The following is a 57,671-nucleotide window of genomic DNA, read 5'->3' as shown; positions in this document are numbered from 1 at the left end:
AAACGATATAATCGTGAAACGTTAGAAGTGAAATATAAAGATAAGAATATTTCTGAAGTGTTAGGGATGACAATTGAAGATGGAGTAGAATTCTTCGCCAATATTCCTAAAATTAAGCGTAAACTTCAAACGCTTGTAGATGTTGGGCTTGGTTATATGAAATTAGGTCAACCAGCAACAACATTATCTGGTGGGGAAGCACAGCGTGTGAAATTAGCTTCTGAATTACACCGTCGTTCTACAGGTCGTACGTTATACATTTTAGATGAGCCAACGACTGGTTTGCATGCGCATGATATTGCACGTCTTTTAGAAGTGCTGCAACGTCTTGTTGAGAGCGGTGAAACTGTACTTGTAATTGAACATAATCTAGATGTAATTAAAACAGCTGATTATATCGTTGATCTTGGACCAGAGGGCGGAGATAAAGGTGGACAAATCGTTGCTTCTGGAACGCCAGAGCAAGTAGTGAAAGAAGAGCGCTCGTACACAGGTAAGTATTTAAAAGAGATCTTAAATCGTGATAAAGCAAGAATGAAAGAGAAAATAAAAGAAGTAGAGTTATCGCAATAAGTTTATTGATGAAAACCGAGTGGAAATGACGCTCGGTTTTTTATTGTATAGGGGGAGAAGATGGAGTTTTTAGAGATGTTAAGGAAGAAAAATATGAAGGTAAGAGAATTTCAAAGTTGGGGTATATATTTTCGCAAGCGCTGGGAGGATCACTTTGCAAATCATTTAAGTGATGAAGAAAAAGAAGATATTTTTCTTTATGGAGATAGGTATGCATGTGGTTATCTATGGCACATATTTAGTTATGAGAAAAAGAAGTGTTTAGAAGGAACAGAAGCAGAGAGAGCGTTTCATAATGAAGCGAAAAAGGAGTGCTATGTTTTCTACCAACACTGTGATGAAGTACTGTTAATAAAGGATGCGAGTTTGTTACATATGGATGATATATTGTGTGAGACAGACGATGCGTATAAAGGCGATATCTATATTGTAGATAAAGATTTCACTTGGACCTTTGTAAAAACTCATGAAAATAGGTGGTGTGGTCCTTATTTTGCGAGGAAGTGTTAGTAGGTATACAAGCATGAAGAGTAGAATAAGTTGATATAAGTATTTGTATGATACTTGCGTTTATTATCTATTAGCGTATGATGAAATATATATGGTTAAAAGGATGTGTAACGAAATGAGATGGATTGTATCACTTCTTGTAAATAGCGTTGTGTTAATCGCTGTATCGGGACTTTTAAAAGGGATTGCACCAGATGCATTTTACGTAGCAAATATACAAACTGCAATTATTGCGAGTATTATTTTGGCTGTTTTAAATGTGTTCGTAAAACCGTTTTTAATTTTAATTACGTTACCAATTACGGTTGTAACTTTCGGGTTCTTCTTAATTGTTATTAATGCGATTACGTTAAAAATAGCAGATTCATTATTAGGAGATGCTTTTAATATATCAGGATTTGGTGTAGCGATTGTTGCGGCAATTTGTATTTCAATTTTTAATATGATAATTGAAAAGGCAATTGTTGAACCTCTATATGAAAAAAAGAGAAAGTGACAAAAAGAAAAACATTTCATTATTCGTATGAAATGTTTTTTTCTATTTATTAGAAACCGTATTTCTTGTTTCCAGAAAAAAATGGTACAATATCCGATAGAATGGAATTTCACATCAAACGAGACTGAACCCGCAGCGGAGTGGAGGTTTATACATATGCCGAAAGTAAGGACAAAAGATTTAATTGAACAATTTCAATTGGAGTTAATCAGTGGTGAAGAAGGCATTCATCGTCCGATTGATACAAGTGATTTATCACGACCTGGAATTGAAATGGCAGGATTTTTTACATACTATCCAGCAGATCGTGTGCAGCTTCTTGGTAAAACGGAGCTTACGTTCTTTGATACGTTAACAACAGAGCAAAAACAAGAGAGAATGAAAGCGCTTTGTACTGAGGAGACGCCATGTATTATTATAACTCGTAATCAAGATGTACCAGATGAGTTATTACAAGCATCACGTGAATCAGGCATGCCTTTATTACGTTCTTCTCAAACGACGACGAGATTATCAAGTCGTTTAACCAATTATTTAGAAGGTAAGTTAGCACCAACAACTGCTGTTCATGGTGTATTAGTAGATATTTACGGTGTTGGTGTTTTAATTACAGGTCAAAGTGGTGTTGGTAAAAGTGAGACAGCTCTTGAGCTTGTAAAGCGTGGTCACCGCCTTGTTGCTGATGATAGTGTAGAAATTCGCCAAGAAGATGAAGACACATTAGTAGGAAGCTCACCAGATTTAATCGAGCATTTATTAGAAATTCGTGGTCTAGGTATTATTAACGTTATGACGTTATTCGGTGCAGGGGCAGTACGAAATTATAAGCGTATTACACTTGTTATTAATCTTGAAATTTGGGATCAAAAGAAAAATTATGATCGCTTAGGTCTTGATGAAGAGAAGATGAAAATTATTGATACAGAACTTACGAAGATTACACTTCCAGTTCGTCCTGGTCGAAACTTGGCTGTTATTATTGAAGTAGCAGCGATGAACTTCCGTTTAAAACGTATGGGAGTCAATGCAGCACAACAGTTCTCAGAACGATTAATGAGTGCGATTGAGTTAGGAAATCAGGAGTAAACTTTGGAGAGGGAGGTCATATACATATGCTGTTAGCTTCTGTACCACAGCTTGACCGTGTAGCTATCCAACTTGGGCCGTTTCCTGTGTATTGGTACGGGATTATTATTGGTACAGGTGTGCTATTAGGTCTTTGGCTGGCAACTCGCGAGGGAGAAAGGCTAGGTATTCCAAAAGATACATTTGTTGACCTTGTATTAATTGCGGTACCGATCGCTATTCTTTTTGCGAGAATGTACTATGTTATTTTTGAATGGGAATACTACGCACAAAATCCGAGTCAAATTATTAATATTCGTCAAGGTGGTTTGGCGATTCATGGTGGTTTAATCGGGGCTGTTATTACCGGAATTCTTTTTGCGAAGCGACGTGGAGTTTCCTTCTGGAAGTTGGCTGATATTGCTGCTCCAAGTATTTTACTAGGACAAGCAATTGGCCGATGGGGAAACTTTATGAACCAAGAGGCGCATGGTGATGAAGTAACGAGACAGTTTTTAGAAGGTCTTCATTTACCAGATTTCATTATTAATCAAATGTATATTGAGGGTGTGTACTATCATCCGACGTTTTTATATGAATCATTATGGAATTTTGTAGGTGTAATTTTACTACTTGCATTAAGAAAAGTGAATTTACGTCGCGGGGAATTATTCTTCACATATTTAATTTGGTATTCAGTAGGACGCTTCTTCGTAGAAGGCTTACGTACAGATAGTTTAATGCTAGGACCACTTCGTATTGCACAAGTAATGTCAATTGGACTTGTTGTTATTTCTATTATTTTCATTATTGTGAGACGAAAAATGGGGCAAGCTGATAAAAGATATTTAGAAAATTAGAGAAAAGTAGCATCTTATTATAAGATGCTGCTTCTTTCATATTCAGGAAAGAGAAAGGACTCAGGCAATGAAAATAAATACAGTGTTATTTGATTTAGATGGAACGTTAATTAATACAAATGAACTTATTATTTCTTCTTTTTTACATACTTTACATACATATTATCCAAATCAATATAAGCGTGAAGATGTATTGCCATTTATCGGTCCGTCTTTGCATGATACTTTCAGTAAGATTGATGAAAGTAAGGTTGAAGAGTTAATTACAAGCTATCGTCAATTTAACCATGATCATCATGATGAATTAGTAGAAGAATATGAAACTGTATATGAAACAGTTCAAGAGTTGAAGAAGCAAGGTTATAAAGTTGGTATTGTTACAACGAAAGCGAGACAAACCGTTGAGATGGGATTACAGTTGTCAAAGCTTGATGAATTTTTTGATGTTGTCGTGACAATTGATGATGTAGAGCATGTGAAACCACATCCGGAGCCACTTCAAAAAGCGCTTGAATTATTAGATGCAAAACCAGAAGAGGCATTGATGGTTGGGGATAATCATCATGATATTGTCGGTGGTCAAAATGCGGGGACGAAAACAGCTGCGGTTTCATGGACGTTGAAAGGTAGAGCGTATTTAGAGGCTTACAAGCCGGACTTTATGCTAGATAAAATGAGTGATTTGCTACCGATTTTGTCTAATATGAACCGTTCATAAAGGTCCAAGTAAGTTAGTAGAGGAGCGAGCTAAGTGCGACGGACAACGCGCTATCCTGTTTCAGGAGAAAATTCGTTATGGAATGTGTATAAAACAGTGTCTTTTTGGAAGGTAATGAAAAACTTTATTATTATCCAAATTGCGCGTTACACGCCATTTTTATCTGTGAAGAATTGGTTGTACCGTACTTTTTTACGGATGAAAGTAGGAAAGAAAACATCATTTGCACTTATGGTTATGCCGGACATTATGTTCCCAGAAAAGATAACTGTGGGAGAGAATTCGATTATTGGCTATAACACAACGCTTTTAGCACATGAATATTTAATTCGTGAATATCGACTTGGCGAAATCGTCATTGGAAATGAAGTAATGATTGGAGCGAATGTAACAATATTACCAGGTGTGAAAATTGGAGACGGTGCGACTGTCTCAGCTGGCACACTTGTTCATAGAGATGTACCGAGCGGTGCTTTCGTAGGTGGAAATCCAATGCGTATTATTTATACGAAAGAGCAAATGACCGCAAGAGAAGGTTCATGGTGAAAATGTAACATTTCTCCTCTTTTTTTATGAATAAAAAGGAAATAATTGAGTATAATATACTGTTTTGTTTTTTACGGAATCGTTTATACTTATAGATAGAAGAATGTGTGAACGAAGAAAACAAAAAACTGGAGGATATATGGGGAAAAATCAAAGGATATATAAGGAGAACGGACAAGTTATCTCTTTTAATCAATTAGCGGACTTCTTTTATAAAAAAGGGATGAGAGCTTACAAAGGACAAAAATTGCAAGATGCAATTAAATATTTTCGAAGAGCGGCACAAAGTGAGAAGGAGCCGTTTATTCTATGTCAATTAGCAACAGTATTATCTGAGGCTGGTGAATATCAAGAATCGAATCAAATCTTCTTAAAGTTAGTTAGATCTAATCCAGAACTTGAACAGTGCTATTATTTTATTGCAAATAATTATGCATATATGGGGTTATTTCAACAGGCGAAGAAATATGCAGATCGTTATTTAGAAGTTGCAAAAGAGAAGGAATTCGTAGAAGATACATTAGAACTTCTTGAGATTATGGAAGAAGAAGCAATGGGTGCGGAAGAGATTGAAGATGAAGATGATTTAATTGTTATGCAGGAAGAAGCGAATCGTTATATTCGTAATGGACAATTGGAAGAAGCAATTGCTACATTAGAAATTGTTACTAAGGATTATCCGGAGTTTTGGTCAGGGCATAATAATTTAGCCATTGCACATTTTCAATCTGGTAATGTAGACAAAGCACTGAAGTTAACAGAAATGATTTTAGAGAAAAATCCTGGTAATATACATGCGCTTTGTAATACGCTTATTTTTCTATATTCAATTGGAGAGCATAAACAAGTAGAAGCGTTAGCGGGACAGCTAGTTTCAGTATATCCAATTTCATTTGAACATCGTTTGAAACTGGGAACTACACTTGCAACAATTGGTTATTTCGAGCATGCATATAAATGGTTCAAACTATTAAAGCGTCAAGGATACGAGGGAGACGTTAGTTTTTATTATTGGTTTGCATATTCTGCGTATATGGTGAAAGATCAACAACTAGCTGAAAAAATGTGGCAACATGTCGTGGAATTGCATCCTGATAAAAAGGGAAAAGAACCGTGGAATGCGCTGAATTTAGCAGATGAAGGACAAAACGTGTTATTTGAAGAATTACGAAAATCATTTCAGCAAAGTGCGACGCTAGAAGAACAAATGCTAGCTTTATATTTAATGAATGAATTGTCAACGCCGGAGAAGGTTGGATTCTTTTTTGATATAACGCAAGCGAAGAACGGTGTTCCCATCGTGTCGCAACTTGCAAAGTACTTCTTTTTACTTAATAGTCATAAGAGTATTCCAGCTGATTTACAACAATTTGAGCAGTGCGTACGAATCGCGGATGCATTATACAATTATACGAAAAAAGATGATGAATTAATTGAAGAGTGTTTACACTTTTGGTTTTGTACGTTCATACGTTTATATACATCTGGAGACATATTTACAAATGTGTACGGCTGGTCAGCTGCGATTGAATACATTGTACGCGGCGAACAAGGAAATAAAATGACACAGTCGGAGCTTGGAGATGTATATAATGTATCTGTAGCGACTGTCCGAAAGTATGTGCAAGCTGTTAAGCGTACGCACACATAAGATAAGCAAATCATTGGGAAAAAAATGATGCTAACAGTATAATGAGGGTAACTTAATTGTGTAGGAATGGATAGGAGTGAATAGTGTGTCAGAAGAAAAAATTTATGATGTCGTTATTATTGGTGCAGGACCAGCTGGTATGACAGCTGCAGTATATACATCTCGTGCAAATTTAAGCACATTAATGCTTGAGCGTGGTATTCCAGGTGGCCAAATGGCAAACACGGAAGATGTAGAAAACTACCCAGGTTATGAGTCTATTTTAGGACCAGACTTATCAAATAAAATGTTCGAGCATGCAAAGAAATTTGGTGCCGAATATGCATACGGTGATGTAAAAGAAGTCATCGATGGTAAGGAATACAAAACAATTATTGCTGGTAAAAAAGAATATAAAGCACGTGCAATTATCGTTGCAAGCGGTGCAGAGTATAAAAAAATTGGTGTACCGGGTGAAACAGAACTTGGCGGCCGCGGTGTATCATATTGTGCAGTATGTGACGGGGCATTCTTTAAAGGAAAAGAACTTATCGTAATTGGCGGCGGAGATTCTGCTGTTGAAGAGGGTGTGTTCTTAACACGCTTCGCATCAAAAGTAACGATCGTTCACCGTCGTGACACGCTTCGTGCACAGAAAATTTTACAAGACCGTGCTTTCCAAAACGAAAAAGTAGATTTCATTTGGAACCACACGATAAAAGAAATCAACGAAGCAAGTGGTAAAGTAGGAAGTGTAACACTTGTGGACGTAAATAGTGGAGAAGAGAAAGAAGTCAAAACTGATGGCGTATTCGTATACATCGGTATGTTACCTTTATCAAAACCATTTGTTGAACTAGGTATTACAAATGAAAATGGTTACCTTGAAACGAACGAGCGTATGGAAACGAAAATCCCTGGTATTTTCGCAGCTGGTGATGTTCGTGAGAAAATGCTTCGTCAAATTGTAACTGCAACAGGTGACGGTAGTATTGCAGCGCAAAGTGCACAACATTACGTAGAAGAATTATTAGAGGAATTAAAAACTGTATCAGAAAAATAAGGGATAATATACCTTGTGAGAAGAAAGCTACCGACAGGAGCTTTCTTCTTTTTTTGTTTGAAAATGTCAAAGTTTTGTCAAAAAATATAAGGATTATAAGCTTTCTTATTGATATACTGGACTTTACGGAAAAAATCACTATAAGAAATGAGGAATTTATTCAGTATGGAATGGCGTAATATATATCGTGGATTTTGTATGGGCGTTAGTGATTTAATTCCTGGTGTGAGCGGCGGTACAATCGCTGTTGTGTTAGGGATTTATGAACAATTGCTTGCGGCAATTAGTGGATTCTTTAGTCGTGAATGGAAAAAACATTTAGGATTTTTAATTCCCCTTGCAGCTGGCGTGGCAGCGGCATTTTTAACGTTAAGTCACGTTATTAAATATTTACTTGCAAATCATTATGAACCGACTCAATTTTTCTTCCTCGGTTTAATTATTAGTATATTACCGATGCTAATGAGGGAAGCTGATGCAAAGTCGTCGTTTAAAGGTAAGCACATCGTTTTATTAATAGTTGCAGCAATTCTTGTTGCGATTACAGCTTTCTTTAAACCAGATAAGGCAGCAGATCCAATTACGACTTTAACAATTTTAAATGCAATTGGTTTATTTTTCGCAGGATGGATGGCTAGTATGGCCATGCTGCTTCCTGGAATTAGTGGATCGTTTATTTTATTAATTATTGGTGTGTATCCGACAGCAATTAACGCTTTAACTACACTTAACTTACCTTTAATCGTGGTTATCGGTGCTGGTGTTATGGTTGGATTTGTTGTAAGTAGTAAAGGCATTAGTTTTTTATTAGATCGTTATAAAAGTATGACATTTGCGGCAATTATTGGACTTGTAATCGGTTCGATTGTAATTGTATTCCCTGGGATTCCGACTGGCGGATTTTCAATTATAAGTTCAATTATTACCTTTATTTTAGGCTTTGCGATTGTTACTTATTTCGGTAAGAAATAAGGATTTTAATCCCCTTGACGATAAAAATCGTTAAGGGGATTTTTCATGCTATTCATTAAAAATCTAAGCATTTACATTGCTTGTTATAGAAAGCTTTTTTAAAATTGCTGAGTAGCATATGCTTAGCGAAAGAGGACTGGCTCCTTCGTTGTAGCAAACTGTTTTTGATAGTATAATGAAATAAGTATGCAGTGAGGAATTTTACTGCAAGTAGCTGAGGTGAAGAAACATGCAAAGAGTGACAAACTGTGTGTTAATTAGAGATAATGAAGTACTCTTACTCCAAAAACCTCGCCGGAATTGGTGGGTTGCACCAGGCGGGAAAATGGAGCGTGGGGAGACTGTAAGAGATTCCGTTGTTCGCGAGTATCGTGAAGAAACAGGTATTTATTTGAAAAACCCAGCGTTAAAGGGGGTCTTCACCTTTGTCATCCAAGAAGGTGATAAAGTTGTTTCTGAATGGATGATGTTCTCCTTTTTAGCGACAGATTTTGCAGGAGAAAACAAACTAGAGAGCGAAGAAGGCATCATTGGTTGGCATACATTTGATAAAATTGATGATTTAGCAATGGCGCCAGGAGATTATCACATTATTGATTATTTAATTAAAGGAAATGGCATAATCTACGGTACATTTGTATATACCCCAGATTTTGAGTTGCTTTCATATCGATTAGATCCGAGTTAAACCGTCAAGGAGAGGATACGATGACAGAGAATAATGATATAAAAATGGTAATTATTACAGGAATGTCTGGAGCTGGAAAAACAGTAGCTTTACAAAGTTTTGAAGATTTAGGATATTTTTGTGTAGATAATTTGCCACCGATGTTATTGCCAAAGTTTATTGAGCTTATGGCGGATTCAAAAGGGAAAATGAATAAAGTGGCACTTGGTATTGATTTACGTGGCCGCGAGTTTTTCGAACATTTATGGGGAGCACTTGATGATTTATCAGAACGTACATGGATTATTCCTCATATTTTATTTTTAGATGCGAAAGATAGTACGCTTGTAACTCGTTATAAAGAAACGAGACGTTCGCATCCACTTGCACCAACTGGTTTGCCGTTAAAGGGAATCGAAGCTGAGCGCAATTTATTAACAGATATGAAGGCACGAGCGAATATTGTGCTTGATACATCGGATTTAAAACCGAAAGAATTACGTGAAAAAATCGTTCACTTGTTCTCAACAGAAACTGAGCAAGCATTCCGTGTAAATGTTATGTCATTTGGATTTAAGTACGGTATTCCAATTGATGCAGATTTAGTATTTGATGTTCGTTTTTTACCAAATCCATATTACATTCCACATATGAAGCCATTAACAGGACTAGATGAAGAAGTTTCTTCCTATGTACTGAAATTTAATGAGACACATAAGTTTTTAGAGAAGTTGACGGATCTGATTACTTTCATGCTGCCTCATTATAAAAGAGAAGGCAAAAGTCAACTTGTAATTGCAATTGGATGTACAGGTGGACAGCATCGTTCTGTTACGCTTACAGAATACCTTGGGAAACATTTGAAACCAGAGTATAGTGTTCATGTATCTCATCGTGATGTGGAGAAGAGAAAGGGCCATTAAGGGATGAAAAAAGAGAGAAAGCCTAAAATTGTCATCATGGGAGGCGGAACTGGACTCTCTGTTTTATTAAGAGGATTAAAGCAATATCCTGTTGATATTACAGCAGTTGTTACAATTGCTGATGATGGTGGCAGTTCAGGTAGATTACGTGATGAGCTAGAAATTCCACCTCCAGGTGACATCCGTAACGTACTTGTTGCGTTATCGGATGTAGAGCCACTGGTGGAAGCTTTATTTCAGCACCGTTTCACAACAGGAGACGGACTGAAAGGTCATGCGTTAGGAAATCTATTGTTGGCAGGTATGACCTCGATTACAGGAGACTTTTTCCATGCGATTACGGAAACAAGTAAAGTATTAAATGTCAGAGGACGTGTATTACCAGCAGCGAATCAAAGTGCGGTACTTCATGCGGAACTTGAAGATGGAGAAATTGTAACAGGTGAATCAAAGATTCCTTATTACGGAAAGAAGATTAATCGCGTCTTTTTGACTCCAGAAGATGTAGAGCCATTGCATGAAACGTTGGCTGAGATTAAACGAGCTGATTTACTTGTTTTCGGCCCAGGAAGTTTGTATACGAGTATATTACCCAATTTAGTTGTTAACAAAATTGGAGACGCTGTTCTTGCTGCAAAGGCGAAGAAGGTATATGTATGTAACGTTATGACACAAGCGGGTGAAACGATGGGATATACTGCTTTTGATCATGTGCAGGCGTTACACGATCATTTAGGGCAACCATTTATTAATACTGCAATTGTAAATAACCGTGAGATTCCTTGTGAATTACGTAAGTTATATGATGAAGAAATGTCTACACCAGTTGTAGTGGATGAAGAACGTTTTGTTGAAAATAATATTGATGTTATTCAAGAGGGATTAGCGAAGTATGATGATCATGTTGTAAGGCATGATACGTTAAAGTTAGCTTCGATTTTATATTCATTGTTATAAATATGCGTTGCCTCGTTTGAGGTAGCGCTCCTCATTCATATAGGACAAGATTTTTGTTCCGCAATAATCGTATAAGGAGGTGTTGACTGTGTCATTTGCATCAGAAACAAAGAAAGAGTTGACGAATCTTGAGATGAAGGAATGCTGTGAGAAAGCAGAATTATCAGCGTTGCTTCGAATGAACGGGTCGCTTTCTTTTTCAAACCGTCGTCTATCTATCGATATTCAAACGGAAAATGCGGCAATTGCAAGAAGGATTTATACGCTTTTGAAAAAAGGATATGACGTGACGGTAGAATTACTTGTTCGTAAAAAAATGCGATTGAAGAAAAATAATGTATATATTGTGCGGCTTGTTGAGAAGTCTCGTGAAATATTAGCTGATCTTCATATCGTTCGAGATGACTTTTCATTTATTCGAAATATATCACAAGAATTGATTGAGAAGAAATGTTGTAAACGATCGTATTTACGAGGTGCATTTTTAGCAGGTGGTTCAGTAAATAACCCAGAAACATCATCTTATCATTTAGAAATCTTTTCGTTATATAAGGAACATAATGATGCTATATGTGAACTGATGAACGGATTTGATTTAAATAGTAAGACGTTGGAAAGAAGAAAAGGGTACATTACGTATTTGAAAGAAGCAGAAAAAATTACAGAGTTTTTAAATATTATAGGTGCTCATAATGCGCTTTTAAGATTTGAAGATATTCGAATCGTACGTGATATGCGTAATTCTGTAAATCGTTTAGTGAACTGCGAAACAGCTAATTTAAATAAAACAATTGGTGCAGCACTAAGGCAGATTGAAAATATTCGTTACATTGATGAGACAGTTGGTCTTGATATATTGCCGGATAAACTACAAGAGATTGCGCAATTACGAAGAGATTATCAAGATGTAACATTGAAAGAGTTAGGTGAGATGGTATCCGGGGGGAAGATTAGTAAGTCGGGTATTAATCATCGTTTGCGTAAAATCGATGAAATTGCAGAGAAATTACGCGCGGGGGAAACGGTAGCAAAAAAATAAGAGGTTAAAGGGGAAATGGAGCTGTGGTTCAAAAAAGAGTTCGGGTTTCATTAAAAAACGGTTTACAAGCACGTCCGGCTGCGTTGTTTGTACAAGAGGCAAATCGCTTTCATGCAGATATCTTCATCGAGAAAGATGGAAAGACAGTAAATGCAAAGAGCATAATGGGGATTATGAGCTTAGCAATTGGAACTGGAAGCATGATAACAATTACAACAGAAGGTTCAGATGCAGAAGAGGCTTTAGAAGCATTAGCTGCATATGTACAATAAGAAGCTATCGCGTATATGCGATAGCTTTTTGTTTTTGCGGTTTACTTAAAGGGAGTTTTCGGGATAGGGGGTATGTAGGTGGTTTGTCCTTGTCGTAGATTGTCGGTAAATCGATATGTTGTGTCGAACCGTTGATATATTAAAAAAATCGTTGATATAATTTAAGTTTTGTTCGATATAATTGAAAAATCGTTGATATATTTAGAGGGATACTGGATGGGGTATGTGAGCGGGGAACAATATATAAAAGAAGCGCCCAATTATAGGGCGCTTCCACTTTTAGTTATATCCAGCTCCAGCGGCTAGAATCTCCGGTCGCTTCGCCCCTTCATTCGAGGCAAAAAGCGCCTCGGAATCAGGGGCTCCATCGCCCTGCGATTCTAAACGAGCCGCTTTCGCTTTAAATCTATCTAGCTCCAGCGGCTAGAATCTCCGGTTGTTTCGCTTTTACATTCGAGGCAAAAAGCGCCTCGGATGTAAAAGCTCCAACACCCTGCGATTCTGAACGAGCCGCTTCCGCTTTTAAGTATTAACGATTTGTAAAGATCTTATCGATTAAACCGTATTCTAAAGCTTTTTCTGCTGTCATGAAGTTGTCGCGGTCTGTGTCGCGTTGTAGTACTTCAAGTGGTTGACCAGTGCGGTCAGCAAGAATTTGATTTAGTTTTTCACGTAAGAATAGGATACGTTTTGCAGCGATTTCGATTTCAGTCGCTTGACCTTGTGCTCCACCAAGTGGTTGGTGAATCATTACTTCACTGTTTGGAAGTGCATAACGTTTTCCTTTTTCACCTGCTGCAAGTAAGAAGGCACCCATAGATGCTGCCATACCGATACAGATTGTTGATACTTGTGGTTTAATAAACTGCATTGTATCATAGATTGCCATACCCGCTGTGATAGAACCACCAGGGCTGTTGATGTAGATGTGAATATCTTTTTCTGGATCTTGAGATTCCAAGAATAAAAGCTGGGAAACGATTGAGTTAGCTACGTTGTCATCAATTGCACTACCAAGCATAATGATGCGGTCTTTTAATAGTCGAGAGTAAATATCGTAAGCGCGTTCTCCACGATTTGTTTGTTCAATTACTGTAGGAATTAAATTCATCTGTTATTTCCTCCTTCTAAAGCTTTCTTAGTCTTATAATACAATTATGGTCAATAAAGGTCAAACGAAACCACTTTAAATCAAAAAAATATGTAGTTGTACCATGAAATATTCGCTATGTTTTCGAAATTCCCTGCTTATGTATCTTCAACATCATAACCGAATTACATAAATTTAAACGTTATGAAAACTGGAGAAAAAAAGAAAAGAACGCCTTTTAACTGAAGCGTTCTTTCGATAATTAGTCTTTTAAAAGATAGGTTACTTTATTTAAAATCTTTTCGATTTGTTTCGCGTTTTTACTATACATTTCGCTTGCTGATTTCGACTTTGTTTCTAAGGAAAATAGTTCAAGATCAGCATGACATTTTTTTAAAGATGCTAATAATAAAGGTTTGTTTTGAGGAGAAGGCATTTGGAGTTTGTCATTGTAAATGTCGATAGTAAGTTGTCCGTATGAATCCACTTGACCGAGAAAGACATTTTCAATAACAACACCGAGTTTTTCTAATTCTGAATGTAGCCAAGCGCGGTTATGTCCGCTTGCTGAAAGAGGTTCATCTAGTACATTTCCATCCATAATAACAGTTTGTGGTTCTTTCTCGTTTGGTACTTTTAAACCGATGTCTTTTGCAGTAAGTGGCTGAGAATCTTTCTTTAATAATACATTTAATTCTCCGCTCGGTTCTAAGACAGCAAATTCGACTTCAGCTATACTAAATGCACCATTTCCTCTAAGAAGTTCGAGTAACTCATCACTAGTATATTTTTCTTTCTTTAAATTATCCTCAAGTACTTTGCCATCTTTTATTAACACTGTAGATTTTCCTTCAAAAAAGTCTCTAGCAGTTTTGTTTTTTAAGGAAAGAATGCCAACGAAAAAAGGTACTGAGGCGAAAATAAGTATAGCGAAGACGCCATGGAAAAACTTTTGGTCAAGCCCTGTAGATATTTGAGCGGCGATATCACCGATTGTCATTCCTGCTATGTATTCGAAAAAGGAAAGCTGAGAAATTTGCCTTTTTCCTAAGCACTTTGTGATAGTGAATAAAATGATTAATATGAATACAGAGCGAATAATGACAAGTGTCCATTCCGGCAGGTGAGACATAGTCATTTCCTCCAGTCTACTTAAAACCCTTTATATTGAGGTTCTTCACGTTCCAATACTGAAACTCTATTTTGTAAATCAGCGATGATACTGTCCATTTCTAACATACATTCATGAAATATGCGTTTAGCTTCATCGTCTGTAGAATTTAGCGAAAGGGAACTTAAGCTTGCTTGAGCTCCTCTTACACTAGCAAGGCAAGTTTTAACGTTAGCGATAACAGTCATACAAACACTCCTTATCCTTTCGGTTTGAATAACAATGCTCCAATGAAGCCGAAAATAATAGCTGCGGATACGCCGGCGCTCGTTACTTTAAACATGCCTGTGATAACACCAACGATGCCATGTTTTGCAGCTTCTTCCATTGCGCCATGAACGAGAGCATTACCAAAGCTTGTAATAGGCACAGTTGCACCAGCTCCAGCGAAATCAATTAATGGTTCATACAAATTGAATCCATCTAATATAGCTCCGGCAACAACGAGTGTTGCCATTGTATGAGCTGGTGTAAGTTTTACAACATCAAACATAAGTTGTCCGATTACACATATGAGTCCGCCAATGACGAAAGCCCAGAAAAAAATCATTGCGTTGCACCTCCAAATTCAATCGAAACGGCGTGAGCGATACACGGAATCGTTTCTTCTTGTTGGAATGTAAGTGGAGATAGTAAAGCGCCTGTCGCAACGACAAGTATTTTTTTGAACTCTCCTCTTTTCATTCGGTTTAATAAATGACCATAAACGACTGTTGCGGAACATCCTGGTCCACTAGCACCAGCTATGACAGGCTGTCCTTCTCTATAAATGAGTAGCCCGCAATCTTGAAACTGTTCGCTCGTTACTTTTGTTCCGTGTTTATGTAGTAAGTCATAAGCAATTTCACGGCCTACATGTCCGAGATCGCCTGTTACAATTAAATCGTAGTAAGAGGCATCAATTTGACGTTCACGTAAATGAGCTTCAATTGTATCGACGGCAGCTGGAGCCATTGCGCCTCCCATATTAAACGGATCCGTTAATCCCATATCAACCACTCGTCCGATTGTTGCAGAGGTTACTCTTGGACCGTGCCCAGTATCACTTAAAATAGCGGCTCCGGCTCCAGTTACTGTCCATTGTGCAGTAGGTGGCTTTTGTCCGCCGTATTCGGTAGGGTAGCGGAACTGTTTTTCTACAGCTGTATTATGACTGGATGCACCAGTTAATAAATATTTTGCGCCTTTTGCATTTACGATACTTGCTCCAAGTGCTAAACCTTCCATAGAAGTAGAACAAGCCCCGAATAGCCCGAGATAAGGAGTGCCCAGTGTACGGCAAGCAAAGCTTGTAGGGGTAATTTGATTAATTAAATCTCCTGCAAGTACGAATTGAATATCATCTTTACGAAGTTTTGCTTTTTCAGTTGCGCGACTACAAGCTTCTTCGAATAAAATTTTATGTGCTTTTTCATAGGAATCTTGTCCGAGCCATAAATCTTCATGAAGAATATCGAAGTCTTCTGGGATTTTCCCTTTTGCTTCAAATGGCCCCCCAACGACTCCTGTCGAAATAATAACTGGTTTGTTTTCAAATACCCACGTTCGGTGCCCTTGTAACATTTATAGCCCTCCCCATTGAACGAGAATCGTTTTAATAAGTGCGATGACGAAAGCAGAAAATACACCAAATAAAATAACAGAACCAGCTAATTTGAACATGTTACCACCAACGCCGAGTACAAATCCTTCCGTTCGGTGTTCGATACATGCGGCAATAACAGAGTTACCAAATCCAGTAACAGGTACAGCTGTACCAGCACCGGCAAACTGCCCAAAACGATCGTATATACCAAATCCAGTTAGTAACATAGAAATAAAAATAAGAGTTGCGACGGTTGGATTTCCTGCCGAACGTTCAGTGAAATCGAAATAAGTAATATAAAAAGTAGAGATTAGTTGTCCTATGAAGCAAATAAAACCACCGACGAAAAAGGCTTTTATACAATTTTTTAAGACAGGTCGTTTCGGTTCGCGTTCTTGTTCGAATTTTTTATACTCCTGTTGTACAGGGGTTAAGTTTTTATCTTTACTAGACATTGCAATCCTTCCTTTTCTTTTAAAAAGCGTTAAGTGTTAGACTCCATTTTTTTGCCGATGAATTTTAATTGCTTATTAATTTCATCTTTAGATACTTCTTTTTTCTTAATTTTGTTTTCAAGTTTTTCGAGTAACATAAAGATTTTTTTATCTGTACTTACACGAACATCGAAAGTGGGGTATTCATCACTTAATTGCTTTTGAAGTTTGCTGCGCAGCGGTTTTAATCCAAACCTTTCGTGATGCTCAGGTGTAACTGCTATGTAGAGATCTAAATTTGAATTCACTGCTGTGCTTTTTATAATTTCATCCATAGCGAGAGCTCTTTTCTTCGCTCCTTGTGATATAGATTGATTAAAGGATTCCGTACTCGTCTTTGTTAACTTTGGACCTTTTTCTTTCTCCGTTCGTTTTGCTTCTTCTTTCACTTTTTTATCTAAAGGACTATTATTACATCCGGTAAAAGAGCTAAATAGAAGTGCAAATAATGCGGTTATGAGGCCGAGTTTTCGCATAATTATCATTCCATTTCTATTGCAATATGTAATGTGATAGAAAAAGGATGACTGCATATCATCCTTTTTCTATTTCACAGCAAGACGGATGCGTTATTGCTGTGAGTATTGTGGTTCTTCTTGTTGGACTTCTTCAACGCGTGGGTTTAAAGAATCGATAATCGTTTGTGTTTGCTGCGCAGCTGTTTGGAAAAGTTGCTTAGCTTGTTGGTTATCCGTATCAAGAGCGAATCCCTCTAAGCTAGCTTGTGCACTTTTTAATCCAGAAACAGTTTGCTTTAATTTTGTAATTACAGTCATTGAATGAAGCCCCCTTTGGAATATCAATTCATAGGTTATAATTTGTGAGTTGGGGTGAATTTATGATTGGAAAATTTAGGGGTGGAATAGATTTTATATGATTTTAGCTAAGATGCATAAGGTATTACGGGGATATTTTTATTGATTTAGATGGATTTTATTGCTATTATTATGAGAAGAAAATGAAGTGTTTTCTATAATCATGCGCCCATAGCTCAGTCGGATAGAGCGGTGGTTTCCGGTACCACGTCTGCCGGGGGTTCGAATCCCTCTGGGCGCGTCAAAAAGTCCTAACTTACGTTTTGTAGGTTAGGACTTTTTTTATTTCCCTCTTGTTATATCTAGTAATAAGATTTACTATTAGTACTTGATAATAATTTTTGACCTTAATATTTTCTTTCAATATTATTCAAATTTCGGTTGTAAGTTGTAAATCTCATTAATACATATAAATTAATAATATTTTGGAATGGGTGTCTGCGTGAGGATTCTCCTTTTACCAAACTTATTGTACAATAGAAACAAGGGGGAGATTAGTTTGAAGGCAAGTCTTTTACAAGAACAAAGCTTACGTTTGGCAATGACACAAGAGTTAAGGCAAGCGATTACAATGCTCCAGTATAATGTACAAGAATTATCGGAGTTTTTGTATGAGCAATCGTTAGAGAATCCCCTTATTGAGTTAGGTGGTTTTGAGAGGGAGAAGAAAAAGAGCTCTAACAACAGTAAAAGTACCAGCAAACAAGTCGAGAATCAGATGGAAATCTACAGTGTGGATTCTACAACGATTCAGCAACATTTATTAAATCAAATACAGTATTATAAAATAGATGAAGAAGAGCGGAAAGTGGCTTCTTTCATTATTATGAACATGGATGGAAACGGGTATTTACAAGAAACGAATGAAGAGTTAGCAGAGCTCCTTTCTGCACATATTCATGTAGTTGACCGCTCTGTAGAGCTTGTCCAATCACTGGAGCCAGCAGGGGTAGGGGCGCGTAATATTCAGGAATGTTTAACCTTACAATTGAAGCGCTTACAAAGACGTAATGGATTAGCAGAAGAGGTTGTAGAAGATCATTTCGCTTATTTTGTGAAGAAAGATTGGCGAAAGCTCGTTCAAGTGTTGAAGTGTAGCAATGAAGAATTGCAGAGTGCAGTAAATTGTATAACGTCATTACAACCAAAACCAGGTCTTGCATTTTCTTCAGATAAGCCACTTTATATTGTGCCTGATATGGCAGTAAAAAAAGAAGATGATCGCCTCGTTTTGCAAATGAATGAGAGAAATATGCCGAGAATTGAAATTCATTCTGAGTATAGTGCGCTTCTTAATAATAGTGAAAGTGAAGTAGCATCTTACGTGTCAGAAAAGTATCAGCATGTGCAGTGGATTATGCGCAGTTTGAAGCAGAGAAAACAGACATTGCTGCAAGTAATGACTATTATTATGGAAAAACAACGTGATTTCTTCTGGAAAGGTCCAGAGTATTTAAGACCGCTCGCTTTAAAAGAGGTAGCAGAAGAGTTAAGTGTGCATGAATCGACAATTAGTCGTGCGACGCGAAATAAATATGTGCAAACACCACACGGTTTATTTGAGATGAAATCGTTCTTTAGCAATGCCGTTTCGACGACTGAAGATGAAGCAGTTTCTACAAAACGTGTAAAACAATTTATTCAAACGCTTATTGGGGCAGAGGATAAGAAAAAGCCACTTTCAGATCAAAAGATTTCAAAATTATTAGAAGAAGAGCATGAAATTGTTATTTCTCGAAGAACAGTGGCGAAGTATAGAGAGCAAATGCATATCCCAGCTTCGTCATTAAGAAAAACGATTGGATAGGTGAAGAAGATGAAAGTTGTACTGTATACCAAAAAAGATTGTGGCCTTTGCGTGAAGGCGAAACAAGTTTTACAGGAAGTACAATGTGAATATTCTTTTCAAATCGAGGAAATAGATATATATGAAGATAATGACCTTTTAGAAAAATATCATTTAATGATTCCGGTTGTAGAAATGGACGGAAAACAAGTAGAATATGGTAACATTCACAAAGGTGTCATAATAAACTATATAAAGAATGCAGTTAAGAGTTGAATAAGTTTCTATCTCCTGTTACAATAATACACGTAGCAGGGATTATTTTTTTAACCTATGTGGGACACAAAATGTCACTACGGGACGTAAAGTGACCACGAGGGGAAATGAACCGATGTAGTGAGGAGAAAAGATATGCGCTCATGGATTCAGAACACAAAAAAATTATTACCTGATCTGCTACCTGTTATGCAAACGAGAATGCAAATTCTTCAATACATTAGGCTCATGCAGCCGATTGGAAGAAGAAACTTATCAGCAAGTCTCGGTATGACAGAACGAGTATTGCGAAGTGAAGTACAAGTTTTGAAAGAACAAAACTTAGTTCACGTCGCTTCTTCTGGAATGACTTTGACAGAAGAAGGAACAGCTTTAGTTCTTGCTTTGGAAGACTTTATGAAAGAAATTTCCGGGTTAAAGGTTTTAGAAAAGCAACTTAAGGAAACATTAGACTTGGATGAAGTTTTCGTTGTCCCTGGCGATAGTGATGAATCACCTTGGGTCAAACTGGAGATGGGCCGTGCTTGTGTGACTTGTATAAAAGACCGTCTGACAGCGAATAATATCGTTGCTGTGGCTGGAGGAACTACGCTAGCTGCTGCTGCGGACATGATGCAACTTGATTGCAAAGATTTACATATGCTATTTGTCCCAGCACGTGGTGGAATTGGAGAAGGCGTCGAGTTAGAAGCCAATACCATTTGTGCCAAGATGGCGCAAAATACGATGAGTAATTATCGCTTATTGTATGTTCCAGACCATGTTAGCAGCGAAGCATATGCGTCTATTGTGACAGAGCCTTCCGTGAAAGAAGTTCTTGAGTTGATTCGATCTTCCAATATCGTCATTCATGGAATAGGTGATGCGTTAACAATGGCACGTCGCAGAAGTACTTCAGAAGCAGATTGGTTAAAGATTCAGGCAAGCGAAGCAGTTGGCGAAGCTTTCGGTTACTACTTTAATGAAGAAGGAAATGTTGTTCATAAAGTAAGAACAGTTGGTATGCAACTAGAGGACTTACAAAATGTATCTCACGTTGTTGCAGTCGCTGGAGGTTCTTCAAAGGCAAAAGCAATACAGGCTGTAATTAAACAAGGGCACACTTCAATTCTAATTACAGATGAAGGTGCAGCAAAACAGTTAACAAAGGGTTTTACCCTTTAATATAATCCCCCAAGGAGGAAATTCAAATGACTAAAATTGGTATTAATGGATTTGGACGTATCGGACGTAACGTATTCCGCGCAGCTCTTAACAACTCTGAGGTAGAAGTAGTAGCAATCAACGACTTAACAGATGCTAAAACATTAGCTCACCTTTTAAAATATGACACAGTTCACGGAACTTTAAATGCAGAAGTATCTGCTAACGAAAACAGCATCGTTGTTAACGGTAAAGAAATTAAAGTTATCGCTGAGCGTGACCCAGCTCAATTACCATGGAGCGACTACGGAGTAGAAGTAGTAGTAGAATCTACTGGCCGTTTCACTAAAAAATCAGATGCTGAGAAACACTTAGGTGGATCAGTTAAGAAAGTTATCATCTCAGCTCCAGCTTCTGACGAAGATATCACTGTAGTTATGGGTGTTAACCACGAACAATACGATGCAGCTAACCACAACGTAGTATCTAACGCTTCTTGTACTACAAACTGTCTAGCTCCATTCGCTAAAGTATTAAACGAAAAATTCGGCGTAAAACGCGGAATGATGACAACAATTCACTCTTACACTAACGACCAACAAATCTTAGACTTACCACACAAAGATTTACGTCGTGCTCGTGCAGCAGCTGAAAACATGATCCCAACATCTACTGGTGCAGCTAAAGCTGTAGCATTAGTATTACCAGAACTTAAAGGTAAATTAAACGGTGGCGCTGTACGTGTTCCAACTGCTAACGTTTCTCTAGTTGACTTAGTTGTTGAACTTGACAAAGAAGTAACAGTTGAAGAAGTAAATGCAGCATTCAAAGCAGCAGCTGAAGGCGAATTAAAAGGTATCCTTGGATACAGCGAAGAGCCATTAGTATCTATCGACTATAACGGATGTACAGCTTCTTCTACAATCGATGCATTATCTACAATGGTAATGGAAGGTAACATGGTTAAAGTACTTTCTTGGTACGATAACGAAACTGGTTACTCTAACCGCGTAGTAGACCTAGCAGCTTACATGACTTCAAAAGGTCTTTAATTCTTAATTATATAAGTTATCAATGACAAAACGAGGGAGAGGGTTTGTTCCCTCTCTCTCTTCTTTCGTTTTAAAAGCAAATGTGTTAAGCTTTTGAGTGGGTTTTGTCAATCCTAACTAGTAGTCGGAGGGAAATCCAATGAACAAAAAATCAATTCGTGACGTAGATTTAAAAGGTAAGCGTGTATTTTGCCGCGTTGATTTCAACGTACCTATGAAAGAAGGCAAAATTACAGATGAAACTCGTATCCGTGCAGCTCTTCCTACAATTCAATATTTAGTAGAGCAAGGTGCGAAAGTTATTTTAGCAAGTCACTTAGGCCGTCCAAAAGGTCAAGTAGTAGAAGAAATGCGTTTAACTCCAGTAGCAGCACGTTTAGGCGAGCTTCTTGGTAAAGACGTTAAAAAAGCGGACGAAGCATTCGGACCAGTTGCACAAGAAATGGTTGCAGCAATGAACGAAGGCGACGTATTAGTTCTTGAAAACGTACGTTTCTATGCGGGCGAAGAAAAGAACGATGCAGAACTTGCGAAAGAATTTGCAGCACTTGCTGACATCTTCGTAAACGATGCATTCGGTGCAGCTCACCGTGCTCACGCTTCTACAGCAGGTATCGCAGACTACCTACCAGCAGTATCTGGTCTATTAATGGAAAAAGAGTTAGATGTACTTGGTAAAGCACTTTCTAACCCAGAACGTCCATTTACAGCTATCATCGGTGGTGCGAAAGTAAAAGATAAAATCGGTGTAATTCGTCATCTATTAGACAAAGTAGATAACTTAATCATCGGTGGTGGACTTGCTTACACATTCGTTAAAGCTTTAGGTCATGAAATTGGTCTATCTCTATGTGAAGACGACAAGATCGAACTAGCTAAAGAATTTATGCAACTTGCAAAAGAAAAAGGCGTAAACTTCTACATGCCAGTTGATGTTGTAATCACTGAGGAATTCTCTGAAACTGCAACAACTAAAATCGTTGGTATCGACTCTATCCCTTCTAACTGGGAAGGCGTGGACATCGGTCCTAAAACACGTGAAATTTATGCAGATGTAATTAAAAATTCTAAGCTTGTTGTATGGAATGGACCAATGGGTGTATTCGAAATGACTCCATTCGCAGAAGGTACAAAAGCAGTAGGACAAGCATTAGCAGATGCAGAAGATACATACTCTGTTATCGGCGGTGGTGACTCTGCAGCAGCTGTTGAAAAATTCGGTATGGCTGATAAAATGAGCCACATTTCTACTGGCGGCGGTGCGTCATTAGAATTCATGGAAGGTAAAGAGCTTCCAGGTGTAGTTTGTCTTAACGACAAATAAGTAGCAGCCAAAGAAAAAGGACGGTGCAAAGCATGCGTAAACCAATTATCGCAGGTAACTGGAAAATGAATAAAACTCTATCAGAAGCAGTTAGCTTCGTAGAGGAAGTTAAAGGTCAAATCCCAGCAGCTTCAGCTGTTGATGCAGTAGTTTGCTCTCCAGCTCTATTCTTAGAGCGCCTTGTAGCAGCAACTGAAGGAACTGACTTACAAGTAGGTGCACAAAACATGCACTTCGAAAAAAATGGTGCATTCACTGGCGAAATTAGCCCAGTAGCACTTAGCGACTTAAAAGTTGGCTATGTAGTACTTGGCCACTCTGAGCGTCGTGAAATGTTTGCTGAAACAGATGAGTCAGTAAACAAAAAGACTATCGCAGCATTTGAACATGGTTTAACACCAATCGTATGTTGTGGTGAGACTTTAGAAGAGCGCGAAAGCGGAAAAACATTTGATCTAGTAGCAGGTCAAGTGACAAAAGCACTTGCAGGTTTAACAGAAGAGCAAGTTAAAGCAACTGTTATCGCTTATGAGCCAATCTGGGCTATCGGTACAGGTAAATCTTCTTCTTCTGCAGATGCAAACGAAGTATGTGCGCACATCCGTAAAGTTGTTGCAGAAGCTGTTTCTCCAGAAGCTGCAGAAGCTGTTCGTATCCAATACGGCGGTAGCGTAAAACCAGAAAACATTAAAGAGTATATGGCACAATCTGACATCGACGGCGCTTTAGTTGGCGGTGCTAGCTTAGAGCCTGCTTCGTTCTTAGGTCTTCTGGGGGCGGTAAAATGAGAAAGCCAACAGCTTTAATCATTCTTGACGGTTTCGGACTTCGTGAAGAAACTTACGGGAATGCTGTAGCACAAGCTAAGAAACCTAATTTTGATGGTTACTGGAATAAATTCCCTCACACAACGCTTACAGCTTGTGGCGAGGCAGTAGGTCTTCCAGAAGGTCAAATGGGTAACTCTGAGGTTGGTCACTTAAATATTGGTGCTGGCCGCATTGTATATCAAAGCTTAACACGCGTTAACGTTGCAATTCGTGAAGGTGAGTTCGATAAGAACGAAACGTTCCAAAGTGCAATTAAAAGCGTAAAAGAAAAAGGTACTGCACTTCATTTATTCGGTTTACTTTCTGACGGTGGTGTGCACAGTCACATGAATCACATGTTTGCTCTTCTTCGCTTAGCAGCTAAAGAAGGCGTTGAGAAAGTATACATTCATGCATTCTTAGATGGCCGCGATGTTGGACCAAAAACAGCACAAAGCTATATCGATGCAACAAATGAAGTAATTAAAGAAACAGGAGTAGGACAATTCGCGACTATCTCTGGTCGTTATTACTCTATGGACCGTGACAAGCGTTGGGATCGCGTAGAAAAATGTTACCGTGCTATGGTGAATGGTGAAGGCCCTACTTATAAATCAGCAGAAGAGTGTGTAGAAGACTCTTATGCGAACGGTATCTATGATGAATTCGTATTGCCGTCTGTAATTGTTAACGAAGATAACACGCCAGTTGCAACAATCAATGATGATGATGCAGTTATCTTCTATAACTTCCGTCCAGACCGTGCAATTCAAATTGCTCGTGTATTTACAAACGAAGACTTCCGTGAGTTCGATCGTGGTGAAAAAGTACCTCACATTCCAGAATTCGTATGTATGACACACTTCAGTGAAACTGTAGATGGTTACGTGGCATTCAAGCCAATGAACCTTGATAACACTTTAGGTGAAGTTGTTGCGCAAGCGGGATTAAAGCAACTTCGCATCGCGGAAACTGAAAAGTATCCGCACGTTACATTCTTCTTTAGCGGTGGTCGTGAGGCTGAATTCCCAGGAGAAGAGCGTATCTTAATTAACTCACCGAAGGTTGCAACGTATGACTTGAAACCTGAAATGAGCATTTACGAAGTAACGGACGCTTTAGTAAATGAAATCGAAAATGATAAACATGATGTTATCATTCTTAACTTTGCGAACTGTGATATGGTTGGCCATTCTGGGATGATGGAACCAACAATTAAAGCAGTAGAAGCAACTGACGAATGTTTAGGAAAAGTTGTAGAAGCGATTCTTGCAAAAGATGGTGTAGCACTTATTACTGCTGACCATGGTAATGCGGATGAAGAATTAACTTCTGAAGGAGAGCCAATGACAGCTCATACAACTAACCCGGTTCCTTTCATCGTTACTAAGAACGACGTAGAATTACGTGAAGATGGTATCTTAGGTGATATCGCTCCAACAATGCTTACACTTCTTGGTGTTGAGCAACCGAAAGAAATGACAGGTAAAACAATTATTAAATAATTTGCTTATATAAAAAGGAGAGAATTTATTATGTCAACAATTATTGATGTTTATGCTCGCGAAGTCCTTGACTCTCGTGGTAACCCAACTGTAGAAGTAGAAGTTTACACAGAAAGCGGCGCTTTCGGACGCGCTATCGTACCAAGTGGTGCATCTACTGGTGAGCACGAAGCTGTAGAATTACGTGACGGTGACAAATCTCGTTACCTTGGTAAAGGTGTTGTTAACGCAGTAAACAACGTTAACGAAATTATCGCTCCAGAAATCGCTGGTTTCGATGTAACTGACCAAGCTGGTATCGACCGCGCTATGATCGAATTAGATGGCACTCCAAACAAAGGTAAACTAGGCGCTAACGCTATCCTTGGTGTATCTATGGCAGTAGCTCACGCAGCAGCTGACTTCGTAGGTCTTCCATTATACCGTTACCTTGGTGGATTCAATGCAAAACAATTACCAACTCCAATGATGAACATCATCAACGGTGGTTCTCACGCTGATAACAACGTTGACTTCCAAGAGTTCATGATCTTACCAGTTGGTGCTCCAACATTCAAAGAATCAATCCGTATGGGTGCTGAAGTATTCCATGCACTTAAAGCTGTATTACATGACAAAGGTCTTAACACTGCAGTAGGTGACGAAGGTGGATTCGCTCCAAACCTTGGTTCTAACCGTGAAGCTTTAGAAGTAATCATCGAAGCTATTGAAAAAGCTGGTTACAAAGCTGGCGAGAACGTATTCTTAGGAATGGACGTTGCTTCTTCTGAGTTCTACAACAAAGAAACTGGTAAATATGACCTTGCAGGCGAAGGCCGTACTGGCTTAACTTCTGCAGAAATGGTTGATTTCTATGAAGAGCTTTGCAAAGACTTCCCAATCATCTCTATCGAAGATGGTTTAGACGAAAACGACTGGGATGGTCACAAATTATTAACTGAGCGTATCGGTGATAAAGTACAATTAGTTGGTGATGATTTATTCGTAACTAACACTCAAAAACTTGCTGAAGGTATCGAAAAAGGTATCTCTAACTCAATCTTAATTAAAGTTAACCAAATCGGTACTTTAACTGAGACTTTCGAAGCTATCGAAATGGCTAAACGTGCTGGTTACACAGCAGTTGTATCTCACCGTTCTGGTGAAACTGAAGATGCTACCATCGCTGACATCGCAGTTGCAACTAACGCTGGCCAAATCAAAACTGGTTCTATGAGCCGTACTGACCGTATTGCTAAGTACAACCAATTATTACGCATCGAAGACGAACTAGGCGAAATCGCTGTTTACGATGGTATCAAATCTTTCTATAACATCAAACGATAATTGTAGAAAATAAACGACAGACCGTGAGAAATCACGGTCTGTTTTTTTATGCTAAAATTGTTCACCCGTCATAAGTGACATGAAATGTTTGAAGAAGCGGTTATAGTCAAAATCAATTGCAATTTGATGAACCGGCCAATCAATAAATGGCTTCTGGTTCACTAGAGAGCGAAATTCCCCTATGCTTGCTCCTTGTGCAGAGGATTCTGTCATGACAACAATAGGTGATTTATGATACGTGAACATAGAGTTATCAAATAAAGCGAGTATTGGCATTGTGTCATGGAAGGGGCTCCCCTTTAAATGTGGTAGGGCGTCTTTATAATATCCGTAGTAATAATGATCAAATAACGGTTTGACAAGTGGAGCTTTTCCTTTTACCTCAATGTATTCTGCCATTTCTGGTGTAATGATGGAGTATTGAGTGACGTTTAATGGGTATATGTACATGTTAACTGCGGATTGAAGGACTATATTAGCGGCAGTAGGATCGCCATAAAAGTTTGCTTCGGAAATAGGGGTAACATTACCAGGATGTAAAAAGGTACCGCCCATTACGTAGTAAGATTTAATTTGTTTCATTAACTGTTTGCACATGATAAACAAAATTGCTAGGGAGGTAAGTCTTCCTAAACTCACAATGATTAATTCATCTTTATACTGTTCAATAAGAGGAATGACTTCAAAAAAATTCTCCATTTCTCCGTTAGTCACATTCACCTTTGGAATAATTGGACCGAGCCCCTGTTTCCCATGTACATCCGTAAAAAACGCAGGTGGGGCACCAGTAAGGGGACGTTCTGAACCACCGAATATCTTGATATTTCTATTCTTTGTTTCGTTATTAAAAAAATGAGCATTTTCTACGGCCGTTTTTTTTGGAACATTGCCGTAATCAGCAACGATACCGACGATTTCTATTTCATCGATAAAGAATGCTAAGAGGAGAGCCATCGTATCATCAATCCCAGGATCACAAAAAATGAGAACTTTTTTGGGCATATGTTCACCACCTATCTTGTTTATCCCGTACAAATCCGCTTGGTGAGGGCTAATAATTAATGGGGATGAGGAAAACCTCAATGATTAAAGTTTCACTTTATATATATGTAAGTTTAAGGATAAAAAGATTATTTTATTGAAATAATAGTCTTTTAAATTCAGAAAATAAAAACTTTTTATATTAGGTCAATGTTTTTGACATAATTTTTGTTTAGAAATGCAGTCATATCAAGGTTGTAAGCGTATAACATAGGCTGTTTTTGCTGTCAAGTTGATAAATTGCAGCTTTTTACAATTTATACTATGATAAAGATATTAACAGAAGATCGTATAAACATGAGGGATGATGAACATGAAATTTACAAAGATTCTTGTCCAAATTGCTGCTCTTTACGTGTTTTATATGGTTGGAACTTGGGTGCAAGAAATGTTAAATATTCCGATTCCAGGAAGTTTGATTGGAATGTTCCTCTTACTTGTTTTACTTAGCCTAAAAGTTCTTCCAGTGAAATGGTTCGATTTAGGAGCAGAAACACTCGTTGCTATTATGCCGTTTTTATTAATTCCGCCAACGCTTGGCCTAATGAATTACGGTGCTTTTTTTATGAGTAAAGGAATTTCTCTTTTCATTACAGTTGTAGCGAGTACATTTTTAATTATTATTGTCGCAGGACATACAGGACAATATCTTGCGAATAGGAAGGAAAGAGAGTCGCGATGAGCCAAATATTAATCGGAATTGGTTGGGTTCTTTTTACGGTGCTATTATATCAATTATCTAAAAAAATCTATAAATTATTTCCAACACCATTCACCATCCCAATGCTTGTAGCAACAGGATTAATGGCTTTCCTATTTATCGTGCTTGATATACCATATCAACATTATATGGAAAGTGGTGGTGGCTGGATTGCAAAGTTACTTGGACCCGGTGTTGTAGCATTTGCAATTCCTCTTTATAAACAACGTCATGTTCTGCAAAAATATATTGTACCGATTGCTGGTGGCGTATTAGTAGGTACAACAGTTGCAATCGCTAGTGATTTTGCCATTGCTTCACTTATGGGAACAGATAAAAGCTTAATCTTATCCTCTTTACCAAAATCGGTGACAATGCCAGTTGCGATGAGCGTTTCTGAACAAGTTGGTGGTGTACCTTCCTTAACAGCAGCTTTCGTTGTTATCGCGGGTATTACTGGAACCATTACAGGACCTCTTTTATTAAAATGGAGCCGTGTTACAAACTCAGTTGGTAAAGGTATCGGATTTGGATGTGCGTCTCATATTATGGGTGTTATGAGAGCGATGAAAAATAACGAACATGAAGGTGTTATTGGATCGGTAACAATGACATTAACAGCAATTTTGACATGTTTACTTGGACCGTTATTTGCAATGATGTTTATGTAATAGAAGAAAAGCGAGAGCGACTCTATAGCTCTCGCTTTTCTATAGGATTTATGCTACAGTTACAATAACTGAATCTTTGTAGGAGGTACGCCAAGTGCATACGTTATTATCAGTTTTACTTATTATTGTATCGATTTTAATGATTGTTATGGTACTTATGCAATCTAGTAATAGCTCAGGCCTTTCAGGTGCAATTTCAGGCGGTGCAGAGCAATTATTTGGTAAGCAAAAAGCACGTGGAATTGAAGCGGTATTAAACCGTATTACAATTGTTTTAGCTGTATTGTTCTTTGTATTAACAATTGCTGTTACGTACTTAAACTTATAGAATTGAAAGAAGAAGCGTTAGTAAGATGTACTAATGGTTCTTCTTTTTTTGTTTTACCATTTGAAAGATGTTTCTAATTAGATTATAGAAATATAAATATGGTACACTAGATATAGAAAGAATACGACTAGATTACAGAAGAGAAAGAGGAGAAGTACATGATGAAATTAGCATCTCCGAAACCATTTACATTTGAGGGTGGAGACCGCGCTGTTTTATTACTACATGGATTCACAGGGAACTCAGCTGATGTACGTATGTTAGGGCGTTTCTTAGAAAAGAAAGGCTATACTTGTCATGCGCCAATTTATAAAGGGCACGGTGTACCACCAGAAGAGCTTGTTCATACAGGGCCTGAAGATTGGTGGCAAGATGTAACGGAGGCATATCAGCTTTTAAAAGATAAAGGTTTTGAGAAAATTGCTGTTGTTGGATTGTCACTTGGCGGCATATTTTCTTTAAAATTAGGTTATACAGTACCTGTTTTAGGTGTGGTACCAATGTGTGCACCGATGTATATTAAGAGCGAAGAAACTATGTACCAAGGTATATTGGCATATGCCCGCGAATATAAAAAACGTGAGCAAAAATCACTAGAACAAATCGAACAAGAAATGTTGGAATTCCAAAAGACACCAATGAATACATTAAAAGCATTACAACAATTAATTGCTGACGTACGTAACAATGTGGATATGATTTATGCGCCAACATTTGTTGTACAAGCGCGTCATGATGAAATGATTAATACAGATAGTGCTAACATTATTTATAACGGTGTAGAATCTACGTTAAAAGACATTAAATGGTATGAAGACTCTACGCATGTCATTACACTTGATAAACAACGTGACGAGCTACATGAGGATGTATATAACTTCTTGGAGCAACTAGATTGGTAAGATCTAGTTGCCTCTTTTTTTCATAAGGAATTTTTTGTGAAAACTGTAAAAATCATAAGGGGAGTATTGAAGTTTCGCTTTATACATCCCCTATCTTTCGGATACACTAAATAATATAAGGTTTTAAAGGAGGTATTTTTGCTTGGAAGAAATCATACAAGAACATATTGATAAGTTGTTATTATTTATGAGAGAAGAAGCGTATAAACCGTTAACGATACAAGAGTTAGAAGAGGCATTTGGAATTGAAGGTTCTGAGGGCTTTAAAGATTTCGTAAAGGCACTTGTAACGATGGAAGAGAAGGGGCTTGTTGTTCGTACACGTAGCAACCGTTACGGTCTTCCTGAAAAGATGAATTTAGTAAGAGGTAAGTTAATTGGACATGCACGTGGCTTTGCTTTCGTTGTACCAGAAGAGAAGAAAACTGGAGACGATGATCTTTTCATCCCGCCTACAGAATTAAACGGTGCACTTCATGGCGATACAGTATTAGCACGCCTTAGTTCTCAATCAAGCGGTTCACGTCAAGAAGGTTCAATTGTACGCATTTTAGAACGTGGCACGAAAGAGCTAGTTGGTACATATACAGAATCGAAAAACTTTGGCTTTGTTATACCTGACAATAAGCGCTGGACAAGTGATATTTTCGTATTGAAAAGTGCGTCAATGGGAGCTGTAGAAGGTCATAAAGTAGTTGTGAAAATTACGAGCTACCCAGAGAATCGTTTAAGCGCAGAAGGTGAAGTTATTCAAATTCTAGGTCATAAAAATGATCCAGGAGTAGATATTTTATCTGTCATTCATAAACATCATTTACCTTTGGCATTCCCTGAGGAAGTGATGGAGCATGCAAACAGTGTACCAGAAACGATTTCAGAAGAAGATTTAAAGGATCGCCGCGATTTACGTGATCAAATGATCGTAACGATTGATGGTGCAGATGCAAAAGATTTAGATGACGCTGTTACAGTAACGAAGCTTGAGAACGGTAACTACAAGCTTGGCGTTCATATTGCGGATGTAAGTCATTACGTTCAAGAAGGTTCTCCAATTGATGTAGAAGCAGCAGAAAGAGCGACGAGTGTGTATCTTGTTGACCGTGTAATTCCGATGATTCCACATCGTCTATCTAACGGTATTTGTTCATTAAATCCGAAAGTAGACCGTCTGACATTATCTTGTGAAATGGAAATCAACAACTTAGGTGATGTTGTTAAACACGAGATTTTCCAAAGTGTGATTAAAACGACAGAGCGTATGACGTATGCTGATGTAAGAAGCATTTTAGAAGATGAGGACGAAGAGTTAATTAAGCGTTATGAGCCGCTCGTACCGATGTTTAAAGAGATGGGCCAATTGGCACAAATTTTACGTGAAAAACGTATGCGCCGTGGTGCAATTGACTTTGACTTTAAAGAAGCGAAAGTATTAGTAGATGAAGAAGGAAAACCGACAGACGTTGTTATGCGCGATCGTTCTGTATCAGAGAAGTTAATTGAAGAATTTATGCTTGTTGCGAATGAAACAGTAGCAGAGCACTTCCACTGGATGAACGTACCGTTTATGTACCGTGTCCATGAAGATCCGAAAGAAGATAAGCTTGAGCGTTTCTTCGAGTTTGTAACGAATTTCGGATATGCGGTAAAAGGACGCGCGAATGAAGTGCACCCTCGCGCGCTACAACAAATTCTTGAAATGGTTCAAGGACAGCCAGAAGAAGTAGTTATTTCAACAGTTATGCTTCGTTCTATGAAGCAAGCTCGTTACGATGCGGATAGTTTAGGACATTTCGGTTTATCAACTGAGTTCTACACACACTTCACATCACCAATTCGTCGTTACCCAGATACAATCGTTCATAGATTAATTCGTGAATACATTATTAATGGTAAAGTCGACAATGAAACACAAGCAAAATGGCGTGAAAAATTACCTCAGATTGCAGAGCATTCTTCTAATATGGAACGCCGTGCTGTTGAAGCAGAGCGTGAAACAGATGAGATGAAAAAAGCAGAGTATATGGTTGATAAGATCGGTGAAGAGTATGACGGTATGATTAGCTCTGTAACAAACTTCGGTTTATTCGTAGAGCTTCCAAATACAATTGAAGGTCTTGTACACGTTAGTTATTTAACGGATGATTACTACCGTTATGACGAGCAGCATTTCGCTATGATTGGAGAACGTACAGGAAACGTATTCCGCATCGGTGACGAAATTACAATTCGCGTTATTAACGTAAACAAAGACGAGCGTGCAATCGACTTTGAAATCGTTGGCATGAAAGGTACACCTCGCCGTAAGTTCAAAGATCGTCCAGTCGTTATCGAGCAGCCAAGAACAGGCAGAAAGAAACGTGGTGGACGTAGTGAGCGTAGCAATGAGCGCGGCGGCGAACGTGGCACAGCAAGAAAATTTGACCGTGGTGGTAAAGGAAAAGGAAGAGGATCTGCATCGGCATCCACATCCGCTAGCCAGCCAGGGAAAAAAGACGGTAACGGCAAGAAGAAAAAAGCATTCTTCGAAAACGTACCAGGATTCAAGAAGAAAAAGAAAAAGCGTAAGTAAGAAAAGGGTGGCTTCGCTTTGATCAAAAGCGGGGCCGTTTTCTTTTTTCTTCGTGGCTTGAGAGCGAGCCACTTTCGCTTTTTGTTGGAATCCAGCTACAGTGGCTAGAATGTTGGGCGGCTTCACTTCTTCCCGAGAGGCAAAGAGCGCCTCAAGGTCAGAAGCTCCATCCACCTCACATTCTGAGCGAGCCACTTTCGCTTTTTATTAACATTTGTTACAATAGTAAAAATAGAGGAGGGACGTTATATGCCAAAGGGTACAGGTAAGGTTATTGCACAAAATAAAAAAGCATTTCATGATTATTTCATCGAAGAAACATACGAAGCAGGGCTTGTCCTTCAAGGAACGGAAATTAAGTCGATTCGCGCTGGACGCGTAAACTTGAAAGATGCGTTTGCACGTGTACATAATGGTGAAGTATGGGTTCATAATATGCACATTAATACGTATGAACAAGGGAATCGTTTCAACCATGATCCACTTCGTACGAGAAAATTACTTCTTCATAAAAAAGAAATTGATAAGCTAGCGGGTGCTGCGAAAGAAACAGGTTACGCATTAGTTCCACTTAGAATTTATTTGAAAAATGGATTTGCGAAAATGGCACTTGGCTTAGCAAAAGGTAAGAAACAATACGATAAACGTCACGATTTAAAAGAGAAAGAAGCTAAACGTGAAATTGCACGCGCGTTCCGTGATCGCCAAAAGATGTAATACAGATATTTACATTTGTAAAATAGAGCACGTATGTTATAATAACTTATGTAAGATTGTTGCACATTGAAAAACAGCTCTTAGTAGCTATCACGATATTTTCTTCGTATGCTCCATTTTTATCATGGGGACGTTACGGATTCGACAGGGATAGTTCGAGCTTAGGTTGCGAGTCGAGGGGATCGGCCTCGTTAAAACGTCAAAGCCTATAATTGGCAAACAAAACAATCTTTCTTTAGCTGCTTAATTGCACTAAAGGTTCCTCCCTCCATCGTCCATGTGGTAGGGTAAGGGACTCAAACTAAGTGGACTACGCCGGAGTTCGCCGTCTGAGGACAAAGGAAGAGAACAACCAGACTAGCAACTTGGAAGCCTGTCGATAGGCCGAAGAGTTCGCGAAATGCTAATATATCGACTACACTCGTAGAAGCTTAAGTGCCGATATTTTTGGACGTGGGTTCGACTCCCACCGTCTCCACCAATACATATTTGGTGGTTTTTTTATTTTATATGATATGAACCATAATTTTGCCAGATTGGCGAGGTTATGGTTCTTTTTGTTTGTGGCAAATTTATGGTTCCAAAAATTGAATACATCTATTGATATAGGATTTGCTATAGGAGGAGCACTACATATCCAACAAGCTAAGAAATTTATTTTTAAAGGTCCATAGAAAGATAAATATGAGAACTAAGCTTATTTATTATTTAGAATAGGAAATTATAATTTCACAGTTTCAATAAGAAAAACCGCAGCAATTGCTGTGGTTTTTCTTATTAACAGGGACCAAGAACGTGTTGTAAATGCTCATAGCATTATACGTTGGGTTTTAAAAAAGGTGTTAGAGTGGTAATTTTTGAATAGATGTTTTACTTTGAGATTTATTATGTAGAACATAAATGAGTTAAACAAAAAGCCTAATAATTACTAGGCTTTTCAATTTATAAACTTGCCAAACAGTATGGAGAAGCAATAAAAGGGAAACCTAATCAATAATTAATGATGATTCAAGGAGGGACAAAATGGAGCATAAAACAAAGGTAACAATTGGAGATTACGTTCAATTTTCATATCGTAAAAATCCTAATTTACAATTAACGGGATATGTAGTAAGTGTTCTACAGAATACAATTGTTGTAGATATTACAGAGATAATGGGAATTGAAGTAGATGATGTTAGGCAAGTAGTAAAACATGGTTGTTATAATAAGGTGGTTCATAAGCTAATAAAAAATAATGTTTCATAAAAAGTGCTCCTTGATTTAGCTAGGAGCACTTTTTATGATGAATTACTAATATTTTTGTTTTGGGACAAGATTATGTTTTTTTCTGCTTATGGTGTAGCTTTAGAATAAAGTTTGATTAAAAAATATTCTTCAATTCTTATTTAACAGCAAATACAAAAACTCCATTTTCCAATCAACTTCATTTGATGTTGGATTCCCAATACAAGCTTCTGTAATCTCATTCGCAGAAGCTTGTATTATTGCGATCATCAATCCTTGAATAGAGTAGCTTTGGGAAATAAATAGATAGTAGTAAATCAATTTTTTATTACACTTACCTTTAAATTTCTGTTTTTTGTAATGCTTGCTTTAATGCACCAATATATTCTTCCTCAGCTCTTTGACTAATTTCAGCATTAGGCACTATCAATTCGAATCCATGGTAGCCACCAGGATAAACATGAAATTCTGTTGGTACTCCAGCTTGCATTAATCTATTTGCATATTCAATTGTTTCGTCGCGGAATAGGTCTATTTCACCCACCATTGTATACGTTGGTGGAAGTCCTGTAAGGTCAGTCGCACGAGCTGGAGCAGCGTATGGGGATACCTCTTCACCATAAACTGAACCTAAATACATTTTCCAGCCAGAGATGTTAGCTTTTCTGTTCCATAATTTTGAATCCGTTATCTCAAAAGCAGAAGGTTTTATATTACGATCATCAATCATTGGGCATAGCGGCATTTGGAATATGATTGAAGGTCCTTTTCTATCTCTTGCTAAAAGAGCAAGGGCTGCTGTAAGTCCACCGCCTGCACTCATTCCGGCAATTGCAATTCGAGAAGAATCGATACTAAGATCTTCCGAATTATTAGAAACCCACTGTAAAGCTGCATAGCAGTCCTCAAGTGGTGCAGGGAATGGATATTCTGGTGCTAATCTATAGTCAACCGAAACCACTATACAGTTGGCTTCCAATACGAACTTTTCACAAAGTTTGTCATCCATTTCGGGTGATCCCACTTGGTAGCCACCACCGTGTATCCAAAGAACCCCAGGTAAAGCTTCTGTTTTTTTAGTTGGCTCATAAATGCGAACTCTAACTTCAGGCGCTCTTTCAGGACCAGGTATAAATCGATTAGATACGGTAACTTTATCATTCGATGATAAAACTGTTGCAGTAAAAGATTCTTTAGCCCATTTTCTATATTGTTGGAAATTTTCCGGGCTATTATCTACTTCTGGTAATACAGAAAACATTTCTCTTAATTCTGGATGAACTCTATTCTTCACTATAAATCCTCCTTTATTTTGAAATCTTTTGTCGCTACCCTAGTTACTTTTTTGCGAAACCAGTCTTCACTGCTCGTACATAATCATTCCAAGCATGAGTAGATATATCAGCATCTGAAGGTAACATTTCAAACCCATGATAAGCTCCAGGGTATAAATGGAACTCAACATCAACACCAGCTTCTGCAAGTTTCGTTACATAGGTTAATGTTTCACTACGGAATGCGTCTAATTGACCAACACATGTGTAGGTGCGTGGTAAATTACGATAGTCTTCTGCTCGAGCAGCCGCTGCATAAGCAGGAATATGATCCGTTCCATGTAATTTTCCTAAATACATTTTCCATCCAGCTTCATTTGTCTTTTGATTCCAAGTAAATCCTTCTTTAATTTCATTCGCAGAAGGCGTATTATTACGATCATCAATCATTGGATAAAGTGGCATTTGGAAACAAATAGAAGGATATTGTCGATCACGAGCTAATAACGTTAATGCTGCTGTTAGTCCGCCACCAGCGCTCGCTCCTGCAACCCCAATTCGATTTGAATCAATATTTAAAGCCTCGGCGTTATCCGCCATCCATTTTAATGCTGCATAACAATCTTCAATTGGAGCTGGATAAGGATGTTCAGGAGCTAAACGGTAATCTACATTAACGACCATACAGTTTGCTTCTTTTGCAAATCTCACACAAAGGATATCATTCTCATCTGCAGCGCCTAAGATATAACCGCCACCATGTATCCATAACAGGGCAGGTAAGGATTGATCATTTGATTTTGGACGATAAATTTTTAATCGCAATGGATTCGCATCAGGCCCCTCAATGATTTCCTCTGTTATCGAAAGTGATTCATCACCAGTAATATCTGGTAAGATTAGTGCGGCTTGTTCTCTCATTGCTGGCAAGTTCTCTGGACGTAACTCAAAATCTGGAATCATTTCTAACGCTGGTAATAACTTTGGATGTACTCGATTCTTCATTTTAAAAGCTCCTTTTTACAGTATTTTTTCTGAAAGGTGAAATATTATTTTAAGCAATTCAATTGTGGCGAAATTATCAAAATTAAAATATAGCCTAGCTATGTTTAGTAATTTATCATAGGCATTAGAGGGAAACGATAATCAAAAATGTGTATATGTTTCAAAATGAGACAAAAGCCTCAAATTGGTTCATTTCTCAATAAACTTCTAACGATATGTAGAAAATATAAACAGTACCAAAATCAGTAATCAAATTCATTCATGACTCTTGTCTTTATACACATATTTTAGCTCATGTTTCCCTTTTCGAGCTTATTGAAAAATTACCTAATGAGGGACGAAGGGTATGCCCAAAAGTTAAAATCTCATACTCTCCCCAGAACGAAATTTTTTTGCATTTTGCTCATGTTTATTGTTTTGGGGTAACTCGTTCTTTTAGTTTGATGGCGATAGGGTAAGCCTCTTATGTAAAAGCATCTTTTATTTATTTTATAAACAAGCTTGCAAGCATTACTGCTGTATCAAGCTGATAAAATAAGTAATATAAAAAATACAAAATTGCTGTAGCCTATTAGTTTAGATGTTAATGCTCAGCAACAATCTCTTGTGTTATCACATACACTACACACGTGGATTGCACAGTGGGGATATGTCGAGTCCATACATAGAAGCCTATAGTTATCAGTATTCGGTGAAGTATTTCTCCTTTGCACAGGAAGTGAGCGTTCTCTCTTCGATATACTAGCCTAATAATCTGTTTTATATGAAGGCACAATGTATGATAAAAAATCTTCATACATTGTGGTAAAAAGATATTGATGGTACGATAGAACTGCCTCATTAAAGGCGAAGTTTTATCATTTTTATAGATAGGTCAGGTGTTTATAGATGAACCAAACCCGTAAATCGGCTCGTCAGAAAATTTTGGACGTGGCTTCTGAGTTATTTTATAACGAAGGCATCCGCGCCGTAGGTGTTGATAAAATTGTGGAAGTATCCGGAGTGAGCAAAGGTACGTTATATCGTCATTTTCCTTCAAAAGATGATCTAATTATCGCTTACCTAGAAGAAAAGAGTGAAAGTTTGTGGGTTCAGTTTAATGATGCCGTCTCTGCCTACGAGGGATCGCCACGTATGCAAATATTTGCTTTAGTGGAAAGTATTAATGCCTTGTTGACCGAGCCTGGAATTCGTGGTTGTGTTTTTTTGAATGCCCATGCCGAATTTTCAAATCAGAATCCTATCCAACATCTCGTTCAAAAGCATACCGAGGCGTTAAGAAATCTCCTACAGCGGCTCACAAAAGAAGCCGGGGCTTCAGATGATACATTGGCTGACCAGCTTCTGCTTGTCATTAATGGCGCATTTTCCACAGCACCGATTGTAGGAGCGGATATTTCAGGAGAACAATTAAAAAAAGTGTCGGCTTGCTTAATCGATCTGCACCTTAACCAATAGTTGTGTAGCGGCTGTACGTCTTCATTTCTTTCTTGACATTGGAAAATCTATTCTATAACATGAAAACGAAACAGAACTGTTCTGTTTCGTTTTATTTTATTTTGAATAGTGTTTCTATATTATATTTGAATTGGAGGAATACGGGTATGAATATTGGAATTATTGGCGCTGGCCTTGTCGGGTCAACTTTGGCCAAACAGCTTGTTGCTTTGGGGCATCAGGTTAACATCTCAAATTCACGTGGACCAGACACATTAGTAGAGGTCGTAACTCTCACCGGAGCGAAACCGGTGACTAATGAAGAAGCAGTTCGTGGAGCCGATCTTATTATTCTTTCAATCCCTTTCGGCAAAATTGCGTCACTCCCTCGCGGATTGTTCGATCTTCGGCAAGCTAAGGCTGCTATCATCGATACTAACAACTATACTGTACACCGGGATGGTAGAATTGAACAACTCCTGGATGGCAGCATAAAAACGGAAAGCCGTTGGGTGGAGCAGCAAATCGGCGCCCCAGTCGTCAGAGCGTTCAGCAACATCGTGTCTCAGCGTATTGTTGATTTGGCGAAACCGGAAGGCGCTGAGGACCGGATTGCGCTACCGGTTTTTGCAGACGATCCTGCATCCAAAGTGATTGTGATGAAGCTTGTCAACTCACTCGGCTTTGATCCTGTCGATGGCGGTTCCATTGATGATTCATGGCGTGTTCAGCTTGGAACGCCTGCTTCTGGAACGCCTGATTTTATCGAGGAGGACTTGAATGCTGTGGCGTTGAAGAAGGCACTTTCAGAAGCTACCGTTGAGCAAAATAACAATTACCGCAACTCGGCTCTTGAAAGCCTACAATCATAACAAGGAATTTATATTCCCATGAAAAGCCCTTCACCCGCCTAGGAGGGCAATGAAAAGTCCCATAAAGATTATAAGCGAGTTCATGAGCGAAATTCGTTCATGGACTCGCTTTTTTGATACCGTTGATGTCCGTTTCGGTCCGATGCTTTTTAGTTTAGCTGCTTTAATACCAAACAGACTTAAATATAAGAAATAGGGCAAGAAAGCATAGAGCTTGAATGAAATTTATGGTTGTAAAGACTTCAATGCCAACTTCATATAAGTAGCCATTCTCTGCTCTAAAGAGTATACTCCCTCTAAAATACACCAATCTAATATAAGCCCTCTAGCGAATGTAAAAAGATACGTTGTTATTTCTTCTACACTCATATCATTTGTTAATTCTTTTTCGAGTTGTCCTTTATAAACAAAACCTTTTAGAGCTTTGTAAATTAATGAAGGCTCATATATAAATGATCGTTTGTTTAAATCATTAAGAAGATTGATATGTAACTCTAATTTAGTTGTATATTCAGCTATGCATTGGAAGAAATTTAAAATAGTCGTTTGCACTGTTGTATGTTGATCAATATTTTCTAATTCAACATGTAGGTTTTCGTCAATTTGTTGGAATATTTTTTTGTAAATATCCTCTTTGGAAGAGAAATAATGATAAAAAGTTCCTACTGAGACATTTGCTTTTTTACAAATATCTTCAATTGTTATATTCTCAAATTTTTTTTTCTTTCGTTAAATTCAAAAACACATGAGATATATTGCTCTGTGTTAGTAGAGCTTGTTGTTTTCTTTTGGTCAGATTTTTTTTACACAAATTTTATTCCTCCTTGATTATATATTAACTGATATCTTAGATATGAAAAAGTGGGTTGAAAACATGGTTGATTGTTATATAATTTCAATTATACCGAATATCATTCGGTGAATTAAATTCTATGTAATGAAACTGATTTTTTGAGGGGAGATTTTTATATATGAAAACAACTTATGAATCAATTGTTATGATTCCTACAAATAAGCTAATAGAAAAAAAGGCCTTAGAAAATCCATATGAAACATTTGCATGGTATAAAGAAATGCGGGAAAAAGAACCTATTTGTTTTAATCCTCAGAATGATATGTGGAATGTTTTTTTGTATGATGATGTAAAAATAGTTTTAGAGGATAAAGAACATTTTTCTAGTATTATGCCCAAGAAGAAAAAGCCTCCATTTCCCAAAAGTATCCTTGAGATGAATCCACCAAAGCATACGCAAATTCGGTCTATTGTAAATCGGTCTTTCACTCCTAAAGTATTAGAGGCATGGGAACCGAGAATACAGAAAATCACAGAAGATATTCTTACTCAGTTATCCAATCGTGAAACTTTTGATATTGTAAGGGAGTTATTTTATCCTTTACCAGTTATAGTAATTGCTGAAATGTTAGGGGTTTCTGCTAAGGATATGGAAAAGTTTAAGAAATGGTCTGATATTATCGTAAGTTCACCGAGTCATGAAGATCCGGATTACTTAACAGAATTTTTTCATATACGTTTACAAGCAGAAAATGAATTAGGGGACTTTTTTGAAGAAATCCTACAAATCAAGCGAGGAAATTCAAAAGAAAATTCCAATGATATTATCTCTTTGTTAGTTCAAAGTGAAGCAGACAATAAAATTTCAGGCGAGGAAATAGTACCTTTTTGTAAACTACTATTAGTAGCGGGAAATGAAACAACAACGAATTTACTTGGGAACGCTTTATATTGTTTGATAGAAAACCCAGATGTTTATGAGCAATTACAACAGGATCTATCTCTTATTCCAAAAGTAATTGAGGAAGTATTACGTTATCGTTCACCAACTCAAAGAATTGTACGTAGAGTAAAAAAAGGAATGCAATTAAATGGCCAAACTTTAAAAGTAAATCAAATCGTCTCAGCTTGGATTGGATCAGCTAATCGTGACTCTCAGTATTTCAATGATGCTGATAGTTTCAACATACATCGTCCGCGAAACCCTCACCTTGGGTTTGGTTATGGAATCAACTTTTGCTTAGGTACTCGACTAGCTAGGTTAGAAGCTACAATTATATTGACAGAAATAATGAAAAAATATAAATCTTTTTCGTTTATTGACCATAATCTTCCCATTCCTATCTCCAATAGTCGTTCTATATATGGATTAAAAACTTTTCCGGTAAAAAGTGAAATTATCCATATAGAATAAATATTTTGGCCCTAGTGCAGATGCACTAGGGCCAATTATATATATAAATAAGATTCATCAAGCTAAGCTTTTTTTCTTCAAAGTTTCTTGTCTTTTTTACAAATATTAAGGCTTTAATTCAAATTTACATTTTAAAATAAAATTTTATCCTTATATAGTTACCTGAATTATCTTTTTGTTTTTAGGAACTTGTTATTTTTAGGTTGATACCCTATCGCTATCAACCTAAGAAAGGAAAATACCCCATAAAAAAATTAAAAGGATTGCCCCCTGTATAATACAGAGTTCAATCCTTATTAGCTGCTTAAATATGTGCCCAACTTTTTGGATCTAGTTCATTTGCGAGTGGTTCTTTTGTAAAGAGATTAAGTCTATACCTAAGCTACTTTCTTGCCAAACCAGTCTTAACTGCTCGTACATAATCATTCAAGGCGTGAATAGATATATCAGCATCTGGGTGGAACATTTCGAACCCATGATAAGCTCCAGGATATAAATGGAATTCAACATCAACACCAGCTTCCGCAAGTTTCGTTACATAGGTTAATGTTTCACTACGGAATGGATCTAATTGACCAACACATGTGTAGGTACGTGGCAGATTACGATAATCTTCTGCTCGAGCAGCGGCTGCATAAGCAGGAATGTGATCCGTTCCATATAATTCACCTAAATACATTTTCCAGCCAGCTTCATTTGATTTTTGATTCCAAACAAATCCTTCTTTAATTTCATTTGTAGAAGGTGTATTATTACGGTCATCAATCATTGGATAGAGCGGCATTTGGAAACAGATAGAAGGGTATTGTCGATCACGTGCTAATAACGTTAATGCTGCTGTTAGTCCCCCTCCAGCGCTCACTCCTGCAACACCAATTCGATTCGAATCAATATTTAATGCTTCTGCATTATCAGCAATCCATTTTAATGCTGCATAACAATCTTCAATTGGGGCTGGATAAGGATGTTCAGGAGCTAAACGGTAGTCTACAGAAACGACTACACAGCCAACTTCTTTTGCAAATTTCACACAAAGATCTTCATTATCATTTATAGAGCCTAAGATATAACCACCACCATGTATCCATAACAGGGCAGGTAAGGCTTCATTATTTGATTTTGGACGATAAATTTTTATTCGTACTTGATTCGCATCAGGTCCTTCAATAAATTCCTCTGTTAAAGAAAGAGATTCATCAACGACGGTAGCTGGGAAGACTCGTGCAGCTTCTTCTCTCATTGCTTGCAAACACTCTGGGCGTAAATCTTGATCTGGATACATTTCTAACCCTGGTAATAACTCTGGATTTACTCGATTTTTCATTTTAAAAACTCCTTTTTAATTTTTTATGATATGAAAGGTGAAATATTATTTTTAGAAATTTAATTGTAACGAAATCATCAAAATTAAATTGTAAGCTAGCTATGTTTAGCAATTTATCATAGGCATCAATGGAAAGCGATAAACAAAAATGTGTATATGTATCAAAATGAGACATTTATCTCAAAATGGTTCATTTCTCGATAAATTTGTTACGGTATAAAGTATATACAGTACCAAAGTCAGCATCTATGAATTAGTTATTTTATTGACTTTTTACATGTGCTTTGACCGTTACTCTCCCTTTCAGAGGGATAGAGAAATATCTAATGGGGAATGAACTACTTTGAAATGAATCGATGTGGGGTCTATATGTTGTATTGTAAACAAAAAAGCATGCCCTTCTTGCAGTATAAAGAAGGATCATGCTTTTTCTTTTAGTTTAGCTGATTTAACACCAAACAGACTTAAATATAAAAAATAGGGCAAGAAAGCATAGAGCTTGTTGTTTTCTCTTTGACAGATTTTTTTATACAACGTCAATTTCCCTTGGTTTATCTTAAAATCAAAAAATAGTTTGAATATTTCGGTTGTTGTTGTATAATCCTCATTACACCGAATGTTATTCGGTGAATTGTATTTGGTTTAATGGAAATTATTTTTTGAGGGGAGATTGTTATACATGAAAACACCTTATCAATCAATTGATATGATTCCTACAAATAAGCTGATAGGAAAACAGGCTTTAGAAGAACCGTATAAACCATTTGCATGGTACAAAGAGATGCGGGAAAAGGAGCCTATTTGTTTTAATCATCAGGCAGACATGTGGAATGTTTTTTTGTACGAAGACGTAAAAACTGTTTTAGAGGATAAAGAGTACTTTTCTAATATTATGCCTGAGAAGAAAAAATCACCATTTCCACAAAGTATCCTTGGGATGGATCCACCAAAGCATACACAAATACGGTCTATTGTAAATCGGTCTTTCACTCCTAAAGCATTAAGAGAATGGGAGCCTAGAATCCAGCAAATTACAAACGATTTACTCAACCAGTTATCCAATCGTAAAACTTTTGATGTTGTCCAAGAGTTATTCTATCCATTACCCGTTATAGTAATTGCTGAAATGTTAGGGGTTTCTGCTAAGGATATGGAAAGATTCAAGAAATGGTCTGATATTATCGTAAGTTCACCCAGTCATGAAGATCCGGACTATTTGACAGAATTTTTTCATACACGTTTACAAGCAGAAAATGAATTAGGGGACTTTTTTGAAGAGATGATCCAACTCAATCGAGGAAAAGCCAAAAAAGATTCAAATGACATTATTTCTTTATTAGTTCAAAGTGAAGCGGATATAAATATCTCGGGCGAGGAATTAGTAGCGTTTTGTAAACTGCTATTAGTAGCAGGAAATGAAACAACAACGAATTTACTTGGAAACGCACTATATTGTTTAATAGAACATCCAAATGTTTATGAGCAATTACAACAGGATATATCTCTTATTCCAAAAACAATTGAAGAAGTATTGCGGTATCGTTCACCAGTTCAAAGGGTTGTACGCAGAGTAAAAAAAGAGATTCAATTAAAAGGCCAAACTTTACAAGTAGATCAAATCGTTTCAGCATGGGTTGGATCGGCTAACCGTGACTCGCATCAATTTAAAGATGCTGATAGTTTCAATATATATCGTAGGCGTAATCCTCACCTTACATTCGGACATGGAATCCATTTTTGCTTAGGTGCTCCTCTAGCTAGATTAGAAGCTAAAATTGTATTAACGGAATTAATAAAAAGATATAAATCATTTTTGTTTATTGACCAGAATCTTCCCACTCCTATTTCAGATAGTAGTACCATATATGGATTAAGTTCTTTCCCTGTGAAAAGTGAACTACTTCATATAAAATAAGCATTTTGGCTCTGGTATAAGTGCCAGGGCCAATTTTATTCATAAATTAGAGCAATCAAGCTAAAATTTTAAATCATTTTATTTTTTAATGAATCCAAGTCTATAGTATCCATCTCAGCTTCATAAAAAGTATTATATTTAGGGGAAAGAATTCCATATTATTATGGATTTAGGCATACTAAAAGAAAAAAGGATCATGCAGTCAAAACCATTATAATATCAAGCATTACTTAGGAGTTAAATTGTAGGAGGATACTTGAATTGAGCAATTTTACACGTTTACGCACACAAAACATAATAAAAGATGCGTTCATGGAATTATTAAAAGAAAAAACATTTTCATCCATTACAATTAATCATATTTGTGAAAAAGCAATGATTCATAGAAGCACATTTTACCGTCATTACGAAGATAAATATGTGTTATTTAGTGATGTGTCAAATTCCATTGCAATAAATCTCTTTGAACAAACAAAGCAGGGTTTGGATTTAGAACGTACATTGTTTGAGGAAATAATCGAATACATAGATGTTAATCGTACATTGTTTTTTAATATTACCAGTAAAAATAATAGCCTTGAGTTATACGAAAAATTGATTCAGTTTGGTGCAGAAAATTTATATGAAAATTCAATGGAATATAATGATTCTCTTTCCAAACGAATCCAAAACTCTGAGTACCCAATGGTACTATGTGATTTCTACTGTAGTGGTTTTTTTGAGATTATAAAAAAATGGATAGGGAATGAATATCCATATTCAAAAGAAGAATTAATTAGGATTTCTAAGAATTTCTAAATAAATGAACCAATTCGAGATATATGTCTCACTTTGAGACATATATTATTTTTTGCTCATCGAATTCCTTCAAAACCTATGATAGATTAATGAACATAGCAAAGGAGGGAAGGAATGATGAGGAAGGTTAAAGAGCAAAAGAAATGTGCTTTCATGCTTTAAAAAATGTAATTAATCTAATGTTAAATGAAAATTCATATATAATATTGAAATGATTTAAGGGAGGGTATTTTATGAAAGCTGCAGTGTGGTATGGCGAAAGAGATATTCGTATTGAGGAAAGAGAAGTGAAAGAATTACAACCGAATGATGTGAAAGTTAAAGTAGCATGGGCTGGTATTTGTGGTTCTGATTTGCATGCATATTTGCATCCAGATTCAGTACCAATGAATACGAATATGGTAATCGGACATGAATTTTCTGGTGAAATTGTAGAGGTCGGTTCTAATGTTACGAAATTTAAAGAAGGTGACAGAGTATGTATCTATCCAATGATGCTTAAAGATCCTTCAAATGCTGAAACTGAACGTTTCATCACTATAGACGCGGTTGGTGCACATATTGACGGAGGGTTTGCAGAATACGCGATACTTCCACAAAAAACGATTTTTAAAATTCCAGATAATTTACCACTAGAAGTAGCAGCAATGGTTGAACCAGCAGCTGTATCTTTCCAATCAATTAAGGATTTAAATGTAAAAGAAGGCGATACAGTTGTTATCTATGGAGCGGGTCCAATTGGGTTATTTGCTGTATTAGGTGCAAAAGCTGCAGGTGCTTCTAATATTATTGTTGTCGATTTATTGGATAGTCGACTCGACAAAGCAACTGAAATGGGTGCGACACATGTCTTTAATGCTAAAGAAGTGAACCCTGTTGAAGAAATTCGTAAATTATTCCCAGATGGAGCAGATGTTACAGTTGAAGCTGCAGGTGTTGAGTCAACATTTAATCAAGCCATTCAATCAACTAAAGTTCGTGGCACAATGATGGTTATCAGTTTTCACACGGAAGATATCCAGTTTAATGGTCCTGCTTCATTAATTTTTAGTGGTGTAAAAATAATGGGGTCTGTGGGATATAGCAATGAAACTTACAATGAGGTCATTAAATTACTTGCTAATGGAGGATTACCAGCGCAATCAATTATTACAAGTAAAGTGGATATAGATAATATCGTTGAACAAGGCTTTGAAGCATTAATTCATGATAAGTCTCAAGCGAAAATTCTAGTTAAATTAAGTGGCGCACATTAATTATATTGTAGATAAATGAACTTGCGAAGCTATAACGAATAGTGAGACATGAAAAAACTCCATTGAAATTGCTACTAAGCATACAAATTCAATGGAGTTTTTTTCGTTGGAAGAAAAGACTTTATTACCTTGAAGAAATACAGAATGTACGCACGGTTTACTTATGAATAACTAAACATAACCACTTATATTAAGACAAGAGAAATGAATGTGTTGGTGAAAATGCAGACGGTTAAATATTACTTTTTTAACAGGTGATTTCAGTTTTAAATGTTATATATTAATAAAACATTCAATGTTTCTGCACAACTTCTGCACATATTACGATAATTTCTATGTAATGATATATTCATCAAGTGAAATATTTCACAAGAAACAAAATTTATTTTCAATGCGGTGTATGCATAACTAATACATACATCGGTACAAGTTTGTCTCTTGTTATTCTTTTACATCAAAGCCCACATTACACTACGAAGTATAACAAGAAGGGGACGTAAACATGAATAATCGATTTTTAAAACAACTACAAAACATGAAAATGAACAAAAAAAGTCTAGGAGTAGTTGTATTAACAGCTGGAATTATTGGCACGACAATTATTCCTCAAAATGCTTCTGCACATGGTTTTGTTGAAAAACCTGGTAGCCGATCTGCTTTATGTAGTGCAACTTATGGTGCACTAAATGGAAACTGCGGAAGTGTTATGTATGAACCACAGAGTTTAGAAGCTCCAAAAGGATTCCCACAAGGGGGCCCAGCTGATGGACAAATCGCGTCTGCAGGTGGGAAATTTGGTGGTATTTTAGATCAACAAACAGCAGGTCGTTGGTTTAAAAATACAATCACTGGTGGTGAAAATACATTTACTTGGAAGTATACAGCACCTCACTTAACGAGCAAATGGCATTACTATATTACCAAAAAAGGATGGAATCCAAATAAAGCGCTTACGAGAGCGGATTTTGAACCAATTGGAACTGTACAACATGATGGTTCTACGGCTTCAAATAATTTAACTCATAAAATCAATGTACCTACTGATCGTAGTGGCTATCATGTGATTTTAGCAGTATGGGATGTAGCTGATACAGCAAATGCATTCTATAATGTAATTGATGTTAATCTTATTAATGATGTGAAACCAGACATAGAAGCGCCAAGTATTCCAGATGGACTTCAGACACAAAAAGTAACAGCGAATAGTATAGAATTAACATGGAACGCTTCTACGGATAATATAGGGGTAAAAGGATATCAAATCTTCCGTAACGGAGAGATGATTGACACAGTACCAGGCACTCATTTTATTGATAAAAAATTACAAGCAAGTACAGAGTATTCTTATACTGTAAAAGCAATTGACGCAGCTGGGAATGTATCGAAAGAAAGCCAATCGCTTACAGTAAAAACAACTGTCGAGACTCCTGATACAGAAGCACCAACACAACCAAAAGGATTACATAGCATGGGAACAACAACGTCAAGTGTGGATCTAATGTGGAGTCCTTCTGACGATAATATTGGTGTAGACCATTATGATATTTATAGAGAAACAGAAGGATCAATGAAGAAGATTGCAACAGCCAATACGACTTCTTATATGGATAAAAATCTACTCGCTAATACTACTTATAAATATGTGGTGAAAGCTGTTGATGTAGCTGGAAATGAATCCGTACAAAGTGATGTATTTACAATTACTACAAAAACTGAAAACGATTCATATGAAGAGTGGAATGCAAAGAAAGCATATAAAAAAGGAGATAGAGTTCTACACGAGGGAAAAATATATGAAGCAGTCCAGAGTTATCAAGGAAATGGGGATCCAAATTGGATTTATGCCTTATCATTATGGAAAACAGTGTAAGTTTTATCTAGGTATGAACTAAGAGATGATGGGCTTTGATTTAGTTTTCAAAGTTCAACATCGCGTTTCAGCGACTTTTATAATATATCATAGTATATTATTTTCGTCAACAAGTTTTTTCGATAAGTTATATCTCTCATTTGCTGACTCTGCCTATTATATAGGCTTTCTTTTCCCTATGCAAGTATTATTATAAAAAAATAAAGAGAGGGAAAATCCCCTCTCTTATTCTTCTGAAGAAACCTCTTCACTCGTTTCTTCCTCTTCATCTTTTTGTGCTTTTGCTACCGTCGCTACCTCTTGGTCTTCCTCTAATCGAATTAGACGAACACCTTGTGTATTACGTCCCATTTGAGAGATTTGATCAACTGGCATACGAATAATAACGCCTGCCGCTGTAATTAACATAATATCTTCTTCACCTGTCACAGATTTAACAGCTACTAATTTACCGTTCTTATCTGTAATGTTACAAGTTTTCAGACCTTTACCACCGCGACTTTGCAGACGGTATTCATCAATCGGTGTACGCTTTCCGTAACCATTTTTCGTTACAATTAGAACATTTACATCCTCTTCGACAATTTCCATACCTACAACTTGGTCTTCATCGCCCAACGTAATAGCTTTAACACCTGCAGCATTACGTCCCATAGAACGAACATCTTGTTCATTGAAACGAATTAGCATACCGTTACTTGTCCCGACAATAATATCCTTATCACCCGATGTTAAACGTACAGATATTACCTCATCCTCTTCACGAAGAGAAATTGCAATTAAACCATTTGTACGTATATTTGCAAATGATGAAAGTGGCGTTCTCTTAGAAACCCCTTGTTTTGTCGTAAAGAATAAGAACTGATCGTCACCAAATTCACGAATCGGAATAATAGCGTTAATCCACTCACCCTTATCTACCCCTAATAGGTTAATAATTGGTAGTCCTTTTGCAGTACGACTATACTCTGGAATTTCATATCCTTTCGTACGGTATACTTTACCCTTGTTTGTAAAGAATAAAATATGATCATGAGTAGACGTTGTTAATAAATGTTCAACAAAGTCATCATCATTCGTACCCATCCCTTGCACACCACGTCCCCCACGGTTCTGTGTTTTGTACGTAGAAGCTGGTAACCTCTTAATATAACCGTTATGAGTTAACGTAATCGCAATGTTTTGTTCAGGAATTAAATCTTCATCTTCAATAAATTCCATACCGCCAATTGTAATTTCTGTTCGTCTCTTATCATTGAAACGTTCTTTTACTTCTGTTAATTCTTCACGAATAATCTCAAGAACTTTCTCTTCATCTGCTAAAATCGCTTTTAATTCAGCAATTAACTTCATTAAGTCTTGATATTCTTGCTCAATTTTTTCACGTTCTAATCCAGTTAAGCGTTGCAGACGCATATCTAAAATCGCTTGCGCTTGTTTTTCACTTAAACCGAAACGTTCCATTAAGCCTTGCTTTGCAATATCTGCCGTTTTTGAACTACGAATTAACGTAATTACTTCATCAAGATGATCTAAAGCAATTCGTAATCCTTCTAAAATATGAGCACGTGCTTCTGCTTTTTCTAATTCATAAGCAGTACGTCTACGAATTACTACCTTCTGATGCTCTAAATAATGATATAGATTTTGTTTTAAATTTAGTACTTGTGGCTCTCCATTTACAAGAGACAACATATTAATACCGAAACTCGTTTGAAGCGCTGTATGTTTGTATAGATTGTTTAATAGTACGTTTGCATTAGCATCACGACGTACTTCCATGACAATACGCATACCATTACGATCTGATTCATCACGTAAATCTGTAATACCTTCAATTTTCTTATCGCGAACTAATTCTGCGATTTTTTCAATTAATCGTGCCTTATTAACTTGATAAGGTAGTTCAGTTACGATAATAGATTGTTTACCGTTTGACTTCTCTTCAATTTCAACCTTAGCACGAAGCATAATGGAACCGCGACCTGTTTCATAAGCTCTTCGAATTCCACTTCTTCCTAAAATTAAACCTGCCGTCGGAAAGTCTGGACCGGGAATATATTCCATCAATTCCGCGATAGTAATATCAGGATTATGACTTAATGCCAGCACACCATCAATTACTTCGCCAAGCTGATGCGGCGGTATATTTGTTGCCATACCAACAGCAATACCTGTTGTACCGTTTACTAATAAATTAGGGAAACGCGCTGGTAATACTATCGGTTCTCTTTCGGAACCATCATAGTTATCTTGATAATCAATTGTATTTTTTGAAATATCACGTATTAATTCCATAGAAATCTTAGACATTCTTGCCTCTGTATAACGCATTGCCGCTGCTGAATCTCCATCTACAGAACCGAAGTTACCATGCCCATCTACAAGCATATAACGTTGACTAAAATCTTGCGCCATACGTACCATTGTTTCATAAACGGCTGAATCACCATGAGGGTGATACTTACCGATTACTTCACCGACAATACGTGCTGATTTCTTATACGCTTTATCAGCTGTAATTCCTAAATCATTCATCGCATATAAAACCCTGCGATGTACAGGTTTTAACCCATCACGAACATCTGGTAATGCACGAGATACGATAACACTCATTGCGTAATCTAAAAATGAGGTACGCATTTCATGACTAATATTAATTTCTCGAATTCGTGCTTGTTGTTGATTGTCTGACATCAACGAGCACCTCCTCTTACATTTCCGTTACACATACATTGATTTATATGTAGAAGACAGGAATACTTAGATTCCTGTCATTACTCATTTAAATATCAAGGTTCTTCACGTATTTTGCATTCTCTTGAATAAAGTTACGACGTGGTTCCACTTTATCACCCATTAAAATTTCAAACGTTTCGTCTGCTTCTATTGCATCTTGAAGAGAAACTTGAAGTAACGAACGTACTTCTGGATCCATTGTCGTCTCCCATAGCTGAGTTGGATTCATCTCTCCAAGACCTTTATAACGTTGAATTCCTGGTTTTGGCTGGGCCGGTAGCTCAGCTAATATTTTTTCAAGTTCGTTATCATTATAAGCATATTGAATTTTTTTACCTTGTTGTATTTTAAACAAAGGTGGTTGTGCGATATATATATATCCACACTCAATTATTTGACGCATATAACGATAGAAGAACGTTAATAATAGGGTACGAATATGCGCACCATCAACATCGGCATCGGTCATAATAATAACTTTATGATAGCGTGCTTTTTCAATATCGAAGTCTCCACCAATATTTGTACCAATCGCCGTAATAATTGTACGAACTTCATCATTTGATAAAATCTTATCTAAGCGTGCCTTTTCAACATTAATAATTTTACCCTTCAACGGTAAAATTGCTTGGAAATGACGATCGCGTCCTTGTTTTGCAGATCCACCGGCAGAGTCACCCTCTACGATGTAAATTTCACTAATTGCTGGATCTTTCGAAGAGCAATCAGCTAATTTACCAGGTAAACTTGAAACTTCTAACGCACTCTTTCGACGTGTCAATTCACGCGCTTTTTTCGCAGCTACACGTGCACGTGCAGCCATCGTACCTTTTTCTACAATTTTTCGCGCTACATTAGGATTCTCTAGTAAGAACTTTTCAAATGCCTCTGAGAATACAGACTCTGTAATCGTTCTTGCTTCACTATTCCCAAGTTTTGTCTTCGTTTGTCCTTCAAATTGTGGATTTGGATGCTTAATTGATACAATTGCTGTTAAACCTTCACGAACATCCTCACCAGTTAAATTACTGTCCGCATCTTTTAAAATGCTGTTTTTACGACCATAGTCGTTGATTACACGAGTTAAAGCTGTCTTAAAACCTACCTCATGTGTACCACCTTCATACGTATGGATGTTATTCGTAAATGAGTAAATATTATTTGTGTATCCCTCGTTATATTGAAGAGAAACCTCAACCTGAATACCATTTTTTGAACCCTCTACGTACACAGGCTCTTCATGAATTGGTTGTTTTGAGCGATTTAAATGCTCAACGTATGATTTAATTCCACCTTCGTAATGGAATTCTTTCTTTTGCTTATGTTCACGTTTATCTTCAATTGTTAATTTAATATTACGATTTAAAAACGCTAATTCACGCATACGAGTTGCTAGCGTATCAAAATCGTATACTGTTGTTTCTTGGAAAATTTCCGGATCTGGTTTAAACCGAGTTATTGTTCCTGTTTGATCTGTGTCACCAATGACTTTTAAATCCGCAACCGGAATACCTCTTTCGTATTTTTGGTAATGAATTTTACCTTCACGATGTACAAATACTTCTAGTTCTGTTGATAGAGCATTTACAACCGATGCCCCAACACCATGTAAACCACCGGAAACTTTATAACCGCCACCGCCAAATTTACCACCGGCGTGGAGAACAGTCATAATAACTTCTACAGCTGGACGTCCCATTTTTTCTTGTATACCAACTGGAATACCACGCCCATTATCCGTTACACGAATACTATTATCTTCTTCGATACTAACATTAATTTCATCACAATAACCTGCAAGTGCTTCATCAATACTATTATCTACGATTTCCCACACAAGATGGTGAAGCCCTTTTCCACTTGTAGATCCAATATACATACCAGGGCGTTTCCGAACTGCCTCTAGTCCTTCAAGCACCTGTATCTGACTTTCATCATATGCATTTTCTTGCATTTGCTTTTGTTCCATTGACACAAAGATCACCTACTTTTCCATTTAAACAGGGGTTATTCCCTATCTATTTCACAATCTACAGTGCCGTTCGTTACATGAATTGTTTTCGCTTCTTTTAATGTTTCGTGTTCAATTCCGTCGACACTCGTCGTTGTAACAAATGTTTGCACTTTTCCTTGAATTGTATTTAAAAGATGTGATTGACGATAATCATCTAATTCTGATAAAACATCATCCAACAAAAGGATTGGATATTCTTTAACCTCTGAATAAATCAATTCAATTTCAGCTAATTTTAGGGATAGTGCGGTCGTTCGTTGTTGTCCTTGCGAACCAAAGACTTGAACATTTTTACTATTAACGAAGAATTGTAAATCGTCACGATGAGGACCAATTAAAGTCGTACCACGGAAAATTTCACGTTGTTTCACAGATTGAAAACTTTCATAGTATACTTCTTTTATTTTCGACAAATCCATTGATTCTGATACATCTACACTTGGTTTATAGACAATTTCTAACTCTTCTAATCCACGGCTTATACCTCGATGAATTGGAGCTGCCCATTCCTGTAGCAAATGCAAAAATTCAAAACGTTTTTGCAGTATCTTCGCACCATGCTCAATTAGTTGAAGTGTAAATACATCCAACATCGTTTCCTCATTCTTACTATTCCCTTGCATTTTTTTCAACAAGTGATTTCGTTGCGTGAGCACCTTTTGATATTGACTTAATTCATACAAATATACAGGAGCTATTTGTCCTAATTCCATATCTAAAAAGCGTCTTCTTACTTGAGGGCTTCCTTTTACAAGATTTAAATCTTCTGGGGCAAACATGACAACGTTCATCACGCCAATATATTGACTTAACTTTTGTTGTTCAAGTTGATTTAATTTTGCCTTTTTACCTTTTTTCGAAATATTTAACTCCAAAGACAAAGAACTGTTTCTTTTTTGTAATTTCCCTTTTATTTGACCAAAATCTTCATCCCAGCGGATAAGTTCGCGATCATTAGAGGTTCTATGAGATTTCGCCATCGCTAAAACATAAATAGCTTCCATCAAATTTGTTTTCCCTTGTGCATTTTCGCCGATAATTACATTTACCTTATCTTCAAAGGAAAGCTCTAATTTTTCATAATTGCGATAGTTTTTTAATTGTATTTCTGAAATAAACAAAGGGCTCCCCCTTTATGCCTGAACTTGGAAAGTTCCGCTTCCTGGAATTTCAATAACATCATTCGCATATAGTTTGCGACCTCTTCTATTTTCAAGTTCGTTGTTCACGTACACTTCATATTCTTGTAAAAACCATTTTACAGCGCCACCTGTATCAATTACATCAGCTAACTTTAAAAATTGTCCTAGTGTAATATACTCTGTTGAAATTTTAATACGTTTCATAAAATCGCTCACTTTCTGAAAGTGTTCATTCTTTCATTGTACTAAATAAACTAGCATTAGGAAAGTAATACCCAAAAATCAAATAAGGGCCACTAGCATCTTTAAACTAGCAACCCTTATTCCTTACCTAGTAAGTACGAACCGGTAAAATTAATTGAATAATTGAATCATCATTTACTGTACGAATTAAGAACGGTCTCATCGCCCCAGTAAAGCTAACTTTAATCTCTGTACTATCCAAAGCTTTCAATGCATCCATCATATATTTTGCACTAAAAGATATTTTTAACTCTTCTCCATCTACTTTTTCACATTGTACTTCTTCGACAACTTTTCCGATTTCTGGTGAATTCGAAGAAATCTCTAGCATTTCTTGCTCTAAAGTTGATAATTTAACCACGTTATTGCGGCCATCTCTTGCTAATAGTGAAGCACGATCAATTGCTTGTAGGAATTCTTTTGTATTCACAAAAATATCCGTTTTACTCTCTGCCGGAATTAAACGTGTCGTATCAGGATAATTTCCTTCTAACAATCTTGAGAAGAATAATAAATGTTTTGTACGGAATAATACTTGATACTCCGTAATAACGATATCTACCATTTCTTCAGACTCATCTAAAATTTTACTTAATTCATTTAAGCTCTTACCTGGAATAACAACATTAGCTTGGAACTCATCTGCAATATTATGTCCTTCAATTTTTGCTTTTCGAAGTGCCAGTCTATGACTATCTGTTGCAATACAAGTTAACTCGCTGTTATATACCTTCCAGTTTACACCTGTCAAGATTGGTCTTGTTTCAGAAGTAGAAACTGCAAATACAGTTTGTCTGATCATATGCTTAAGTAAATCTGTTGGTATCTTAAATACATGATGTTCTTCAATCTGTGGCAATAACGGATATTCTGCAGAATCTAAACCATTTAAGTTAAACTCTGATTTTCCAGATTTTATTTTTGTCATAAAATGATTTTCCACAGAAATTTCGACAGTGTCTTTAGGTAGTTTTTTTACAATCTCACTAAAATATTTTGCTTGTAAAACAATGCTTCCTGATTGAGCTATTTCTACGATTTCTTTTCCATCTTCTTCGACTGGAATAAACGATTCAATAGAAATATCAGCATCGCTTCCTGTTAATGTAACCCCTTCTTCAGTAGCTACAACTTTAATTCCCGTAAGGATTGGGATTGTTGTACGAGAAGAAACTGCCTTCATTACATCTTGTACACCTCTTACAAGATAGTCTTTTTGTATTGTAAAATGCATAAAGAAAAACCTCCGGTAAGTATAAGATTTTATTTAATTAATAAAGATAAAAAATAGTAGTAATAGTAATAGGGCTTGTGGATATGTGGATAACCCCTCTAAAGGATGTAAAAACAGTCTATCTACATGTGGATAGACTGTGCGTAAAACAAGGTAAGTTATTCACACTATTCAGCTACTACTTTAAAATACCATTAATTTCTTCAACTTGCTTTTGTAATTGCGTATCGGTTTTTAGTAGTTTAGAGATTTTTTCATGGGCATGGATAACTGTTGTATGATCACGTCCACCAAATTCTTCACCTATTTTTGGTAAAGAGGAATCTGTAAGCTCGCGTGATAAATACATTGCAATTTGGCGAGGAAACGCAACTGATTTTGTACGTTTTTTCGCTTTAAAATCTTCTAATTTCACTTGATAAACGTCCCCGACAGCTTTTTGAATATCATAAATAGAGATAATTTTCGGCTTAGAATTTGGAATAATATCTTTAAGTGCTTCAGCTGCTAAATCAGCATTAATATCTTTATTAATTAAAGATGAATAAGCTACAACTCGGATAAGTGCACCTTCTAATTCACGAATATTTGAATCAATTTGATTTGCGATATAAAGCATAACTTCATTTGGTATATCAAGCCCTTCAGCTTTTGCTTTTTTGCGTAAAATCGCAATTCGTGTTTCTAAATCTGGCGGCGTAATATCTGTAATGAGTCCCCATTCAAAGCGGGAACGAAGACGATCTTCTAAAGTCGGGATTTCTTTTGGTGGTCGATCACTAGAAATTACAATTTGTTTACTTTCTTCGTGTAATGCATTAAATGTATGGAAAAACTCTTCTTGAGTTTGTTCTTTTCCAGCAAGAAATTGAATATCATCTATCAATAAAACATCTACGTTGCGATATTTATTACGAAAATCAACAGCTTTATTATCACGAATAGAGTTAATAAATTCATTTGTAAATTTTTCTGATGATAAATATACAACTTTTGCATTTGGATTATGTTCAATTACATAATGACCAATCGCGTGCATTAAATGCGTCTTTCCAAGTCCAACGCCCCCGTAAATAAAGAGTGGATTATACGCTTTAGCTGGCGCCTCAGCTACAGCTAATGAAGCTGCATGGGCAAAACGGTTACCAGAGCCAATAACAAATGTATCAAATGTATATTTTGGATTTAACATGCTCTGTGGTAAATGAGCTGAATCATCTTGTGCTGGATTCGGCTTAACTGGAGGAAGATCAATGTCCTCTTCAGCTTGACTTTGGGGAATAATAAAGCGAATTGCTAATTTTGCCCCTGTTAAATCGTATAGTGTTTCTGAAATTAGTTCAGAGTAATGAGATTCTAGCCAGTCACGAGCAAATTCATTTGGAGCTGTAATCGTTAATACGTCTTTCTTCAAGTTATGAGCCGTTGTGGATTTTAACCATGTCTCATAACTAGGCTTGCTTACCTTTTTTTCTAATTCTTTTAAGGCACTATTCCATAAATCAGAGATATTTTCCAA

56 protein-coding genes, 1 tRNA gene, 1 other RNA gene and 1 pseudogene (1 of these 59 running past the window's edge) are annotated in these 57,671 nt (G+C 36.9%); 39 read left to right on the top strand and 20 right to left on the bottom strand.

Features of this window, described 5'->3' with window-relative positions; all coding sequences use genetic code 11:
* The 15 genes from uvrA to AC0OM3_RS18610 form a co-directional block, all read left to right on the top strand.
* Positions 1 to 573, top strand: the final stretch of a protein-coding gene (gene uvrA / locus AC0OM3_RS18680) for an excinuclease ABC subunit UvrA (RefSeq protein WP_000045585.1). It extends 2,304 nt beyond the left edge of the window; the window shows 573 of its 2,877 coding nt (coding positions 2,305–2,877); the start codon falls outside the window, past its left edge; its stop codon occupies positions 571 to 573.
* 60 nt (positions 574 to 633) lie between these two features.
* Positions 634 to 1,083, top strand: a complete 450-nt coding sequence (locus AC0OM3_RS18675) for a DUF4275 family protein (RefSeq protein WP_000394732.1) — start codon at positions 634 to 636, stop codon at positions 1,081 to 1,083.
* A gap of 115 nt (positions 1,084 to 1,198) precedes the next feature.
* A complete protein-coding gene (locus AC0OM3_RS18670) occupies positions 1,199 to 1,579 on the top strand; it encodes a phage holin family protein (RefSeq protein WP_001267308.1) in 381 nt (126 codons plus the stop codon).
* 156 nt (positions 1,580 to 1,735) lie between these two features.
* Positions 1,736 to 2,665, top strand: coding sequence for an HPr(Ser) kinase/phosphatase (gene hprK / locus AC0OM3_RS18665; RefSeq protein ID WP_001127251.1), 930 nt, complete (start codon positions 1,736 to 1,738; stop codon positions 2,663 to 2,665).
* A 26-nt stretch (positions 2,666 to 2,691) separates the two neighbouring features.
* Positions 2,692 to 3,504, top strand: a complete 813-nt coding sequence (gene lgt / locus AC0OM3_RS18660) for a prolipoprotein diacylglyceryl transferase (protein ID WP_046946629.1) — start codon at positions 2,692 to 2,694, stop codon at positions 3,502 to 3,504.
* Between the two features lie 67 nt (positions 3,505 to 3,571).
* A complete protein-coding gene (ppaX, locus tag AC0OM3_RS18655; RefSeq protein WP_000700960.1) occupies positions 3,572 to 4,222 on the top strand; it encodes a pyrophosphatase PpaX in 651 nt (216 codons plus the stop codon).
* A 33-nt stretch (positions 4,223 to 4,255) separates the two neighbouring features.
* The gene (locus AC0OM3_RS18650) at positions 4,256 to 4,768 is read left to right on the top strand and encodes an acyltransferase (protein WP_001255070.1); all 513 of its coding nucleotides are present in this window, start codon (positions 4,256 to 4,258) and stop codon (positions 4,766 to 4,768) included.
* A gap of 139 nt (positions 4,769 to 4,907) precedes the next feature.
* Positions 4,908 to 6,419, top strand: coding sequence for a tetratricopeptide repeat protein (locus tag AC0OM3_RS18645; RefSeq protein WP_000517724.1), 1,512 nt, complete (start codon positions 4,908 to 4,910; stop codon positions 6,417 to 6,419).
* 85 nt (positions 6,420 to 6,504) lie between these two features.
* Positions 6,505 to 7,461, top strand: coding sequence for a thioredoxin-disulfide reductase (gene trxB / locus AC0OM3_RS18640; protein WP_001288078.1), 957 nt, complete (start codon positions 6,505 to 6,507; stop codon positions 7,459 to 7,461).
* Positions 7,462 to 7,626: 165 nt separating this feature from the next.
* Positions 7,627 to 8,433 carry a DUF368 domain-containing protein gene (locus tag AC0OM3_RS18635; protein WP_000455196.1) on the top strand — a complete coding sequence of 269 codons (807 nt, stop codon included), beginning with the start codon at positions 7,627 to 7,629 and terminating at the stop codon, positions 8,431 to 8,433.
* A gap of 229 nt (positions 8,434 to 8,662) precedes the next feature.
* Positions 8,663 to 9,121, top strand: a complete 459-nt coding sequence (locus AC0OM3_RS18630; protein WP_001190080.1) for an NUDIX hydrolase — start codon at positions 8,663 to 8,665, stop codon at positions 9,119 to 9,121.
* Between the two features lie 20 nt (positions 9,122 to 9,141).
* Positions 9,142 to 10,023, top strand: a complete 882-nt coding sequence (gene rapZ / locus AC0OM3_RS18625) for an RNase adapter RapZ (protein ID WP_000138459.1) — start codon at positions 9,142 to 9,144, stop codon at positions 10,021 to 10,023.
* Between the two features lie 3 nt (positions 10,024 to 10,026).
* Positions 10,027 to 10,980 (top strand): gluconeogenesis factor YvcK family protein, encoded by a 954-nt coding sequence (locus AC0OM3_RS18620; RefSeq protein ID WP_000712186.1) that lies wholly within the window; start codon positions 10,027 to 10,029, stop codon positions 10,978 to 10,980.
* Positions 10,981 to 11,068: 88 nt separating this feature from the next.
* On the top strand, positions 11,069 to 12,019 hold the full coding sequence (gene whiA / locus AC0OM3_RS18615; RefSeq protein ID WP_000006560.1) for a DNA-binding protein WhiA: 951 nt from the start codon (positions 11,069 to 11,071) through the stop codon (positions 12,017 to 12,019).
* Positions 12,020 to 12,042: 23 nt separating this feature from the next.
* The gene (locus AC0OM3_RS18610) at positions 12,043 to 12,291 is read left to right on the top strand and encodes an HPr family phosphocarrier protein (RefSeq protein WP_000250310.1); all 249 of its coding nucleotides are present in this window, start codon (positions 12,043 to 12,045) and stop codon (positions 12,289 to 12,291) included.
* Positions 12,292 to 12,820: 529 nt separating this feature from the next.
* On the opposite strand, the gene clpP is transcribed toward AC0OM3_RS18610, so the two are convergent.
* From clpP to AC0OM3_RS18570, 8 genes are all read right to left on the bottom strand, one after another.
* Positions 12,821 to 13,402 (bottom strand): ATP-dependent Clp endopeptidase proteolytic subunit ClpP, encoded by a 582-nt coding sequence (gene clpP / locus AC0OM3_RS18605; RefSeq protein WP_001049162.1) that lies wholly within the window; start codon positions 13,400 to 13,402, stop codon positions 12,821 to 12,823.
* Between the two features lie 241 nt (positions 13,403 to 13,643).
* On the bottom strand, positions 13,644 to 14,513 hold the full coding sequence (locus tag AC0OM3_RS18600; RefSeq protein ID WP_000018892.1) for a DUF421 domain-containing protein: 870 nt from the start codon (positions 14,511 to 14,513) through the stop codon (positions 13,644 to 13,646).
* 20 nt (positions 14,514 to 14,533) lie between these two features.
* A complete protein-coding gene (locus tag AC0OM3_RS18595; protein ID WP_474212636.1) occupies positions 14,534 to 14,740 on the bottom strand; it encodes a DUF1657 domain-containing protein in 207 nt (68 codons plus the stop codon).
* 11 nt (positions 14,741 to 14,751) lie between these two features.
* The gene (gene spoVAE, locus AC0OM3_RS18590) at positions 14,752 to 15,102 is read right to left on the bottom strand and encodes a stage V sporulation protein AE (protein ID WP_000575924.1); all 351 of its coding nucleotides are present in this window, start codon (positions 15,100 to 15,102) and stop codon (positions 14,752 to 14,754) included.
* Entirely contained in the window at positions 15,099 to 16,115 is a 1,017-nt protein-coding gene (gene spoVAD, locus AC0OM3_RS18585) for a stage V sporulation protein AD (protein WP_000938958.1), read from the bottom strand. Before spoVAD ends, spoVAE begins: the two co-directional genes overlap by 4 nt.
* Positions 16,116 to 16,592: a stage V sporulation protein AC gene (gene spoVAC / locus AC0OM3_RS18580; RefSeq protein WP_000095399.1), complete on the bottom strand. Its 477-nt coding sequence runs from the start codon at positions 16,590 to 16,592 to the stop codon at positions 16,116 to 16,118.
* Between the two features lie 29 nt (positions 16,593 to 16,621).
* On the bottom strand, positions 16,622 to 17,107 hold the full coding sequence (locus AC0OM3_RS18575; RefSeq protein WP_001228550.1) for a YhcN/YlaJ family sporulation lipoprotein: 486 nt from the start codon (positions 17,105 to 17,107) through the stop codon (positions 16,622 to 16,624).
* 93 nt (positions 17,108 to 17,200) lie between these two features.
* Positions 17,201 to 17,407, bottom strand: coding sequence for a DUF1657 domain-containing protein (locus AC0OM3_RS18570; protein ID WP_000216166.1), 207 nt, complete (start codon positions 17,405 to 17,407; stop codon positions 17,201 to 17,203).
* A 204-nt stretch (positions 17,408 to 17,611) separates the two neighbouring features.
* Between AC0OM3_RS18570 and AC0OM3_RS18565 the strand changes: the two genes are divergently transcribed.
* From AC0OM3_RS18565 to eno, 9 genes are all read left to right on the top strand, one after another.
* A tRNA-Arg gene (locus AC0OM3_RS18565) sits at positions 17,612 to 17,687 on the top strand.
* Positions 17,688 to 17,945: 258 nt separating this feature from the next.
* Entirely contained in the window at positions 17,946 to 19,253 is a 1,308-nt protein-coding gene (rpoN, locus tag AC0OM3_RS18560; RefSeq protein ID WP_089148678.1) for an RNA polymerase factor sigma-54, read from the top strand.
* Between the two features lie 9 nt (positions 19,254 to 19,262).
* Entirely contained in the window at positions 19,263 to 19,508 is a 246-nt protein-coding gene (locus tag AC0OM3_RS18555) for a glutaredoxin family protein (protein WP_000869730.1), read from the top strand.
* 135 nt (positions 19,509 to 19,643) lie between these two features.
* Positions 19,644 to 20,672, top strand: a complete 1,029-nt coding sequence (gene cggR / locus AC0OM3_RS18550; RefSeq protein ID WP_001258185.1) for a gapA transcriptional regulator CggR — start codon at positions 19,644 to 19,646, stop codon at positions 20,670 to 20,672.
* 26 nt (positions 20,673 to 20,698) lie between these two features.
* Positions 20,699 to 21,703 carry a type I glyceraldehyde-3-phosphate dehydrogenase gene (gene gap, locus AC0OM3_RS18545; protein ID WP_000161236.1) on the top strand — a complete coding sequence of 335 codons (1,005 nt, stop codon included), beginning with the start codon at positions 20,699 to 20,701 and terminating at the stop codon, positions 21,701 to 21,703.
* Positions 21,704 to 21,842: 139 nt separating this feature from the next.
* Complete coding sequence (locus AC0OM3_RS18540) at positions 21,843 to 23,027, top strand: phosphoglycerate kinase (protein WP_001036350.1); 1,185 nt, start codon at positions 21,843 to 21,845, stop codon at positions 23,025 to 23,027.
* Between the two features lie 32 nt (positions 23,028 to 23,059).
* Positions 23,060 to 23,815 carry a triose-phosphate isomerase gene (gene tpiA / locus AC0OM3_RS18535; RefSeq protein ID WP_001231038.1) on the top strand — a complete coding sequence of 252 codons (756 nt, stop codon included), beginning with the start codon at positions 23,060 to 23,062 and terminating at the stop codon, positions 23,813 to 23,815.
* The gene (gene gpmI / locus AC0OM3_RS18530) at positions 23,812 to 25,341 is read left to right on the top strand and encodes a 2,3-bisphosphoglycerate-independent phosphoglycerate mutase (protein ID WP_001231152.1); all 1,530 of its coding nucleotides are present in this window, start codon (positions 23,812 to 23,814) and stop codon (positions 25,339 to 25,341) included. The genes tpiA and gpmI overlap by 4 nt, the downstream gene beginning before the upstream one ends.
* A 30-nt stretch (positions 25,342 to 25,371) precedes the next feature.
* The gene (gene eno, locus AC0OM3_RS18525) at positions 25,372 to 26,667 is read left to right on the top strand and encodes a phosphopyruvate hydratase (RefSeq protein ID WP_000103951.1); all 1,296 of its coding nucleotides are present in this window, start codon (positions 25,372 to 25,374) and stop codon (positions 26,665 to 26,667) included.
* A gap of 51 nt (positions 26,668 to 26,718) precedes the next feature.
* Here eno and AC0OM3_RS18520 read toward each other — a convergent pair whose 3' ends face one another.
* Positions 26,719 to 27,669 (bottom strand): nucleoside hydrolase, encoded by a 951-nt coding sequence (locus tag AC0OM3_RS18520; RefSeq protein ID WP_001125063.1) that lies wholly within the window; start codon positions 27,667 to 27,669, stop codon positions 26,719 to 26,721.
* A 352-nt stretch (positions 27,670 to 28,021) separates the two neighbouring features.
* On the opposite strand from AC0OM3_RS18520, the gene AC0OM3_RS18515 reads away from it, so the two are divergent.
* The 8 genes from AC0OM3_RS18515 (at position 28,022) to AC0OM3_RS18480 (ending at position 34,843) form a co-directional block, all read left to right on the top strand.
* Positions 28,022 to 28,390 carry a CidA/LrgA family holin-like protein gene (locus AC0OM3_RS18515; protein WP_000673222.1) on the top strand — a complete coding sequence of 123 codons (369 nt, stop codon included), beginning with the start codon at positions 28,022 to 28,024 and terminating at the stop codon, positions 28,388 to 28,390.
* The gene (locus AC0OM3_RS18510; RefSeq protein WP_048563467.1) at positions 28,387 to 29,079 is read left to right on the top strand and encodes an LrgB family protein; all 693 of its coding nucleotides are present in this window, start codon (positions 28,387 to 28,389) and stop codon (positions 29,077 to 29,079) included. The genes AC0OM3_RS18515 and AC0OM3_RS18510 overlap by 4 nt, the downstream gene beginning before the upstream one ends.
* A gap of 94 nt (positions 29,080 to 29,173) precedes the next feature.
* On the top strand, positions 29,174 to 29,407 hold the full coding sequence (secG, locus tag AC0OM3_RS18505) for a preprotein translocase subunit SecG (RefSeq protein ID WP_000557263.1): 234 nt from the start codon (positions 29,174 to 29,176) through the stop codon (positions 29,405 to 29,407).
* Positions 29,408 to 29,568: 161 nt separating this feature from the next.
* A complete protein-coding gene (estA, locus tag AC0OM3_RS18500) occupies positions 29,569 to 30,309 on the top strand; it encodes a carboxylesterase (RefSeq protein ID WP_474212628.1) in 741 nt (246 codons plus the stop codon).
* 142 nt (positions 30,310 to 30,451) lie between these two features.
* The gene (rnr, locus tag AC0OM3_RS18495) at positions 30,452 to 32,878 is read left to right on the top strand and encodes a ribonuclease R (protein ID WP_459045576.1); all 2,427 of its coding nucleotides are present in this window, start codon (positions 30,452 to 30,454) and stop codon (positions 32,876 to 32,878) included.
* 249 nt (positions 32,879 to 33,127) lie between these two features.
* Positions 33,128 to 33,595: an SsrA-binding protein gene (gene smpB / locus AC0OM3_RS18490; protein WP_001123919.1), complete on the top strand. Its 468-nt coding sequence runs from the start codon at positions 33,128 to 33,130 to the stop codon at positions 33,593 to 33,595.
* Positions 33,596 to 33,721: 126 nt separating this feature from the next.
* Positions 33,722 to 34,076, top strand: a transfer-messenger RNA (tmRNA) gene (gene ssrA, locus AC0OM3_RS18485).
* A 542-nt stretch (positions 34,077 to 34,618) separates the two neighbouring features.
* The gene (locus tag AC0OM3_RS18480; RefSeq protein ID WP_000400421.1) at positions 34,619 to 34,843 is read left to right on the top strand and encodes a DUF2187 family protein; all 225 of its coding nucleotides are present in this window, start codon (positions 34,619 to 34,621) and stop codon (positions 34,841 to 34,843) included.
* Between the two features lie 129 nt (positions 34,844 to 34,972).
* On the opposite strand, the gene AC0OM3_RS18475 is transcribed toward AC0OM3_RS18480, so the two are convergent.
* The 3 genes from AC0OM3_RS18475 to AC0OM3_RS18465 are packed head-to-tail and all read right to left on the bottom strand — an operon-like array spanning position 34,973 to position 37,101.
* Complete coding sequence (locus AC0OM3_RS18475; RefSeq protein ID WP_474212625.1) at positions 34,973 to 35,143, bottom strand: hypothetical protein; 171 nt, start codon at positions 35,141 to 35,143, stop codon at positions 34,973 to 34,975.
* Positions 35,144 to 35,162: 19 nt separating this feature from the next.
* On the bottom strand, positions 35,163 to 36,116 hold the full coding sequence (locus AC0OM3_RS18470; RefSeq protein ID WP_242280692.1) for an alpha/beta hydrolase: 954 nt from the start codon (positions 36,114 to 36,116) through the stop codon (positions 35,163 to 35,165).
* A 43-nt stretch (positions 36,117 to 36,159) separates the two neighbouring features.
* Positions 36,160 to 37,101 carry an alpha/beta hydrolase gene (locus AC0OM3_RS18465; RefSeq protein ID WP_000797641.1) on the bottom strand — a complete coding sequence of 314 codons (942 nt, stop codon included), beginning with the start codon at positions 37,099 to 37,101 and terminating at the stop codon, positions 36,160 to 36,162.
* A gap of 888 nt (positions 37,102 to 37,989) precedes the next feature.
* Between AC0OM3_RS18465 and AC0OM3_RS18460 the strand changes: the two genes are divergently transcribed.
* Complete coding sequence (locus tag AC0OM3_RS18460) at positions 37,990 to 38,559, top strand: TetR/AcrR family transcriptional regulator (RefSeq protein WP_001077083.1); 570 nt, start codon at positions 37,990 to 37,992, stop codon at positions 38,557 to 38,559.
* Between the two features lie 146 nt (positions 38,560 to 38,705).
* Positions 38,706 to 39,410, top strand: a complete 705-nt coding sequence (locus AC0OM3_RS18455) for an NADPH-dependent F420 reductase (RefSeq protein ID WP_001020517.1) — start codon at positions 38,706 to 38,708, stop codon at positions 39,408 to 39,410.
* Between the two features lie 225 nt (positions 39,411 to 39,635).
* Here AC0OM3_RS18455 and AC0OM3_RS18450 read toward each other — a convergent pair.
* Positions 39,636 to 40,221, bottom strand: a pseudogene (locus AC0OM3_RS18450) (TetR/AcrR family transcriptional regulator).
* A gap of 160 nt (positions 40,222 to 40,381) precedes the next feature.
* Between AC0OM3_RS18450 and AC0OM3_RS18445 the strand changes: the two are divergent.
* Complete coding sequence (locus AC0OM3_RS18445) at positions 40,382 to 41,617, top strand: cytochrome P450 (RefSeq protein WP_000859239.1); 1,236 nt, start codon at positions 40,382 to 40,384, stop codon at positions 41,615 to 41,617.
* A gap of 382 nt (positions 41,618 to 41,999) precedes the next feature.
* Here AC0OM3_RS18445 and AC0OM3_RS18440 read toward each other — a convergent pair whose 3' ends face one another.
* Complete coding sequence (locus AC0OM3_RS18440; RefSeq protein WP_000797648.1) at positions 42,000 to 42,941, bottom strand: alpha/beta hydrolase; 942 nt, start codon at positions 42,939 to 42,941, stop codon at positions 42,000 to 42,002.
* A 679-nt stretch (positions 42,942 to 43,620) separates the two neighbouring features.
* Between AC0OM3_RS18440 and AC0OM3_RS18435 the strand changes: the two genes are divergently transcribed.
* The 4 genes from AC0OM3_RS18435 (at position 43,621) to AC0OM3_RS18420 (ending at position 48,780) form a co-directional block, all read left to right on the top strand.
* On the top strand, positions 43,621 to 44,856 hold the full coding sequence (locus tag AC0OM3_RS18435) for a cytochrome P450 (protein ID WP_000856900.1): 1,236 nt from the start codon (positions 43,621 to 43,623) through the stop codon (positions 44,854 to 44,856).
* Between the two features lie 261 nt (positions 44,857 to 45,117).
* Entirely contained in the window at positions 45,118 to 45,654 is a 537-nt protein-coding gene (locus AC0OM3_RS18430) for a TetR/AcrR family transcriptional regulator (protein ID WP_000064555.1), read from the top strand.
* A gap of 233 nt (positions 45,655 to 45,887) precedes the next feature.
* Positions 45,888 to 46,910, top strand: a complete 1,023-nt coding sequence (locus AC0OM3_RS18425; RefSeq protein WP_000642462.1) for a 2,3-butanediol dehydrogenase — start codon at positions 45,888 to 45,890, stop codon at positions 46,908 to 46,910.
* 502 nt (positions 46,911 to 47,412) lie between these two features.
* Positions 47,413 to 48,780 (top strand): lytic polysaccharide monooxygenase, encoded by a 1,368-nt coding sequence (locus tag AC0OM3_RS18420; protein ID WP_151521623.1) that lies wholly within the window; start codon positions 47,413 to 47,415, stop codon positions 48,778 to 48,780.
* Positions 48,781 to 49,005: 225 nt separating this feature from the next.
* Here AC0OM3_RS18420 and gyrA read toward each other — a convergent pair whose 3' ends face one another.
* From gyrA to dnaA, 6 genes are all read right to left on the bottom strand, one after another.
* The gene (gene gyrA / locus AC0OM3_RS18415; RefSeq protein ID WP_001282864.1) at positions 49,006 to 51,477 is read right to left on the bottom strand and encodes a DNA gyrase subunit A; all 2,472 of its coding nucleotides are present in this window, start codon (positions 51,475 to 51,477) and stop codon (positions 49,006 to 49,008) included.
* An 88-nt stretch (positions 51,478 to 51,565) separates the two neighbouring features.
* Entirely contained in the window at positions 51,566 to 53,488 is a 1,923-nt protein-coding gene (gene gyrB / locus AC0OM3_RS18410) for a DNA topoisomerase (ATP-hydrolyzing) subunit B (protein WP_474212620.1), read from the bottom strand.
* A gap of 38 nt (positions 53,489 to 53,526) precedes the next feature.
* Positions 53,527 to 54,654: a DNA replication/repair protein RecF gene (gene recF / locus AC0OM3_RS18405; protein ID WP_000470745.1), complete on the bottom strand. Its 1,128-nt coding sequence runs from the start codon at positions 54,652 to 54,654 to the stop codon at positions 53,527 to 53,529.
* 12 nt (positions 54,655 to 54,666) lie between these two features.
* A complete protein-coding gene (yaaA, locus tag AC0OM3_RS18400) occupies positions 54,667 to 54,879 on the bottom strand; it encodes a S4 domain-containing protein YaaA (RefSeq protein ID WP_000821364.1) in 213 nt (70 codons plus the stop codon).
* Positions 54,880 to 55,006: 127 nt separating this feature from the next.
* Positions 55,007 to 56,152 (bottom strand): DNA polymerase III subunit beta, encoded by a 1,146-nt coding sequence (gene dnaN / locus AC0OM3_RS18395; protein ID WP_106081718.1) that lies wholly within the window; start codon positions 56,150 to 56,152, stop codon positions 55,007 to 55,009.
* A 178-nt stretch (positions 56,153 to 56,330) separates the two neighbouring features.
* The gene (gene dnaA, locus AC0OM3_RS18390) at positions 56,331 to 57,671 is read right to left on the bottom strand and encodes a chromosomal replication initiator protein DnaA (RefSeq protein ID WP_000428017.1); all 1,341 of its coding nucleotides are present in this window, start codon (positions 57,669 to 57,671) and stop codon (positions 56,331 to 56,333) included.

It is taken from the genome of Bacillus sp. FAU20 (assembly GCF_056033865.1).
This window is presented reverse-complemented; position numbering and strand designations above follow the sequence as displayed.

Coding starts and splice junctions, on each gene's coding strand:
- AC0OM3_RS18675 (WP_000394732.1), top strand. CDS start 634: ATGGAGTTTTTAGAGATGTTAAGGAAGAAAAATATGAAGGTAAGAGAA.
- AC0OM3_RS18670 (WP_001267308.1), top strand. CDS start 1,199: ATGAGATGGATTGTATCACTTCTTGTAAATAGCGTTGTGTTAATCGCT.
- hprK (WP_001127251.1), top strand. CDS start 1,736: ATGCCGAAAGTAAGGACAAAAGATTTAATTGAACAATTTCAATTGGAG.
- lgt (WP_046946629.1), top strand. CDS start 2,692: ATGCTGTTAGCTTCTGTACCACAGCTTGACCGTGTAGCTATCCAACTT.
- ppaX (WP_000700960.1), top strand. CDS start 3,572: ATGAAAATAAATACAGTGTTATTTGATTTAGATGGAACGTTAATTAAT.
- AC0OM3_RS18645 (WP_000517724.1), top strand. CDS start 4,908: ATGGGGAAAAATCAAAGGATATATAAGGAGAACGGACAAGTTATCTCT.
- AC0OM3_RS18635 (WP_000455196.1), top strand. CDS start 7,627: ATGGAATGGCGTAATATATATCGTGGATTTTGTATGGGCGTTAGTGAT.
- AC0OM3_RS18630 (WP_001190080.1), top strand. CDS start 8,663: ATGCAAAGAGTGACAAACTGTGTGTTAATTAGAGATAATGAAGTACTC.
- rapZ (WP_000138459.1), top strand. CDS start 9,142: ATGACAGAGAATAATGATATAAAAATGGTAATTATTACAGGAATGTCT.
- AC0OM3_RS18620 (WP_000712186.1), top strand. CDS start 10,027: ATGAAAAAAGAGAGAAAGCCTAAAATTGTCATCATGGGAGGCGGAACT.
- clpP (WP_001049162.1), bottom strand. CDS start 13,402: ATGAATTTAATTCCTACAGTAATTGAACAAACAAATCGTGGAGAACGC.
- AC0OM3_RS18600 (WP_000018892.1), bottom strand. CDS start 14,513: ATGTCTCACCTGCCGGAATGGACACTTGTCATTATTCGCTCTGTATTC.
- AC0OM3_RS18595 (WP_474212636.1), bottom strand. CDS start 14,740: ATGACTGTTATCGCTAACGTTAAAACTTGCCTTGCTAGTGTAAGAGGA.
- spoVAE (WP_000575924.1), bottom strand. CDS start 15,102: ATGATTTTTTTCTGGGCTTTCGTCATTGGCGGACTCATATGTGTAATC.
- spoVAD (WP_000938958.1), bottom strand. CDS start 16,115: ATGTTACAAGGGCACCGAACGTGGGTATTTGAAAACAAACCAGTTATT.
- spoVAC (WP_000095399.1), bottom strand. CDS start 16,592: ATGTCTAGTAAAGATAAAAACTTAACCCCTGTACAACAGGAGTATAAA.
- AC0OM3_RS18575 (WP_001228550.1), bottom strand. CDS start 17,107: ATGCGAAAACTCGGCCTCATAACCGCATTATTTGCACTTCTATTTAGC.
- AC0OM3_RS18570 (WP_000216166.1), bottom strand. CDS start 17,407: ATGACTGTAATTACAAAATTAAAGCAAACTGTTTCTGGATTAAAAAGT.
- AC0OM3_RS18555 (WP_000869730.1), top strand. CDS start 19,263: ATGAAAGTTGTACTGTATACCAAAAAAGATTGTGGCCTTTGCGTGAAG.
- cggR (WP_001258185.1), top strand. CDS start 19,644: ATGCGCTCATGGATTCAGAACACAAAAAAATTATTACCTGATCTGCTA.
- gap (WP_000161236.1), top strand. CDS start 20,699: ATGACTAAAATTGGTATTAATGGATTTGGACGTATCGGACGTAACGTA.
- AC0OM3_RS18540 (WP_001036350.1), top strand. CDS start 21,843: ATGAACAAAAAATCAATTCGTGACGTAGATTTAAAAGGTAAGCGTGTA.
- tpiA (WP_001231038.1), top strand. CDS start 23,060: ATGCGTAAACCAATTATCGCAGGTAACTGGAAAATGAATAAAACTCTA.
- gpmI (WP_001231152.1), top strand. CDS start 23,812: ATGAGAAAGCCAACAGCTTTAATCATTCTTGACGGTTTCGGACTTCGT.
- eno (WP_000103951.1), top strand. CDS start 25,372: ATGTCAACAATTATTGATGTTTATGCTCGCGAAGTCCTTGACTCTCGT.
- AC0OM3_RS18520 (WP_001125063.1), bottom strand. CDS start 27,669: ATGCCCAAAAAAGTTCTCATTTTTTGTGATCCTGGGATTGATGATACG.
- AC0OM3_RS18515 (WP_000673222.1), top strand. CDS start 28,022: ATGAAATTTACAAAGATTCTTGTCCAAATTGCTGCTCTTTACGTGTTT.
- AC0OM3_RS18510 (WP_048563467.1), top strand. CDS start 28,387: ATGAGCCAAATATTAATCGGAATTGGTTGGGTTCTTTTTACGGTGCTA.
- estA (WP_474212628.1), top strand. CDS start 29,569: ATGAAATTAGCATCTCCGAAACCATTTACATTTGAGGGTGGAGACCGC.
- smpB (WP_001123919.1), top strand. CDS start 33,128: ATGCCAAAGGGTACAGGTAAGGTTATTGCACAAAATAAAAAAGCATTT.
- AC0OM3_RS18480 (WP_000400421.1), top strand. CDS start 34,619: ATGGAGCATAAAACAAAGGTAACAATTGGAGATTACGTTCAATTTTCA.
- AC0OM3_RS18465 (WP_000797641.1), bottom strand. CDS start 37,101: ATGAAGAATCGAGTACATCCAAAGTTATTACCAGCGTTAGAAATGATT.
- AC0OM3_RS18460 (WP_001077083.1), top strand. CDS start 37,990: ATGAACCAAACCCGTAAATCGGCTCGTCAGAAAATTTTGGACGTGGCT.
- AC0OM3_RS18455 (WP_001020517.1), top strand. CDS start 38,706: ATGAATATTGGAATTATTGGCGCTGGCCTTGTCGGGTCAACTTTGGCC.
- AC0OM3_RS18445 (WP_000859239.1), top strand. CDS start 40,382: ATGAAAACAACTTATGAATCAATTGTTATGATTCCTACAAATAAGCTA.
- AC0OM3_RS18440 (WP_000797648.1), bottom strand. CDS start 42,941: ATGAAAAATCGAGTAAATCCAGAGTTATTACCAGGGTTAGAAATGTAT.
- AC0OM3_RS18435 (WP_000856900.1), top strand. CDS start 43,621: ATGAAAACACCTTATCAATCAATTGATATGATTCCTACAAATAAGCTG.
- AC0OM3_RS18425 (WP_000642462.1), top strand. CDS start 45,888: ATGAAAGCTGCAGTGTGGTATGGCGAAAGAGATATTCGTATTGAGGAA.
- AC0OM3_RS18420 (WP_151521623.1), top strand. CDS start 47,413: ATGAATAATCGATTTTTAAAACAACTACAAAACATGAAAATGAACAAA.
- gyrA (WP_001282864.1), bottom strand. CDS start 51,477: ATGTCAGACAATCAACAACAAGCACGAATTCGAGAAATTAATATTAGT.
- gyrB (WP_474212620.1), bottom strand. CDS start 53,488: ATGGAACAAAAGCAAATGCAAGAAAATGCATATGATGAAAGTCAGATA.
- yaaA (WP_000821364.1), bottom strand. CDS start 54,879: ATGAAACGTATTAAAATTTCAACAGAGTATATTACACTAGGACAATTT.
- dnaN (WP_106081718.1), bottom strand. CDS start 56,152: ATGCATTTTACAATACAAAAAGACTATCTTGTAAGAGGTGTACAAGAT.